49 protein-coding genes, 1 tRNA gene and 3 pseudogenes (1 of these 53 running past the window's edge) are annotated in these 57,671 nt (G+C 44.8%); 27 read left to right on the forward strand and 26 right to left on the reverse strand.

The genetic code is table 11. The features are described from left to right. The 3 genes and pseudogenes from QUA04_RS00005 to QUA04_RS00015 all read left to right on the forward strand — a co-directional run. Positions 1-142: pseudogene (locus QUA04_RS00005) on the forward strand (IS630 family transposase); the annotation flags it as partial. Further along, on the forward strand, positions 143-1,120 hold the full coding sequence (locus QUA04_RS00010) for a HEPN domain-containing protein (protein WP_333252572.1): 978 nt from the start codon (positions 143-145) through the stop codon (positions 1,118-1,120). 161 nt (positions 1,121-1,281) lie between these two features. Next, positions 1,282-1,536: pseudogene (locus QUA04_RS00015) on the forward strand (peroxiredoxin); the annotation flags it as partial. 185 nt (positions 1,537-1,721) lie between these two features. Here QUA04_RS00015 and QUA04_RS00020 read toward each other — a convergent pair. After that, positions 1,722-3,095, reverse strand: coding sequence for a metal ABC transporter substrate-binding protein (locus tag QUA04_RS00020; RefSeq protein WP_445242266.1), 1,374 nt, complete (start codon positions 3,093-3,095; stop codon positions 1,722-1,724). A 102-nt stretch (positions 3,096-3,197) separates the two neighbouring features. Between QUA04_RS00020 and QUA04_RS00025 the strand changes: the two genes are divergently transcribed. Together QUA04_RS00025 and QUA04_RS00030 are read left to right on the forward strand one after the other, a co-directional pair. Next, on the forward strand, positions 3,198-4,007 hold the full coding sequence (locus QUA04_RS00025) for a metal ABC transporter ATP-binding protein (protein WP_333252574.1): 810 nt from the start codon (positions 3,198-3,200) through the stop codon (positions 4,005-4,007). Between the two features lie 409 nt (positions 4,008-4,416). Further along, complete coding sequence (locus tag QUA04_RS00030; RefSeq protein ID WP_333252576.1) at positions 4,417-5,313, forward strand: metal ABC transporter permease; 897 nt, start codon at positions 4,417-4,419, stop codon at positions 5,311-5,313. A gap of 43 nt (positions 5,314-5,356) precedes the next feature. Here QUA04_RS00030 and QUA04_RS00035 read toward each other — a convergent pair whose 3' ends face one another. Continuing rightward, on the reverse strand, positions 5,357-5,560 hold the full coding sequence (locus QUA04_RS00035) for a hypothetical protein (RefSeq protein WP_333252578.1): 204 nt from the start codon (positions 5,558-5,560) through the stop codon (positions 5,357-5,359). A gap of 42 nt (positions 5,561-5,602) precedes the next feature. Here QUA04_RS00035 and QUA04_RS00040 point away from each other — a divergent pair, with 42 nt between their 5' ends. Beyond that, a complete protein-coding gene (locus QUA04_RS00040) occupies positions 5,603-6,061 on the forward strand; it encodes a peroxiredoxin (RefSeq protein ID WP_333252580.1) in 459 nt (152 codons plus the stop codon). Between the two features lie 122 nt (positions 6,062-6,183). On the opposite strand, the gene QUA04_RS00045 is transcribed toward QUA04_RS00040, so the two are convergent. Beyond that, positions 6,184-6,822 (reverse strand): Uma2 family endonuclease, encoded by a 639-nt coding sequence (locus QUA04_RS00045; RefSeq protein WP_333252582.1) that lies wholly within the window; start codon positions 6,820-6,822, stop codon positions 6,184-6,186. A 175-nt stretch (positions 6,823-6,997) separates the two neighbouring features. Next, a complete protein-coding gene (gene hpf, locus QUA04_RS00050; RefSeq protein ID WP_333252584.1) occupies positions 6,998-7,651 on the reverse strand; it encodes a ribosome hibernation-promoting factor, HPF/YfiA family in 654 nt (217 codons plus the stop codon). A 151-nt stretch (positions 7,652-7,802) separates the two neighbouring features. Here hpf and lipB point away from each other — a divergent pair, with 151 nt between their 5' ends. Continuing rightward, positions 7,803-8,492: a lipoyl(octanoyl) transferase LipB gene (gene lipB, locus QUA04_RS00055; RefSeq protein ID WP_333252586.1), complete on the forward strand. Its 690-nt coding sequence runs from the start codon at positions 7,803-7,805 to the stop codon at positions 8,490-8,492. 22 nt (positions 8,493-8,514) lie between these two features. Next, positions 8,515-8,781, forward strand: a pseudogene (locus QUA04_RS00060) (IS1 family transposase); the annotation flags it as partial. Positions 8,782-8,799: 18 nt separating this feature from the next. Here the strand turns inward: QUA04_RS00060 and QUA04_RS00065 are convergent. The 3 genes from QUA04_RS00065 to pyk all read right to left on the reverse strand — a co-directional run bounded on the left by QUA04_RS00065 (position 8,800) and on the right by pyk (position 11,201). After that, positions 8,800-8,997, reverse strand: coding sequence for a hypothetical protein (locus QUA04_RS00065; RefSeq protein ID WP_333252588.1), 198 nt, complete (start codon positions 8,995-8,997; stop codon positions 8,800-8,802). Between the two features lie 250 nt (positions 8,998-9,247). After that, a tRNA-Thr gene (locus tag QUA04_RS00070) sits at positions 9,248-9,319 on the reverse strand. A gap of 94 nt (positions 9,320-9,413) precedes the next feature. After that, the gene (pyk, locus tag QUA04_RS00075; protein ID WP_333252590.1) at positions 9,414-11,201 is read right to left on the reverse strand and encodes a pyruvate kinase; all 1,788 of its coding nucleotides are present in this window, start codon (positions 11,199-11,201) and stop codon (positions 9,414-9,416) included. Positions 11,202-11,633: 432 nt separating this feature from the next. On the opposite strand from pyk, the gene crtR reads away from it, so the two are divergent. Further along, on the forward strand, positions 11,634-12,524 hold the full coding sequence (gene crtR / locus QUA04_RS00080) for a beta-carotene hydroxylase (RefSeq protein WP_333252592.1): 891 nt from the start codon (positions 11,634-11,636) through the stop codon (positions 12,522-12,524). Between the two features lie 158 nt (positions 12,525-12,682). Here crtR and aroH read toward each other — a convergent pair whose 3' ends face one another. Together aroH and sppA are read right to left on the reverse strand one after the other, a co-directional pair. Next, positions 12,683-13,090, reverse strand: a complete 408-nt coding sequence (gene aroH, locus QUA04_RS00085) for a chorismate mutase (protein ID WP_333252594.1) — start codon at positions 13,088-13,090, stop codon at positions 12,683-12,685. Between the two features lie 283 nt (positions 13,091-13,373). Next, positions 13,374-14,192, reverse strand: a complete 819-nt coding sequence (sppA, locus tag QUA04_RS00090; RefSeq protein ID WP_333135812.1) for a signal peptide peptidase SppA — start codon at positions 14,190-14,192, stop codon at positions 13,374-13,376. Between the two features lie 306 nt (positions 14,193-14,498). On the opposite strand from sppA, the gene QUA04_RS00095 reads away from it, so the two are divergent. Further along, positions 14,499-15,572 carry a DMT family transporter gene (locus QUA04_RS00095; RefSeq protein WP_333252597.1) on the forward strand — a complete coding sequence of 358 codons (1,074 nt, stop codon included), beginning with the start codon at positions 14,499-14,501 and terminating at the stop codon, positions 15,570-15,572. 33 nt (positions 15,573-15,605) lie between these two features. Here QUA04_RS00095 and QUA04_RS00100 read toward each other — a convergent pair whose 3' ends face one another. After that, a complete protein-coding gene (locus QUA04_RS00100) occupies positions 15,606-16,277 on the reverse strand; it encodes a phage tail protein (RefSeq protein ID WP_333252599.1) in 672 nt (223 codons plus the stop codon). 1 nt (position 16,278) lies between these two features. Continuing rightward, positions 16,279-17,520, reverse strand: a complete 1,242-nt coding sequence (locus tag QUA04_RS00105; RefSeq protein ID WP_333252601.1) for an AAA family ATPase — start codon at positions 17,518-17,520, stop codon at positions 16,279-16,281. A 47-nt stretch (positions 17,521-17,567) separates the two neighbouring features. Here QUA04_RS00105 and QUA04_RS00110 point away from each other — a divergent pair, with 47 nt between their 5' ends. Beyond that, positions 17,568-18,416: a M20/M25/M40 family metallo-hydrolase gene (locus QUA04_RS00110; protein ID WP_333252603.1), complete on the forward strand. Its 849-nt coding sequence runs from the start codon at positions 17,568-17,570 to the stop codon at positions 18,414-18,416. A gap of 145 nt (positions 18,417-18,561) precedes the next feature. Further along, positions 18,562-22,287: a hydantoinase B/oxoprolinase family protein gene (locus QUA04_RS00115; RefSeq protein WP_333252605.1), complete on the forward strand. Its 3,726-nt coding sequence runs from the start codon at positions 18,562-18,564 to the stop codon at positions 22,285-22,287. Here the strand turns inward: QUA04_RS00115 and QUA04_RS00120 are convergent. Beyond that, positions 22,278-22,748, reverse strand: a complete 471-nt coding sequence (locus QUA04_RS00120; RefSeq protein WP_333252607.1) for an RNase H family protein — start codon at positions 22,746-22,748, stop codon at positions 22,278-22,280. The two genes, QUA04_RS00115 and QUA04_RS00120, sit on opposite strands and share 10 nt — an antisense overlap. A 311-nt stretch (positions 22,749-23,059) precedes the next feature. Between QUA04_RS00120 and QUA04_RS00125 the strand changes: the two genes are divergently transcribed. Continuing rightward, complete coding sequence (locus tag QUA04_RS00125; protein ID WP_333252609.1) at positions 23,060-23,707, forward strand: sigma-70 family RNA polymerase sigma factor; 648 nt, start codon at positions 23,060-23,062, stop codon at positions 23,705-23,707. Positions 23,708-23,880: 173 nt separating this feature from the next. Continuing rightward, on the forward strand, positions 23,881-24,201 hold the full coding sequence (locus tag QUA04_RS00130) for a 2Fe-2S iron-sulfur cluster-binding protein (protein WP_333252611.1): 321 nt from the start codon (positions 23,881-23,883) through the stop codon (positions 24,199-24,201). 204 nt (positions 24,202-24,405) lie between these two features. Here QUA04_RS00130 and treS read toward each other — a convergent pair whose 3' ends face one another. Continuing rightward, positions 24,406-27,786: a maltose alpha-D-glucosyltransferase gene (gene treS / locus QUA04_RS00135; RefSeq protein ID WP_333252613.1), complete on the reverse strand. Its 3,381-nt coding sequence runs from the start codon at positions 27,784-27,786 to the stop codon at positions 24,406-24,408. Positions 27,787-28,353: 567 nt separating this feature from the next. Here treS and QUA04_RS00140 point away from each other — a divergent pair. Then, positions 28,354-28,584: a photosystem II protein, Psb35-related gene (locus QUA04_RS00140; RefSeq protein ID WP_333046753.1), complete on the forward strand. Its 231-nt coding sequence runs from the start codon at positions 28,354-28,356 to the stop codon at positions 28,582-28,584. A gap of 141 nt (positions 28,585-28,725) precedes the next feature. Here QUA04_RS00140 and QUA04_RS00145 read toward each other — a convergent pair whose 3' ends face one another. Then, complete coding sequence (locus QUA04_RS00145; protein ID WP_333252615.1) at positions 28,726-31,677, reverse strand: AAA family ATPase; 2,952 nt, start codon at positions 31,675-31,677, stop codon at positions 28,726-28,728. A 275-nt stretch (positions 31,678-31,952) separates the two neighbouring features. On the opposite strand from QUA04_RS00145, the gene QUA04_RS00150 reads away from it, so the two are divergent. The 3 genes from QUA04_RS00150 to QUA04_RS00160 all read left to right on the forward strand — a co-directional run bounded on the left by QUA04_RS00150 (position 31,953) and on the right by QUA04_RS00160 (position 36,391). Then, positions 31,953-33,368: an MBOAT family O-acyltransferase gene (locus QUA04_RS00150; protein ID WP_333252617.1), complete on the forward strand. Its 1,416-nt coding sequence runs from the start codon at positions 31,953-31,955 to the stop codon at positions 33,366-33,368. A gap of 5 nt (positions 33,369-33,373) precedes the next feature. Further along, the gene (locus QUA04_RS00155) at positions 33,374-34,345 is read left to right on the forward strand and encodes a DUF459 domain-containing protein (RefSeq protein ID WP_333252619.1); all 972 of its coding nucleotides are present in this window, start codon (positions 33,374-33,376) and stop codon (positions 34,343-34,345) included. Positions 34,346-34,621: 276 nt separating this feature from the next. Then, positions 34,622-36,391 (forward strand): hypothetical protein, encoded by a 1,770-nt coding sequence (locus QUA04_RS00160; RefSeq protein ID WP_333252621.1) that lies wholly within the window; start codon positions 34,622-34,624, stop codon positions 36,389-36,391. A 109-nt stretch (positions 36,392-36,500) separates the two neighbouring features. Here the strand turns inward: QUA04_RS00160 and gloA are convergent, their stop codons facing one another. The 4 genes from gloA to QUA04_RS00180 form a co-directional block, all read right to left on the reverse strand. Next, positions 36,501-36,929: a lactoylglutathione lyase gene (gloA, locus tag QUA04_RS00165; protein ID WP_333252624.1), complete on the reverse strand. Its 429-nt coding sequence runs from the start codon at positions 36,927-36,929 to the stop codon at positions 36,501-36,503. Between the two features lie 110 nt (positions 36,930-37,039). After that, a complete protein-coding gene (locus tag QUA04_RS00170; RefSeq protein ID WP_333252626.1) occupies positions 37,040-37,552 on the reverse strand; it encodes a cupredoxin domain-containing protein in 513 nt (170 codons plus the stop codon). A 19-nt stretch (positions 37,553-37,571) separates the two neighbouring features. Continuing rightward, entirely contained in the window at positions 37,572-39,827 is a 2,256-nt protein-coding gene (locus tag QUA04_RS00175) for a heavy metal translocating P-type ATPase (RefSeq protein ID WP_333252628.1), read from the reverse strand. Between the two features lie 36 nt (positions 39,828-39,863). Beyond that, a complete protein-coding gene (locus tag QUA04_RS00180; protein ID WP_333252630.1) occupies positions 39,864-40,058 on the reverse strand; it encodes a heavy-metal-associated domain-containing protein in 195 nt (64 codons plus the stop codon). Positions 40,059-40,377: 319 nt separating this feature from the next. Between QUA04_RS00180 and QUA04_RS00185 the strand changes: the two genes are divergently transcribed. The 3 genes from QUA04_RS00185 to QUA04_RS00195 all read left to right on the forward strand — a co-directional run bounded on the left by QUA04_RS00185 (position 40,378) and on the right by QUA04_RS00195 (position 43,792). Beyond that, positions 40,378-41,097, forward strand: a complete 720-nt coding sequence (locus QUA04_RS00185; RefSeq protein WP_333252633.1) for a DUF305 domain-containing protein — start codon at positions 40,378-40,380, stop codon at positions 41,095-41,097. A 348-nt stretch (positions 41,098-41,445) separates the two neighbouring features. Next, positions 41,446-41,643, forward strand: coding sequence for a hypothetical protein (locus QUA04_RS00190; RefSeq protein WP_333252635.1), 198 nt, complete (start codon positions 41,446-41,448; stop codon positions 41,641-41,643). Positions 41,644-41,836: 193 nt separating this feature from the next. Further along, positions 41,837-43,792, forward strand: coding sequence for an efflux RND transporter periplasmic adaptor subunit (locus QUA04_RS00195; protein WP_445242267.1), 1,956 nt, complete (start codon positions 41,837-41,839; stop codon positions 43,790-43,792). Between the two features lie 42 nt (positions 43,793-43,834). On the opposite strand, the gene QUA04_RS00200 is transcribed toward QUA04_RS00195, so the two are convergent. Genes QUA04_RS00200 through QUA04_RS00210 form a run of 3 tightly spaced genes read right to left on the reverse strand, consistent with a single transcriptional unit; the run spans position 43,835 to position 45,398 of the window. Next, positions 43,835-44,371, reverse strand: coding sequence for a hypothetical protein (locus QUA04_RS00200; protein ID WP_333252637.1), 537 nt, complete (start codon positions 44,369-44,371; stop codon positions 43,835-43,837). Further along, positions 44,368-44,661 (reverse strand): hypothetical protein, encoded by a 294-nt coding sequence (locus tag QUA04_RS00205; RefSeq protein WP_333252639.1) that lies wholly within the window; start codon positions 44,659-44,661, stop codon positions 44,368-44,370. The genes QUA04_RS00200 and QUA04_RS00205 overlap by 4 nt, the downstream gene beginning before the upstream one ends. Beyond that, entirely contained in the window at positions 44,661-45,398 is a 738-nt protein-coding gene (locus QUA04_RS00210) for a TIGR04255 family protein (protein ID WP_333252641.1), read from the reverse strand. Before QUA04_RS00210 ends, QUA04_RS00205 begins: the two co-directional genes overlap by 1 nt. A gap of 391 nt (positions 45,399-45,789) precedes the next feature. Here QUA04_RS00210 and QUA04_RS00215 point away from each other — a divergent pair, with 391 nt between their 5' ends. Both QUA04_RS00215 and QUA04_RS00220 read left to right on the forward strand, forming a co-directional pair. Further along, positions 45,790-47,028: an ABC transporter substrate-binding protein gene (locus QUA04_RS00215; RefSeq protein ID WP_333252643.1), complete on the forward strand. Its 1,239-nt coding sequence runs from the start codon at positions 45,790-45,792 to the stop codon at positions 47,026-47,028. Positions 47,029-47,277: 249 nt separating this feature from the next. After that, a complete protein-coding gene (locus QUA04_RS00220; RefSeq protein WP_333252645.1) occupies positions 47,278-50,403 on the forward strand; it encodes an efflux RND transporter permease subunit in 3,126 nt (1,041 codons plus the stop codon). A gap of 6 nt (positions 50,404-50,409) precedes the next feature. Here QUA04_RS00220 and QUA04_RS00225 read toward each other — a convergent pair whose 3' ends face one another. Both QUA04_RS00225 and QUA04_RS00230 read right to left on the reverse strand, forming a co-directional pair. Next, the gene (locus tag QUA04_RS00225; RefSeq protein WP_333252648.1) at positions 50,410-50,850 is read right to left on the reverse strand and encodes a heavy metal-responsive transcriptional regulator; all 441 of its coding nucleotides are present in this window, start codon (positions 50,848-50,850) and stop codon (positions 50,410-50,412) included. A gap of 234 nt (positions 50,851-51,084) precedes the next feature. Continuing rightward, positions 51,085-51,231 (reverse strand): porin, encoded by a 147-nt coding sequence (locus QUA04_RS00230; protein WP_333252650.1) that lies wholly within the window; start codon positions 51,229-51,231, stop codon positions 51,085-51,087. Between the two features lie 225 nt (positions 51,232-51,456). Between QUA04_RS00230 and QUA04_RS00235 the strand changes: the two genes are divergently transcribed. After that, entirely contained in the window at positions 51,457-51,936 is a 480-nt protein-coding gene (locus tag QUA04_RS00235; protein ID WP_333252652.1) for a hypothetical protein, read from the forward strand. Positions 51,937-52,042: 106 nt separating this feature from the next. On the opposite strand, the gene QUA04_RS00240 is transcribed toward QUA04_RS00235, so the two are convergent. From QUA04_RS00240 to QUA04_RS00250, 3 genes are all read right to left on the reverse strand, one after another. Beyond that, positions 52,043-52,996, reverse strand: coding sequence for an FTR1 family protein (locus tag QUA04_RS00240; RefSeq protein WP_333252655.1), 954 nt, complete (start codon positions 52,994-52,996; stop codon positions 52,043-52,045). A gap of 91 nt (positions 52,997-53,087) precedes the next feature. Next, a complete protein-coding gene (locus QUA04_RS00245) occupies positions 53,088-54,116 on the reverse strand; it encodes a helix-hairpin-helix domain-containing protein (RefSeq protein ID WP_333252658.1) in 1,029 nt (342 codons plus the stop codon). Positions 54,117-54,273: 157 nt separating this feature from the next. Further along, positions 54,274-55,278 (reverse strand): multicopper oxidase domain-containing protein, encoded by a 1,005-nt coding sequence (locus tag QUA04_RS00250; protein ID WP_333252660.1) that lies wholly within the window; start codon positions 55,276-55,278, stop codon positions 54,274-54,276. Positions 55,279-55,585: 307 nt separating this feature from the next. Here QUA04_RS00250 and rppA point away from each other — a divergent pair, with 307 nt between their 5' ends. The 3 genes from rppA to rppB form a co-directional block, all read left to right on the forward strand. Further along, positions 55,586-56,275 (forward strand): two-component system response regulator RppA, encoded by a 690-nt coding sequence (rppA, locus tag QUA04_RS00255; RefSeq protein WP_333252662.1) that lies wholly within the window; start codon positions 55,586-55,588, stop codon positions 56,273-56,275. Between the two features lie 86 nt (positions 56,276-56,361). Then, positions 56,362-56,592, forward strand: coding sequence for a hypothetical protein (locus tag QUA04_RS00260; RefSeq protein WP_333252663.1), 231 nt, complete (start codon positions 56,362-56,364; stop codon positions 56,590-56,592). A 197-nt stretch (positions 56,593-56,789) separates the two neighbouring features. Beyond that, positions 56,790-57,671 carry the 5' portion of a two-component system sensor histidine kinase RppB gene (rppB, locus tag QUA04_RS00265; protein ID WP_333252665.1) on the forward strand. The gene runs 450 nt beyond the window's last position, so the window shows 882 of its 1,332 coding nt (coding positions 1-882); it begins with the start codon at positions 56,790-56,792; its stop codon lies off the right edge, out of view.

Consider the following 57,671-nt stretch of genomic DNA (forward strand, 5'->3'; position numbering starts at 1 on the left):
AAAAGAATATATTGCCAATCGACTTTTTACATCTATTGAAGAGCTAGAGTATTTATTGCACCGCCTCTTAAATGAAGCGCAATTAATAATTAAATGGGGTCGCAAAATCAAAAATAAGGGCAATGCTTGTATCACAGTTTAAATGTGCAACAGCTTAACATACTTACCACCAGAAGAGAGCTCGCTGAATCTCAATAACGGGATGAACCTATTGATCACATTTTCTTGCACCTTCCCTGGGGTTCCGCATACAACAGAGGCAAAAATAACACAAAAGACATATTTTAAGCTTGTCTCCGAACAGGAACGCCCACTAAACGACTTTACCTCAGCAGCTTATAAAATTACTACCCTCCTCGGTTTTGCTATAGATAAAACCGTCTGTTTAGACCAGGTGTATGCAACCTCCGAAGCAATACGCCAAGATGTTGGTAACAATAAAACCGTGCCAGCTTCTATATCACTTTACTATGCAAGCCAGCCTTATACGGAAATTGAACCCAAAATAGAGTGGCATCGAATGTTATTTAGATTTGACCAAATTCGAGAGGATGCAGAACGCATAGTTAATAACTGGTTTGATGCTTATGAGGAGATTGACCCAGCATTGAATCTTTACTTCTCCAAAAAGACAGGAGCGTACAAATACTTTGAGGGCAAGTTCTTAGCACTAGCTCAGGGGCTTGAAACTTACCATCGTAGAACCTCGAATAAAAAATTGATGGACGAGGCCGTTTTTAAAGAACTTACTGAAAACCTAATCAAGCAATGCCCAGAGGAAAACCAAAAGTGGCTATCCGGTAGGCTCCAGCACGGAAATGAACTGAATCTTCGTGACAGAATAAAGAACATCATTGAGCCATTTAAGGAATTCATTGGAACAAGCAAGGAACGAAAGAAATTAATAAACACTATTGTAGATACGCGAAACTATCTAACCCATTACGACGAATCCTTAGAGTCAAAAGCAGCAAGTGGCAGAGATTTATGGTTGCTCTGCCTCAAGATGGAAGCAATTTTCCAACTTCACTTGCTTCAGGTGTTGGGTTTTACACCGGCAGAGGTTCAGTCTGTTTTTGATGATAGCGACGAGCTACAGAAAAAACTTAAAGAAATCTAACAAGGCGCTGCACCCGACGGCAATTCGGCTGCGCCCCATTGTCACCGATGAACTTGAAGATTATGTCTGATGAACCGCAGAGGCGCAGAGGACGCAGAGGAATAGAATAGAGAGACCTTCGCAAAAGATCTGTATTGGATTTTGTTCTGGAAATAAAAAATATGACTCTCAAAGTAGGAGAAACCGCACCCGATTTTACCTTAACATCTCAAGCTGACTCATCAGTCAGCCTCAAAGATTTCCGGGGGCAAAAAAATGTTATCGTCTACTTCTATTCTAAAGACGACTCCCCCGGATGCACAACACAAGCTTGCGCTTTTCGAGATAGCTACGAAGTTTTCAAAGACTCAGGTGCAGAAGTAATTGGGATTAGCGATGATTCGCAGCAGTCTCACCAGAAATTCGCCACCAAATATCAGTAAACTGAAACTTGTAGGGTGCGTCATACAATTTTAGATTTTAGATTTTAGATTTTAGATTGGGAATCAAGGATGACTATCGGGGTTTGGAGTTTACCTACAGTTGCATTCTTGTTTGAAACGGCTATCAGCTAGCTGTCACCCCGCAGAGGAAATAAAACTCTTCCGGGGCACCCTACTTGCTACTTGCTAACTTCCAACGGCGTGTATTTCCCCCCCAAAGCTTCGACGATGGCGCGAGTATTAGCCGACATCATTTTCACATAAGAATCGCCCTCGCTTCCGGGCGCCCCAATCGAATCCGAATAAAGTTGCTGCGCCGCCAACTTCACCCCCGCTTCCTCCGCCACTGTTCTAATCAGTTGCGGGTTAATTGTAGTCTCGGCAAAAATAGCAGGAACTCCGGCAGCTTTCACCGATTCTACTAACTTTTGCACGGTTTGAGCACTCGGCTGTTCCTCCGTACTAATCCCGATCAAACTGCCCGCACTTCCCAATCCGTAGGCGCGGCTGTAATATTGAAAAGCATCGTGAGTTGTTACTAATGCGCGCTTATTTTCGGGGATTGTTTTAATCTCTTGTTCGATCCAACTATCCAAACGTTTTAACTCTTGAGTAAGTTTCACAGCATTCTGGGTAAACTTCTCCCGATCTTCCGGCGACACCTCGATTAGCGCATCCCGAATCGCTTCCACCATTTGAATTACATTTTCGACATTTCCCCAAACGTGCGGATCGGGTACGGTATTGCCTTCTTTATTCAGTAGCAAAGGCTTGACAACTTCCCCCACTGCTAATTTCCGCGCCTTAATTCCGGCGGCATTCATCATCCTAATTAATCCCGGTTCCAAATTGTAACCGTTATACAAAATTAAGTTAGCTTTTTCTAAAGCTTGAGAATTTTTTGGCACCGGTTCGTAAACGTGAGGATCGGTTCCCGGCTGCAAAATTCCTGTTAGCTGAACTTCGCCACCCGCTACTCGATCGGTCAAATCCTCAATAATTGTGCTGCTAGCAACTACCTTGGGTTTAGCATCTGCCTCTGGAGAGAGGCGATCGCCCTGGGTTTGAGCGCAACTAAATAAACCCACAGTCAAAATGCCGCAGGCAATAGTTCTAATCAAAAATACCTTGGACTTGTTCAATCCAGGGGTGGCGGTTTCAATCCCCGACTCACGGCTAAACTCTCCTTTATAGGATTGCTTCAGAATTGCCGTCGGTTTTAACTGACATTTTGCACTCTTCTCCACCACAGGCAAGATGCCTGTTTCACAAGGATTCAATATTCTGGTGGGATGGGCCAATAGCCCGCCCCGATCGCGATCGTTGAGAATGGTGGAATATATCAGTTTTAACGGATATCTTCCACCATTCTCAAGAACAGGCAAGATGCCTGTTCCACAAAGAGTGAGTTTTCTTGTGGGGACTAGGGGTTGGGCATCCTGCCCGCCCGTCCCAGACTTATTGAGAATGGTAGAAGATATAAGTTTTAACCTACTTGACATTTTCGCCACAAAACCTATGGTTTGAGGGGTTTCGAGCTTGCACTGTCGCATTATGTACCTCTCCTGCGTTCCAGATTATTCCTATTGACCGAGGATTTCATATTCTTTTCATTTTTACAGTAAACTTAACAAAAAGGAGATAGAGTCACCGCAATGAATACCGCCGCCTTCCCCAACGAGACTCCGTGGTCTCAAATGGTTTGCCACCTCCCAGACACGGCTACCGACACAGAAATTATCGCTGTTAAGCACTTAGCAGTAAACTACCGCACGGTAGAGGCACTCAGAGATATTAATCTTTCCGTCAAACCGGGAAGGCTGACGGGTATTATTGGCCCCAACGGTGCCGGCAAAAGCACGCTGATCAAAGCAATGTTGGGCTTAATTTCCGCAGATCGCGGCACTGTTACCTGTGGCGAAAAAGCGATCGCCGATCGACTCGAAACAGTAGCCTACGTGCCGCAGCGGTCGCAAATTGACTGGAACTATCCCGCCACCGTTTGGGATGTGGTGATGATGGGAAGAGTCAGAAAAGCCGGATGGTTTCGCCGCTTCTCGGCAGCTAGCCGCCGCACCGCTGCCGATGCTTTAGAAAGAGTAGGCATGAGTGCTTACAAAGACAGACCGATCGGACAACTTTCCGGCGGACAGCAACAGCGAGTATTTCTAGCTAGAGCATTAGCCCAAGAAGCCGCTATTTTCTGCTTTGACGAGCCGTTTGTCGGCGTTGACCAAAAAACTCAAAATATCATTTTCGACATCTTCCACCAGCTAGCAAATGCCGGAAAAACCGTCTTAGTAGTCAACCACGACTTAGGCGAATCAATCACCAATTTTGACGATTTAATTTTGCTAAATACAGAATTGATTGCCGCTGGTTCCCGTCAAGAAGTGCTAACGCAAGAAAACCTTTACCGCGCCTACGACGGACAAGTAATGTTCTTTGCCGGACAAGCAGCTTAATTAGCCAGCAGTCAATCGATTTTAGATTTTAGATTTTAGATTTTAGATTGACCCCACGGATAAATGCGGGGGTTTGAGGATTTTCGATTTTCGATTTTGGATTGATTCCACGGATAAATCACGTGGCGGGTACCATCAAGAAATTCTTGGTCATTAATCTAGGAGTTACACTCTTGAACCCGGTTTTTTTGATAATCTTGAATTGGGCAACGATAAATCTCGGATCAAACTCACATCTTGCACTATTCTCGCTTAACAGGCAAGATGCCTGTTCCACAAGAAAATTCACTCTTTGTGGAACAGGCAAGATGCCTGTTCCTAAAAAGCTTATTGAGAATGGTGCAACGTCTCAGATCGAACCGGGTTGCTTTGGTTGTTAGTCATTAGTTAACTGTGATTTGATAATTTTATGATACAAACCTTAATTGAGCCGTTGCAGTACGGATTCATGCAGCGATCGCTCGTAATTGCCATTCTCGTCGGCATCGTCTGCGCGATCGTCGGCAGCTACCTAATGGTACAGCGGCTGGCCTTGCTCGGAGACGCCATCAGCCACTCGGTTTTGCCCGGATTGGCGGTCGCATTTATCCTGGGAGCAAACATCTTTATCGGCGCCTTCATTGCGGGAGTTTTGAGTACAGTAATCATAGCTTGGATCAAAGCTCGATCGACAATCAAAGAAGACGCGGCAATGGGCATCGTATTTTCGGCATTCTTCGCCCTCGGCATCACCTTAATTACGATCGTCCAAAAAGACAACAAAATCGACCTCAACCACTTTCTTTTCGGCAATATCCTCGGCGTTACTGCTGAAGATGCGATCGACACAGCCGTCATAGTCGCCGTAGTCTTATTAGTTGTAGTATTGTTTTACAAAGAACTGCTATTTTACACATTCGATCCATTAGGAGCGCAAGCAACAGGTTTGCCAGTAAACCTGCTCAACTTCGGACTGATGGTACTCATAGCCCTCACAATAGTTGCCAGCCTTAAAGCCGTTGGCGTAGTGCTAGTATTGTCCCTATTAATTACACCTGCAAGTACCGCCTATCTCCTAGTCACTCGCCTGCACCAAGTAATGATTTTAGGCGCAATAATCGGAGTTATTTCCAGCATTAGCGGAATGTATCTCAGTTACTTTTATAACTTACCATCCGGCCCCGCAATAGTTTTAGTTGCATCGGGATTCTTTGTGCTATCATTGCTGTTCAGTCCCACTCAAGGAATCCTCACCCAGCCCCGCACACACTCCGGTCAAATTCCTCCCATCTGGCGGGAATTAAAAAATTTAACCAAAGGCAGATAACAATTAAGTTTGTAGTAAGGCTTCAGCGCCGCCCCTCCCATTGTTAATCAGAATCTTCGTTAATCCCCGTGGATGTGCGGTTCAAAAAAGCCTCTCGAATTAATCCGCGTAACTGCGAATCGTCGGCTGCATCTAGATTTGGTAAAAACGGTTTTTTTTTAGCAGTGCGAGAAAGCAAAAATGGGATGATACCGAATCGGACGATCGCAACTGCCAACAATTGGTCAAAAAAACTGTACAATAACAAAAGTTAAAATTTCAAGCAAACAGAGTTACTCAGTTAAAAAACATGACAGTCAAAGTAGGAGACACCGCACCCGATTTTACCTTACCATCTCAAACTGGCACATCAGTCAGCCTCAAAGATTTTAAAGGAAAAAAAAACGTCATAGTCTACTTTTACCCCAAAGATGACACACCCGGATGCACAACCCAAGCTTGCGCTTTTCGAGATAGTTACGAAGTCTTCAAAGACGCAGGTGCAGAAGTCATAGGAATTAGCGAAGATTCGCAACAATCGCACCAACAATTTGCAACCAAATATCAGCTACCCTTTACACTGCTGAGCGATACTAGAAACAAGGTTCGGCAATTATATGGAGTTCCACCTACACTGTGGATTATGCCCGGTAGAGTAACTTATGTCATTGACAAAGAAGGCGTTGTCAAGCATATTTTTGACTCGATGTTAGACTTCAAAGCACACGTTGCAGAAGCACTCAAAACTTTAGAAACCATCAAAAGTTAGATGGAGTTGCTTAAATATTTTGTTTGTAGTGAGGAGGAAAGTCCTCATTGTCTAAAAAACAAGAAAAAACTCAATTCCTGACTACGAACTAAGGGTTTTTAGTGAGAACGGAAATTCTAAGACTAGAGGTTTTCCCGTACCCACTTTTTAAAAGCTTGAATAGCGGGGGTTCTGCCAGAAACTTGACTCTGCTGAGTGTAGTGATTCACCAGTTCGACAATGGGGATATTGGGGAAAGTGGGACTAACATCAGACTTAATATATTGTTCGGCTTGCAAAACGTTGATTTGTAGCCCTCGCCGTGCGTATCGCCAAAGTTCCGGCACTCCTAGAATTTGATAATTATCCAACTGCGTGCGAGAGGTGAGATCAATTTCTACAGCTAAGTCTGGGGGCGGATCAACACTCATATCGAGGCGATTTTTACCGATAACCGCTGCTTGATTTTGAATGTAAAAACAGGTATCCGGTTCGACAGCCTGACTCATGCGTTCATTTTTCAACGTTGTCGAACCTAACGACTCAAATGCTATTTGTCGTGTTTCCAACAAAATTTTTACCATGTCGCCAATAATTTCTTTGGCTTTTTCATGTTCGGGCAGAGGAACCATAATTTCTAACCGTCCGTTACTATAGGAAAGTCGGGAAGCACGACGTTCTCCTAATTCCGCCAAAATACTTTCAAATTGTTGCCAGTTAACATCCTCAACCAGTAATTGCTGACCCGGCTGAATCTTTAATTGTCTTAACTCCAATAGCATAATTGTTCATCCGTTTTCTCTAGGAAATATCACCCAAGTCCTGACTACGAATCATTATCTTAAAAAACCAAGAAAGGACTAAAGTCCTTACTAAAAACTCGTGGTTCGTAGTAAGGACTTTAGTCCTTTTTTGCTAATGGCTGGCAGCCATTAACAATTAGCACTCAGCAATTATCTAGCTTTTTGCAACACTCGATTTTTCAGATGTAGCGCTTTCGGCAGTTTTGCCATTTTTGCTATTACCGTTACCGTTGCTGTGGCGCGGTTGAATAACTCCATAGCCGCCGTGACTCTTGCGTTCGTAGAGTACGTTAATTTCGCCTGTTTCCGCATTACGGAACATATAGAAATCGTGATCGATAATCTGCAATTGTTCCAAAGCTTCTTGCACAGTCATTGGAGGCATGGCAAAATACTTAGTCCGCACCACCTCAGCAGGAAGTTCGGGAGTTCGATCGCCAATCAGATCCGCTACTACAGGATGTTCTTCAACTGCCGTAACCGTTTTAACACTACTGTGGGTCTTGTTGTCGTGGCGTTTTTCCTTAAATTTCCGCAGTTGACGAGCTATCTTGTCGGCAACCAAATCGATGCTGGCATACAGGCTTTCCGTGCTTTCCTCAGCCCGAATCACGCTGCCGTTAGCATAAATTGTCACCTCAGCAGTCTGCTTAGGATTGATCCTGGGGTTACGAGCCACCGATAGATGTATGTCCACTTCTGTAGTCAAAGTTTGAAAATGGCTAACTGCCTTTTCAACCTTTTGATTGACGTACTCGCGAATCGCATCGGTGATTTCTATATTTTTACCCTGGATAACAAGCTTCATAGAGCTCCCTCCCTTCTTTTACTTGGGTATATTTTATACAGTAGCACTATGTATTCTGGAAAACACTTATCTTCCAAATCTTTTATTATATGTTGACAATTCTTGATTTAAGCTGCCCCAATATTCCGTAAATACACTCTTGATTTTTTTCATGATTTCTCCTCTCATCCCTCAACAGCTAAATGAACAACCCTGCTTGCTCCTCGATTGGGGACAAGTGTCCTACTCCCAAGCTTGGGAAATCCAGCAAAAACTCGTGCAAGAACGCCGAGAAAATCCTGATTTGCCAGATGTCCTGATTTTGCTGGAACATCCGCCGGTTTACACTTTGGGACAGGGCGCGAAGTTGGAATTTCTGAAATTTGACCCAAGTCAAACTGGGCCGGAACTGCACCGAGTTGAGCGGGGCGGCGAGGTGACTTACCATTGTCCGGGCCAATTGGTGGGCTATCCGATTTTAAATTTGCGCCGTCACCAACAAGATTTGCACTGGTATTTGCGGCAGTTGGAGGAAGTGCTGCTGGGGGTGCTGGAAGTTTTGGGGTTGAAGGGTTCGCGGGTTCCCGGTATGACTGGGGTTTGGGTGGATGGGTGCAAGGTAGGTGCGATCGGCATTAAAGTCAGCCGCTGGATTACGATGCACGGTTTTGCTTTAAATGTTTGCCCGGATCTTGCAGGTTTTGGGCAAATTGTACCTTGCGGGATTCCCGATCGACCTGTTGGGAGTTTAGAGCAGTTTATCCCGGGAATTGAGGTCGATCAAGTGCGATCGATCCTTGTCGCTGAGTTTGCTCGCGTTTTTGCAGTGGAAATTGTGCGATCGGAACTAATACCAATCTAAAAAAGCTTCCCGTAAGGATACAGCATTGCTCGCAGCATATCGTCAATGTGCTGTAATTTCTACACAGTTTTGGCGTGCTTATGGGAGACTTTTTCCTGAAAAAAGACACAGATTAGTAGCAAAGGATAGGGGTCTGACAAACTCTGTAGAAAGATTTAATAATACGATGAGAGAAAGAATATCTCGTAGGGTCAAAAAAACTCTTTAATTTTCTAAAACACTCTCCAATCACATTGGATCTATTTGGTATTTTATTCATGAGTATAACGCCAGTTTATCTATAAAATAAAACCCCTAATTATACTGACTATGCAGGACTACCGATTTTTTGGGAGATTCCTAGGCGATCAATTAGACCTGCTACTAAGCCGAGATAATCTAAGTTTTCTACTCTCATCTCAGATGCTTTTTGCATGGGCTGCTGAATGTTCAACAGAGTGTGACGCTTCGATCGCAATTTTACCATATTTTTGCGCGATGATTGGCTGAGGCACGCGATCGCCATTCACGCATTTTGTGGCTCGAACTTGTTACTGCCAGGTGATTAACTCGGTTCATGACGATCGCCATTTTCACGAACTCAGGTTTAACTGTTGATTTAAAAAATTCACCATCTCCACCACACAAGGATTTAGGGCAAATAAAAATGCTCTCGGCTACTTTGCCGAGAGCATTTTTGAGCAGTTAAACTGCGTTTTGCTACAGTTTGATAGCAACCCCATCAATGCGTAGTGTTAAAAATCGCTGAAACCCAAAGCCGATGGTGGGATTTGAACCCACGACCGTTCGATTACGAATCGAATACTCTACCCCTGAGCTACATCGGCACAGACAATTTTGAATTATAGCATAACCTAAGCGAAAAAAGCAAGGAGTTGTAGAATTTAATTCAAAACTCCACAACTCCTAGCTCACCAACAGTTAAACGGTCACTTCCGTGTCAGTTGAGCCGCCTCTGGCCCCGGAATAAACTAAACCCCGCTGCATATCCAGCGTCAGCATAGTTCCGTCCCGAATTACGCGCGTGGCATTCTTTACGCCCACCATCACCGGCACGCCCAACCGCAAACCGATAATCGCGGCGTGAGAAGTCAAACTATCCTCCTCCGTCACCACGCCTGCGGCTTTCCGAATCATCTCCACAAAAGCGACGCTGGTGTGTTCCACTACTAAAATTTCTCCAGCGTGGAAATTGCCTACATCCGCAGCAGTGCGAGCAACCCTGGCCAGGCCACTCACCGATCCCAAACCGACACCGGTGCCTTTGCCTAAAACTGCTGTCACTACTTCAACTTTGATCAAATCCGTCGATCCGGCGACCCCTTGCAGAGTACCCGCGGTCATCACCACTAAATCTCCGTCGCACACTAACTCTTTTTCCTGGGCGACTGTCATGGCAGAGTGAAATGTCTGACCTGTGGAGGGTAAATCCAGCACCAGCAATGGTTTTACTCCCCATACTAATTGCAGTTGTCGGGCTACGTCTACGTGAGGAGTAACTGCCAAAATCGGAGTTTTGGGTCTGAACTTCGAGACATTTCGGGCTGTGGCGCCGGTTTTGGTCAGCGTCATGATGGCAGCGGCGTTCAACTGTTCGGAGATTTGGCTGACTGCTTGGCTGATACCGTTGGGGATCGATCGACCAATATCTTCTACATTCCTAATATTCCGCTTAATTCCTTCCCTCTCCATCCGCACCGCAATTCTCGCCATCGTCGCCACCGCTTCGACGGGAAACTTGCCGACAGCAGTTTCATTTGAGAGCATCACCGCATCAGTTCCGTCGAGAATCGCGTTGGCCACGTCGGAAATCTCGGCGCGGGTAGGACGGGGATTACTTACCATGCTGTCGAGCATCTGGGTAGCGGTAATTACCGGAATGCCCAGGCGGTTGGAGGTAGCAATCAGCCGCTTTTGCAAAATCGGCACGTCTTCGGCAGGTAGTTCCACTCCCAAATCGCCGCGGGCGACCATCACGCCGTTGCAAAGGGTGAGAATTTCCTCCATTTGTTCGATCGCCTCGTGCTTTTCGATCTTGGCAATCACCGGTACTTGCTTGCCCGCACTGGCTATCAGCTCTTTAATTTCGAGCATATCCTGGGGATTCCGCACAAAGCTCAGAGCCACCCAATCGACACCTTGGTCGAGGCCGAACATTAAATCTTTGCGGTCTTTATCAGTCAGCGCCTTAATCGACAGGTAAACTCCCGGAAAATTCACGCCTTTGTTGTTAGAAAGCGGCCCGCCGACGACGACGCGGCAGTACAATTCCCGCGCCGCGCGGTCTACTTTTTCGACGCGCATTTCCACTTTCCCGTCGTCGAGCAGAATCAGTGCTCCCTCTGGAACTTCGTCTGCTAGGGGATCGTAGGTGACCGAAGAAATGAGTTCGGTGCCGGGAACCTGGCGGCTGGTGAGAATAAAAGGATCGCCGTTTTTGACAACAATAGAGCCTGTCTCAAAGCGCCCTAAACGAATTTTCGGGCCTTGGAGGTCTTGGAGGATGGCGACCGGCTGGTTGAGTTCAAAGGACGTTTGCCGGATTAAGCGAATGCTGCGCTGGTGGTCTTCTTCTGTTCCGTGGGAAAAGTTGAGTCGCAAAGTTGTGGCACCGGCTTCTATGAGCTGACGCAGCACTTGTGGGTCCGAAGTTGCTGGGCCAATGGTGGCGACGATTTTAGTCCGGCGTAGGGCTTTTGGCAATTGCATCAGCGGTGTTCTGGGGAGGCAGGTGGATTTCTTGTTTAAATTTCGGCTAACGTTTCATCTTTGCACTACAAGCAATGACGCTAGTCTCAACTCTTAAAAATTTTGATAGTCGTCAAAAAAGCAGGTATTGAACAATATATAGAATATCTGACTTTTTACCCATCGGTAATTTTTTCTTCGGGAGCGCTCTTTTTTGCAAATTTTTCCGCTCTCAGGCTTGACATAAATACAGACATACCCATTTATTTTATGTAGTCTGCTCAGCCCTTTTGGCTAATCTAGGACTGGTATCCTTGTACAACAGCAATACTTTCCTGTTTGTGCAGAGGCTAGTTTCTGGCGATCGAACTCAGTTCTTTCATAAAACTTTACTATTGTCTGGCTTGTATCTTATACTACGCAAGTGTGAAATATTAAGGAGTCTTAACAAAGATGTCGGAGGCAGGACGGCCGCTGACAGTGCCGAAAGAGTTTCTGAGTCCTCCCGGTGACTTTAATCCGACACTGCTGCTATTTTTGAGTGCAGTAGCGATTCTCGTGATTTCTAACTTGGGTTTCTGGTGCTGGGGATGGCCGCAGTGGTGCTGTTTTTCGCTGAATGTGTTGGCGTTGCACATGGCTGGAACTGTGATTCACGATGCGTCTCACAATGCGGCCCATCGCGATCGCACAGTTAATGCTATTTTGGGACACGGTAGCGCGCTGATGTTGGGTTTTGCATTCCCCGTGTTTACGCGCGTACATATGCAGCATCACGCCCACGTTAATGACCCAGATAACGATCCAGACCATTATGTTTCGACGGGCGGGCCTTTGTGGTTGATTGCTGCGAGGTTTTTTTACCACGAGATTTTCTTTTTTAAGCGCAAACTGTGGCGGAAATACGAATTATTGGAATGGTTTCTCAGCCGTTTGTTTGTGATTGCGATCGTGTATATCTCGATTCAATACGGCCATTTAGATTACGTGCTGAATTTTTGGTTTTCTCCGGCTTTGGTGGTGGGGTTGGCCTTGGGGTTATTTTTTGATTATTTGCCGCACCGTCCATTTCACGATCGCGATCGTTGGAAAAATGCCAGAGTATATCCTAGTCCTATTCTAAATATCTTGATTTTGGGGCAGAATTATCATCTGATCCATCATTTGTGGCCTTCGATTCCTTGGTACAATTACAAGCCTGCTTATGAGGCTGTGAAGCCGCTGTTGGATGAGAAAGGTTCCCCTCAAAGTTTGGGAATATTGGAAGGGAAAAAGGACTTTTGGAATTTTATATATGACATCTTTTTAGGGATTAGGCTGCATCACAAGAAAGCGTCTGATTGACAAAAAACCCGGTTTCTTTGAGAAGCCGGTTTTTTTTTATAATAAAAGCTTTTAACGATATATTCCCAAGGCAGGTTTTGTACTGTATCAAGTCCTGTAAAAAATCAACCCACCTGTAATGGTGAGTTAACTTTTAAATCAAGCCCAAAGTGAATCTATTATTTTTCCCCAGACACCGCCACCGCTAAATTCCTATCGGGGCGCAAATTTTGAGCTCCCCGCAAATAAGGATGATAAATTTCAACGTGTGCCGGCCAATTGACGTGAATTAAAAACCGAATGCAGCGTTCCAAAGCACCCTCAACGTGCATTTGCTGTACGTCCAACAAAGGAACATTACACCAGTGGGGACGTTCGCGGGCGATCGCGGCCGGAAACACAGCATCTAAATCACGAGTTGCAGAAAACGTAGCACTAATAATTAATTCTGGATTTATATCATTTTTTGCTTCTAATTCATCTAACAATTCTCTCACCGCTTCTCGAATTGCGGCGACCGAATTATCACTAGCAGTAGTTGCCCCACGAATCGCTCGCACTTGCCACTCCACGCCAATTTCCTCCATTTTTTGTTAGTTGTCATCGGTCATTAGTCATTAGTCAGTAGTTATTAGTCACTAATCAGTAGTTATACTAAATTAGGCTTAAATACCCAGTTTATTTTTTAGTCCACTAGGAGTGGACTTTGTTTATGTAGTTTAACCTCAAACTCGTAGGCGAAGCCAGCGCGAAGCGCTTATGACGGGCGAAGCGCCACATTTGAGTGTGAGGTCAACAGATTTCAATCGCCAAATCATCCAGGGGGTAACTAATTACTACTGACTCCTGACCAATGACTAATTTATTTAATCACGGGCGATACATCCACAGCGGCAAACCGCTAGTAGAAAGCTCGAATTCCAGCACATTATTGTAAGCTGAAAGCCCGGATATATCCAGACTACTCCCCAAGACGCGATTTAGGAAAGGTTTTTGTTTTTCTAGGGTGCAAGACTCGGTTTTTTCCGGGTCGAGGCCTGCGAGTTCGGCGGCAAGGCGGCGGGCGTCCTCTTCTGTTCCCAGTCGATCGACCAAACCCAATTCTAAGGCTTGCTGACCGGTAAAAACCCGACCGTCGGCAAAACTTTTCACTTTCTCAACACCCAAGTTCCGGGCTTCCGCAACGGTTTCCACGAATTGCTGGTAGCTGGTGTCGATCAAGTCTTGCAGAATTTGCTGTTCAGGATCGGTCAATTCGCGATCGAATGCCAAGATATCTTTATACGGCCCCGATTTAATCACCTGAAAAGAAACGCCTACTTTTTCTAACAGCCGTTCTAAATTGTTGCCCCGGATAATCACGCCAATGCTGCCGGTAATTGTACCCGGATTGGCAACTATATGCTCGGCTCCCATGCCGATGTAAACTCCGCCAGAAGCTGAAATATTGCCGAAACTGGCAACAATTTTGACTTTTTCGCGCAAACGCTTCAGGGCGCTGTAAATTTCCTGGGAATCGCCGACAGTGCCGCCGGGGCTGTCTATCCGCAGCAGCAAGGCTGGAAATTTGCGTTCTTCAACGGTTTTGAGAGCTTCTAGCACTCGTTTACGGGTTTCTCCGGCAATGGCTCCGGTGATTTCGATACGGGCGATTTGTTTGCGGTAGCGGGGCTTGAATGGCCAAATCATGGGCAGTGTACAGGCAATGTTACGGATTTTTGTAGCTAACTTCTTATAGTGTGCCTTATTCATCGGGGTAGATGTTGTGCCTGTGTTCGCAACAGAACGAAGAGCCCGTTCCAGATTGTTCGCAACAGGCAAGATGCCTGTTCCACCTTGATTTTGTAGAACAGGCATCTTGCCTATTCCTAATGGCCGATCAAGATTTGTGCGATCGCATTTAACTCAACACCAATATATAATTGTAAAAATTGCTTAACAAAACTACATCATCCCCACGAGAATCAATCTCATCAATTATCTGGAGCCATCCCCATGCAGCTAAAGCTTACCGATTCAAAACTGCCTTTTGCCCCGCTGTTGCTAATTGCGCCGTTTTTCCTGTGGGGAACCGCGATGGTAGCGATGAAGGGGGTGATGCCGCACACAACGCCGCTGTTTGTGGCATTCGTGCGTTTAGTACCTGCGGGTGCGTTGGTGCTGCTGGCGGCGGCATTCATGGGAAAACCGCAGCCGCAGGGTTGGAAAGCTTGGCTGTGGATTTCGCTGTTTGCTTTGGTTGACGCTACTTTGTTTCAAGGCTTTTTAGCCGAAGGTTTGGCGAGAACCGGTGCGGGTTTGGGTTCGGTGATGATTGATTCTCAACCACTAGCAGTGGCGATTTTGTGTTTGTGGCTGTTTCAAGAAAAAATAGGTTTTTGGGGCTGGTTGGGATTAGTTATTGGCGTTGCGGGCATCAGTTTGATCGGGTTGCCCGATGGCTGGATTTTGGGGCTTTTTCATCCTGAAAACGCGCAGGTTTCTGCGGGTATCGAACAGTTGTTTCAGGGTGGAGAATGGTTGATGCTGTTGGCTGCTTTGTCGATGGCTGTGGGTACGGTTTTGGTGCGCTGGGTTTGTCGTTATGTTGACCCGGTGGTGGCGACTGGTTGGCACATGATTTTGGGCGGTTTGCCGCTGTTGGCAATTTCGGCTGCAACTGAGTCTGAACAGTTTGTGAATATCGATTTTTCGGGCTGGATGGCGTTAGGTTATTCTACTGTGTTCGGAAGTGCGATAGCCTACGGTTTATTCTTTTATTTTGCTTCGAGTGGCAGTCTAACAAGTTTAAGTTCTCTTACCTTTCTTACGCCTGTATTTGCTTTGCTGTTCGGCAATTTGTTCTTGGGCGAAGTGCTCAATCCGCTACAATCGATGGGAGTTGGGCTGACTTTGGTTAGTATTTATTTAATTAACCAGCGGGATACTTTGGGTGAGAAATTGCGAAAAGTGCGGCAGGGTGAAGCGAGTGCAGAAGTTGAAGCAACAGGATTGTTAGAGTCGTCTGAGTTGAATTCTGTAGAATTACCCGTGCAGTTGCGGGTTAGCGAACTGGAATCAGAAGTGTAGCAGGTGGAAAAGTTTAGGCAAAATTGCCTAAATTTACCACTCGTCTTCTAAAGGAATAACAATTTTCTTGCTCTCAATATCTACTACAAAACTTTTCAAACTGGGATTGTGTTGGTAACAAGCCATCAAATCTCTATTCTTTCTATATTTTTCGGAAATTTCCCGATAATATTGAGGCTTTTTAGCGTCAATTGTAAAACCATGTTTTTTATCAAGCTGCTTATTTAACGCACGTAAACAATTCTTGAAGTTAGATTTTTTATTGTCTTTATAATAAAGTGGCAACAACCAACACTCAATAGAGTGTACTGATATAGCCCAAATTATTCGCTGTTGATATTTACCATAGAAATCTTCGCCAATTTCCTCTTTGAACTTTTCTATCACTTTTTCAATCAACTTTTCAGGAGTAAATTCACCATTTTCATCTTGCTGTGGGATACCATACTCTTGTGAAACATCCGTATCTATTTGGATAATGATATAGTCATTAAATTGAAACGACTCTTGAAAATCTCTTAAACGGCAATAAGCAAAAACTTGACTCCAACTACCATAACCTTTATATTTGTTTTCATCATCTTTATCTCTTTCTGGTTGAAGCGGTCTAATATTTAGATCGGGATTCTTGAAATATCCTGCTAAAATATTTTCAATCACAATCTGGTCAGTCAATCCCTCAGTAATTAATCCAAAACTAATCATATTAAAAATTCTTAGGAAGTCCTCCGATATAGCCCCTCAAAAAAGCCTCGGATAATTTTACAGGTTCCTGTCCTTCGAGAGGTTCAGGTTTGAGAATGCGTCTAGCTTTAGTATGCCCTAATTGGTTGCGGTAGATCACAAACAGCCGCTGTTCATCATCATCTAAATCTAAACCGTCCAAAACTGCAGGGTTGTGGGTTGTGAATATAACTTGTTTGTCCTGTTTTTTGGCTAATTCGACTAATTCTTGCATTAATCGGCGACACAATCTGGGGTTGAGGGAAGCATCAATGTTATCTATTGCAAAAAATTTAGGAGTGAGATCGCTAATAAATAAAGCAAAGTAAAAAAGCAAAAACAAAAACCCTTCATTAGAACTTCTTTGATCGAAGTAAGCTAAATCGGGATCTAAGTATCTATCTTTAATTTGGAGAGAGTTTTGAATACTTGATAAATTTGGAGGAGCTTCAAAATCTTGAAACCAATCTATCAATTGCAGTTTTTTCTTGATTTCATTAAGCTGCTCCTGGTTATCTGAATTCAAAACTTTTAATAGTTTAAACAAGCCTTCTCCATTAATGCCTAATGGTTGAATTTGCCCTTCTTTTTCAAAAGTTCGTAAGGCTAGATTTTCAGGAGAGTAAATGGTAAATTTAATTAATGATGAGAATAATTTAGAAGAATCATAAAATTCTTTAAAAGATAAGTTAATAGAACGTAATAAAATTTCTGGTGGTATTGCCTTTAACATTGCTTTTAAAGTTTCTTGTAGTTTTATTTTTAATGGTTCTTCTTTGGGATTTTTAGATGCTTCTTGTTGTGAATTCTCTATCGACATAACATCTTCTGTGGTTCCCAATTTTGAAAAAACATTATCTATAGAACTGTTAGTAACTATATCCTTTTTTTTACTAACCCACTGAGAATATGGAGAGTTATCATTATGTAAAATACAACTAAATTTTTCTTCATCATTTCCTTTGATATCGATTTCAATATCTTTAACCAAATTTTTGATTTCAAAAGCCGATCGCATCAATTGAGGTTCTGTAACTCTGATGCCCCGAGAAGCTAAAAACTCGTTATCCAGCTTGTCATCAGCCGCAGCAGAAGCAAGGGCGATCGCCTCTAGGATATTACTCTTGCCGCAGCCATTTTCACCGATCAATACAGTTACTCGTCCGAATTCTAGCTTCAGCTTTTGAATGGACTTATAATTTTCGATTCTGACTTCTCCAATCATAATTTAATCCCATATAATCTTAGTGTACTCATTGTATCTCCGATCGCATGAATCTCAAAGAACGCTTGCACAGCCATCTGATTCAAATTGTACGCGATCGCAACCCATACCTCGCATCCGAAGGACATTTTTATACTCAGCAATACATCCGCGAACAGTTGGCACATTGGGGAACTGTAGAAATTGACGATTTTTCGGTGCGCGGGCGAATTCATCACAATTTTATCTTGGATTTACCCCCCTTAGATCGGGCGATTAAGAAGAGGTTGCCGCCGATCGTAATTGGTGCTCATTACGATACTGTACCCGGATCACCTGGGGCCGATGATAATGCTACTGGTGTTGCTGTTTTGCTTGAACTCGCAAGGGATATAGCATCTGCGCCGCTCAAATATCCAGTGCAATTAGTCGCCTTCGATATGGAAGAATACGGTTGTTTGGGAAGCAGTCATCATGCAGCTAAATACAAGCAACAGCAAGAGTCAATCCGGTTAATGATTTCTTTGGAAATGTTGGGTTATTGCAACCATAATCCTAATTCTCAAAGCTATCCCGCTGGCTTGAAATATTTTTATCCAAATAGTGGTAATTTTATTGCTTTAATTGGCACTTTGGGGACGGTTCCCGATTTGATTAATTTGAGTGGCAAAATTCGCAAATCGGGTCAGCCCTGCGAGTGGCTACCAGTGCCGAATCGAGGTTTAATTGTCCCCGATACTCGCCGCAGCGATCATGTTCCTTTTTGGGATAATGGTTATCCGGCTATTATGGTGACTGATACTGCTAATATGCGAAATCCGCATTATCATCGAGAAAGCGATAGGATTGAGACTTTGGATTTGGATTTTCTGGCTGGTGTTTGTCAGGGGTTAGTCAAGGGCATTCGACATCTATAATTAACATGATCGGGCGCCTGCTAGTTTGAGCGACCAGAAATTATGACTTTTATGACCCGAAGTTATGAATTTTATGAATTGACTCGAACAGAAGTTTGTTGAATACTTATAAATTAATCAAGCAAAAATTTCAAAAAAAAGAGATATGAATCCTACTTCTCCCGATCGCACTCGCTGGCAATTTTGGATCGATCGCGGTGGCACTTTTACCGATATTGTCGCCAACAGCCCCGACGGTAAGTTAGTCATTCACAAGCTGCTATCGGAAAACCCAGAACGCTACACCGACGCCGCAGTTCAAGGAATTCGCGATATTTTGAGAATTCCCGCCGACGCAGCTATACCCGCCGCCGAAATTGAAGCGATTAAAATGGGGACGACGGTAGCGACAAATGCTTTGCTGGAACGAAAGGGCGATCGCACAATTCTGTTAATTACTAAAGGTTTCGGCGATGCGCTGAGAATTGGTTATCAAAACCGCCCGAATATTTTCGCGCGTCACATTGTTTTGCCCCAGATGCTGTACGATCGAGTTATTGAAGTTGCAGAACGCTACAGCGCTCAAGGTGAGGAGTTAACTGCTGTCAATCCCGAGTTTATCCCGTCTTTGCAGCAAGCATACGATGAGGGAATTCGCAGTTGTGCGATCGTATTCATGCACGGCTACCGCTACTCGGAACACGAAAAACAAGTTGCTAAAATAGCGAAAGAAATTGGCTTTACTCAAATTTCAGTATCTCACGAAGTCAGCCCGCTGATGAAATTAGTTTCGCGGGGAGATACTGCGGTTGTCGATGCTTATTTATCTCCGATTTTACGTCGATACGTCGAACAAGTAACCAGTCAGTTAATCGAGGCAGATTCCGGGAACGAGGGATTATTAATGCCCAATGCCCAATTCCCAATTCCCAATTCCCAATTCCCCAAATTAATGTTCATGCAATCGAACGGCGGCTTAGTGGACGCCGCACAATTTCAAGGAAAAAACAGTATTTTATCCGGGCCGGCTGGGGGAATTGTCGGTGCAGTTCAAACCAGCAAAAAGGCAGGTTTTGATAAAATTATTACCTTTGATATGGGCGGAACTTCCACAGATGTTGCCCATTTTAACGGCGAATACGAACGCGAATTTGAGACGGAAATTGCTGGGGTGAGATTGCGATCGCCCGTGATGGCAATTCACACTGTAGCAGCCGGCGGCGGTTCAATTGTCTTTTTTGACGGGGCTCGCTACCGCGTCGGGCCGGAGTCTGCAGGGGCGAATCCTGGGCCCGCTTGCTATCGCAAAGGCGGCCCCTTGACGGTGACTGATTGCAATGTGATGTTGGGGAAAATTCAACCGGATTTTTTCCCAAAAGTATTTGGATTGAATGGAGATTTGCCGATCGCCCCTGACGTAGTAAAGCAAAAATTTGGGCAATTAGCGGGGGAAATTGGGGGCGAGAGGACGGCCGAAGAGGTGGCGGAGGGTTTTTTGGCGATCGCGGTGGAAAAGATGGCAAATGCTGTCAAAAAAATCTCGCTTCAGCGCGGTTACGATGTTTCGGAGTATACATTGTGCTGTTTCGGCGGTGCGGGCGGCCAACACGCTTGTGCGATCGCCGATGCTTTGGGCATGAAACGGGTATTTATTCACCCTTATGCGGGCGTGTTGTCCGCTTACGGTATGGGTTTGGCTGATGTGCGGGCTATTCGCGAAAGGGCGATCGAGCAACAATTAAATGCAGAATTATTACCTGATTTACATTATATTTTAACTGCATTGGAGGCTGAGGGAAAGAGGGAATTGAACCGCAGAGGCGCAGAGAACACAGAGAATGAGTCAGAGGTTTTTGTTGTTAGCAAATTGCGCTTAAAATATCAGGGAAGTGACTCGGTTTTGGCTGTCAATTTTGCTGACAATATTGAGGCGATGCAGGCGGAATTTGAAGCAGCCCACCGACAGCGTTACAGTTTTATTATGCCAGAAAAACCGCTGATTGTGGAAGCGGTTTCGGTGGAAGTTGTAGAAAGCATGGATGTGCCGGAAGCATCCACAATTTCCCCCTCTGGTGGGACGCGCATCTTGCCTGTGCAACCAATTTCAACGGTGCAAACCTATGTTGCTGGCGGGTGGCGGGCAACGCCTGTTTATCAGAGAGACGATTTGCGATCGGGCGACTGCATAGAAGGCCCTGCTATGATTGTTGAAGCTACGGGAACTAATATCATAGAACCGGGCTGGGAAGGGGAAATCACGGAAAATAACGATCTAATTTTGAACCGCAGATGCACGCAGATGGACGCAGATAATATCGGCGTTCATTCGCGTTTATCTGCGGTTAAATCCGATCCAGTTTTGCTGGAAATTTTTAATAATTTGTTTCGGGCGAGCGCGGAACAAATGGGCGTCACATTGCAAAACACAAGTTCCTCAGTCAACATCAAAGAACGTCTCGACTTTTCCTGTGCAATTTTTGACAAAAACGGGCAATTAGTTGCCAACGCGCCGCACATTCCCGTACATCTGGGCTCGATGAGCGAAAGCGTTGAATCTTTAATTTTAGCACAAGGCAATGCGATTCAACCCGGCGATGTTTATGTTTCTAACAATCCCTACAACGGCGGCACGCATTTACCAGATATCACCGTTATTACTCCAGTATTCGATCGTGATTCCTCCCTTCCTTTGTTTTATGTGGCATCGCGGGGACACCACGCCGACATCGGTGGCATCACTCCCGGTTCCATGCCTCCTAACAGTACAACAGTAACTGAAGAAGGTGTATTGCTTGACAATTTTCTGTTAGTAAGCGAGGGCAATTTTCGAGAAAAAGAATTACTAGATCTTCTGACAGCGGGTAATTTTCCAGTTCGCAATTCTGCTAAAAATATAGCCGATTTGCAAGCACAAATTGCTGCTAACAAGCGCGGCGCAGAAGAAATTCTGAAGATGGTAGAACATTATAGATTAGAGACTGTGCAAGCTTATATGGGCTTCGTACAAGACAATGCGGAAGAGTCGGTACGGCGGGTAATTGAGGTTTTGAGTGATGGCGAATTTACTTATCCGATGGATAGCGGCGGACAAATTAAGGTAGCGATTACAATTGACAAATCTGCGCGCAGTGCAAAAATAGATTTTACTGGCACTTCTGCTCAACAAACCAACAATTTTAATGCTCCCGCTGCAGTGTGCAAAGCCGCTGTTTTGTATGTTTTCCGCACGTTGGTAGATGACGATATTCCTCTAAATGCGGGCTGTTTAAAACCTCTCGAAATCATCAATCCCGAAGGCTGTATGCTGAATCCTCGCTATGCAGCGGCGGTAGTTGCCGGAAATGTGGAAACATCGCAGAATATTACCGATGCTTTGTATTGTGCGTTGGGAGTGATGGCTGCTTCTCAGGGAACTATGAATAATTTTACCTTTGGAAATCAGCGCTATCAATATTATGAAACTATTTGCGGCGGTTCGGGTGCTGGAGCAGATTTTGACGGTACTGATGCGGTACAAACTCACATGACTAATTCGCGTTTAACCGATCCAGAGGTATTAGAATGGCGGTTCCCGGTGTTGTTAGAAAGTTTTGAAATTCGGGCTAATAGTGGGGGGAATGGAGCTCATAGCGGCGGTAATGGAGTTGTGCGGCGAGTGCGGTTTCGGGAGGGGATGACGGCGGGGATTTTATCGGGGAGACGTGTGATTTCTCCTTGCGGTTTGAATGGGGGTGAAGCGGGGAAAGTTGGGCGGAATTATGTTGAAAGGGTTGATGGTAAAGTTGAGGAATTAGGGAGTACGGCGACTGTGGAAATGCAGCCGGGGGATGTGTTTGTAATTGAAACACCGGGGGGTGGAGGATATGGTTTTCCTAGCGGGGTTCACCGTTGATAGCCTTCATCTGCTGGTAAGTTTTGTTGATTGGCCGCTTGTCTGGAAATATAATTGCAGCGTTGATACTCTTGGTTGCCCGCACATTGCTTAATTCTAATAAACTCAACGTCGTGTTGCGAACAGAATTGGAGTAGTTGCTCCCACAAATCTACGTTAGCAGTAGGTTTCTGTTCGCTATTTTTCCAGTTATTAGCTTGCCAGCGCAACGCCCAATTGTTGGCAATAGCATCTACAAGGTAGCCGTTGTTATTGTATAGCGTCACTTTACATCTTGTTTTGAGTGCTTTCAGACCTTCAATTGCAGCAAGAATATCCATACGATTGTTTGTAGTTAACTGAAATCCGCCTGATAGTTCCTTGCGATGATTTTCATACAGCAAGACTGCCCCATATCCGCCAGCACCGCTCGCCGTAGTTATACCGCGAGTATAGATGCTAACTTGTTTCAAGTTGCTCATGCTTGTGGGACTCCTTCAGGAAACACAAACATTTTTGGAAAGAGAATGGAGTTCATAAAATTAGAATATAATGAGAAGGGCTTTACCATTAATCTAACAAATTAATTCAATTTTTATTGGTGCTGAGCAAATAGAGTTTATATGTACTACTTTACATTAAAAGAGCGTCACTTACAATTTAAATCAATTTTAATCATATAATTAATTGACTTAAATATAAACATAATTTGCCAGCACTTGCATCAAATGTATATCGTGTTGTAGAATCGGGCTGCACCAGCATTTATTCCCAAAACCGTTACAGAACAATTGTGCAAACACCTAATTTTTCAGAACTCAACCATCCTGTGGTCAAATCCCTGTTCCATCACAGCGACCAGGAATTATTGACTCTGTTTCAAAACCATCCCGATCAGGGTAGGTTCTTCACGGCGATTTTTTGCCGCTACGCTCAAATTGTACACTCCCTGATCCGCCATTCCGTACGATCGCCCGTACAAGGAGATTACCTATTTGCCCACACTTGGCTGCACATCTATCACGAACTGCGAGGCCTCGATTTGCGCCGCGAAATCCAAGAGTCTGAGGGCGAAAATCTCAGTCTCCAAAACTGGCTGATTAATGTCACCGCAGTCTGCATAAATCAAGCCGAATTGCCCCCTGTTGAGTCGATTCACTACTCTTTGCAATCGGCTCCGCCTCCCCTCTGGTGTTACGTCAAACAAGCCTTGGAATTGTTAGCGCCGCTGCCGCGTTTAGTGGTGTTGATGGCTCAGACTTTCCGCTGGAGTGAAACTCGAATTGCAGCCTATTTGCAAGCAGAAGGCGAAGCTATTTCGCCCGCTCAGGTAAAGGCTTTGCTGCAAAAAGGATATCAAAGTTTAGAATCCAACTTGCCGGAGGATATTCGGGCTATTTATCTAGATGAAAATCTCGATTATCAAGAAGCACTTGTCTAGTATAGCGATCGAGGTTGTGGTTTCTCAAAAACCCGGTGTTTTGAAAATACTGGGTTTTTTAGCTATCATCTATAGCGGAATGTGCTTCGCCCGCACCTACAATTTAATTTTTTCTGTAAGTTGTAATCATCTATTTTAGTTGAATACAAGCAATCCAAATATAAGAGGTGGAAATGGCTGTTTATCAAGTTCGGTTGGTGAATGAGGCTCTCGCGCTCGATCGCACGATCGCTGTACCAGACGACCAGTATATCTTAGATATGGCAGAAGATGCCGGCATCCGCTTGCCGAATGGATGCAAGCAAGGAGAGTGTTCTGCTTGCGTTGTCAAACTGGTGAGCGGTGAAATCGACCAAAGCGAACAAAAGTTTTTGAAGCTGTCTGAATTGCAAGCTGGCTACGCTGTTACTTGTGTGGCTTACCCGCTTTCTGACTGCACTTTGTTAACTCATCAAGAACAAGTTTTATATCAAGCTGCTCTTTATTTTAAGTAATAGGAAATCTGTTTTTTACCATCTTTTCTTCTAGCCTCGCTTGGCGCGAAATTTGTTTGTATAAAAGCGAATTATATTCGCAGGTCAAATCGTTATCAAAGTAGATTGGGTATGGTTTAAGGTGCGTGACTTTCCAGCATCTCGCTGTTAATTGAGGAACTAAAAAGCCACGCACCCTAACGAGTATAGATAAACCCGCCCTTATTAATTCAGCAATTGTAGAATCCGCTGAAGCGGAATTTCCGCCCAATCCAAGCGGTAATTGAGTTCGTAGGCTAGCTCGGCAACCGCTTTTTCCAAAATGTAAGCATCCAGCAAAACTTGTAGTTCCGGTATAGATTTGGGCAAGAAATTTGCATCGGCTGCTGTTACCAAATAGCTGTTAAGAAAAGTGAGGCTAACCCAGCGGTGCCAAACGTTCGCCCACTGCTGCATCTCCGGGAGATTTTCAGGGCGAATCATGCCACTTTCTACTTCATTGCGGAGTGCCAATGTAACTGCGTAACTGAAAGATTGCAGCATTCCCGCAACATCTCGCAGGGGTGACCTCTTCATCCGTCGCTCGTTTAAGGGTCGATCGCGTTCTCCTCCGAAATCAATAATTACGAAGTCTTTCCCTGTATAAAGAACTTGCCCGAAATGAAAGTCCCCGTGACAGCGAATTCTATCGGCGGTGATTCTCAAGTTCAAAATAGACTTGAAACGTTCCATGAGCAAATCTTCGCGGTTGAGGAGCTTTTGTGCCGATTTTTGTATTTCTGGCGGCAGTTTGGACAGCCGTTTTTTTAGATCCAGCAAAGTTCTTCCGGCCAGATTTCTCATGTGTTGATAGATGGAACGCTGGTAAAAGGAGGTGAAGCTTTCTGGGGCAAAAGCGGGATTTTCTGTGTCAGAAGCTAAAGCGAGGTGAAGTTCGGCTGTCCGCTTACCTAAAAGCTCGGCTGATGCTAAGTAAGAGCCGATGAGTTGGCGAGCTAAGGCGGGAATTTCTAGAGATAAATCCGCTACTAGCGAGTTTGAGTTCCGCTGCATTTGTCCGGTCAAAGCGCTCGGTAAATAATTTTCGGGGGCAGTAGATAAATTCTCGCCGGAATGCTTTGCTTCTACTGTCATTACTTGCTCGAAATAGTCGCGCAGTGTGTCTAATGTATAAGACCAAGCGTCTATGCTGTCGGGGATTAATTTTTGCAGTATTCCGACGGTAAGGACTTGTTTTGCTGGTGTGTGATATTCCAATGCTCCGGCAATTGGAGCGTAGTGTTGGATCGAGTTGCGCTCTGTTAAAAAGCGTCCGATTTCTAATTCGGGGTTAATTCCTTCCTCGACTTTTCGCAATATTTTCAGGACGAAGCGGTCGCCGTAACCTGCGGATGTATTGCTTTGTTCTTTTTTGAACAGGTGAGGGTCGAGCTGCGATAAATCTTCTTCTGAGCTAAATGCACTGTCGGCAATTCCTACCAGTTGACCTGCACCACCTCTGTAACTGCGAGAATTGCCGATCGCCTCCAGCAGCGCGCTCAGAAAACCTTTGTCACCAGCAGCATCAAATAGTACCCCGACTTCCTTGTTGGTTTCTGGGAAGTGCAGGCGCGCGATCGCCCGATCGTCCACATCGCCTTTCATCTCTTCCCAACCTAAAGGCAAAACGTAAGTTTCAGGCATACCTTCAGTATAATTCAACAGCAAGAACAGAATGTAAACTTGAGATTGCTCCCCCGCACTATCTTTACATTCAATCGGTACAATTTCACTTATTTCTAAAGATTGAATTGTCCGATCTGAACCGCTAAACCAGCGATTTCGCCGCAAGTATCCCGGCAAAATATTAAGCAGCATATCGCTTAACTGACTTGTAGCAAAAGCAGTTTTCCAATTACCTATGACCGCCAAAGTAGGCAAGTCTGTGGGAACACCGTGCAGCGAAAATTCTTCGTGTTTAACAGTAAGAGTAAACCAGTAAAAAGTGTGAGGACTCAAGCTCAAAAAGTAAGGCTGCTCCCCAACTGCAGGAAACTCAGTGCGGCCGAAAATCTCCACCGGAACAGCACCTTTAAAGGGCGCAAGGTCTAATTCTGCCGTCTGGACGAAGCGCGACAAATTAGCCACTACGAGGATGTGTTCGTCTTGATAAGTGCGAACAAAAGCTAAAACTTTGCGGTTTTCCGGGTACAGAAACTCGCAAGTCCCGCGACCGAATGCTTGGAAGCGCTGCCTAATTGCTATTAGGCGTTTCATCCACCACCAAAGAGAACTCGGATTCGCCCGCAGCGCTTCCACGTTAATAGATTCGTAGTGATATTCAGGGTCAACAATTGGCGGTGCGTACAGCCGCTGCGGGTTAGCACGGCTGAAACCGGCATTGCGATCGCCACTCCACTGCATCGGAGTTCTCACACCGTTGCGATCGCCCAAATAGATATTGTCTCCCATGCCAATTTCATCGCCGTAGTAAAGCACCGGCGTACCCGGAAGAGACAGCAGCAAAGCATTCATCAACTCGATGCGGCGGCGGTTATTTCCCATCAAAGGAGCCAAGCGGCGGCGGATGCCCAAATTAATTCTCGCCTGAGTGTCTTGAGCGTAAACCCGATACATATAATCTCGGTCTTCATCACTCACCATTTCCAGCGTCAATTCATCGTGATTCCGCAAAAATAAGGCCCACTGACAGTTATTGGGAATATGTGGAGTTTGCTGGAGAATGTCGCTAATTGGGAAGCTATCTTCCATATGCAAAGCCATAAATAAACGCGGCATCAGCGGAAAATGAAAGTTCATGTGACATTCATCCCCATTAGCGTAATATTCAACCGCATCCTCCGGCCACTGATTCGCCTCAGCCAGCAGCATCCGGTTCGGGAATTTCTCATCTACGTGCTGCCGCAATTGCTTCAGGAATACGTGAGTTTCTGGCAGGTTTTCGCAGTTAGTACCTTCGCGCTCGTACAGGTAAGGCACCGCATCCATTCGCAGTCCGTCTACTCCCAGCGCCAACCAGAAATCTACCACATCTAAGATGGCTTGGCGGACGGCGGGATTGTCGTAATTCAAATCGGGTTGGTGGGAATAAAAACGGTGCCAGTAATAAGCTTTTGCTACCGCATCCCAAGCCCAATTAGATGTTTCAAAATCTTTGAAAATAATCCGAGCATCTTGATATTTTTCCGGCGTGTCGCTCCACACATAAAAATCTCTTTCATTACTGCCTTTTGGGGCGCGGCGCGCTCGCTGAAACCAAGCGTGCTGATCGGAAGTGTGGTTGACGATTAACTCAATAATGACTCGAATTCCCCGCTGGTGCGCTGCTTCTAAAAGGTCTTTAAAATCCTCTAATGTGCCGTAAATCGGGTTGACCGTAGTATAGTGAGATGTATCGTAACCGTCGTCTCGGAGCGGCGAGGGAAAAAATGGCAGTACCCAAATTGCTGTGACTCCCAAGTTTTGCAGGTAATCCAGTTTTTCTGTCAGTCCTCTAAAGTCGCCGATGCCGTCTGCATTGCTGTCGGCAAAAGCGCGAACTGGTACTTCGTAAATAATGGCGTCTTTGAACCACAAGGGGTCGTCATTTAACATTGAGTTTGCCATGATTTGTAGCGACGATTGGTAATTAGTAATTTGTACTTAAAATTTGGTAATTGGGATTTGTTAGTTCCCATCCAAACTGATAAATCATAACTCATAATTTGGCCGCTATTCCTCATGCCAGCGGCAGACTTTTAATCGTAATTTATTAACGCAAAACTTATAATTTCTTAACTCTAAAATCTCAACAATCTGTTTTGCTATTTCGGATACAGTTCACAATCCGGGTACTGTGCTAGCTACCGATGCGCGGTAGTACCAACCCTACCAAGGCGTGTCAACTTAAGCCTGAAACCCCTCTGTATCTCTCGCTGGTAGCCCTGTCTAGATCCCCCTAAATCCCCCTTGATAAGGGGGACGCCAGAGAACACTCTTGTCTTCCCCTTATTAAGGGGGGCTAGGGGGGATCGAGCCCTTGTTGACACTAAGCACACCCTACAGACTGAGGATTAGGTGCGGTATTTACTACCTGCCGGACGGTTGGCACGACATTACAGTACCTTGACGTTTATTACTAATATTCGTTACATTAGTTTACATAAAGCAACAAAAGTTAAGGAAAAAGTAAATATGGCTATTGTAATCGCTCTTTTAATCGTCGGTTGGGTCGCAGCCTCAGTAATTGGCACTCAAGCATATTTCCTCGGGGAACAGTCAAAGCCCATCCACGAGCGGAATTGGAACGATGAATCTTTTGAAAAATTGGCTGTAGCAATCACAGCAACAGAGATGGATTACAGCGTTCGCGTTCCCGCCTACAGCATGGATGCTTACGGCAGCCGCACCATCTCGAATTCTTGATATCAACTAACAGGTTTCACCATTTTCAATAACAGGCAGGATGCCTGTTCCTAATTTTCAATAACAGGCAGGATGCCTGTTCCACAAGAAAATTGATGGTTTGTGGAACAGGCATCTTGCCTGTTCCTAACTATTCGGCAACTACAAACTCTTACCTGTCAGCGCTGGGCGAGACTCTTTTTTGCGAAATTGCAAAGAGTTATTTTCACAGTCGATCGCAATTGTATCTCCCTCCACAAACGCATTTTCCAGAATCTTGTTAGCCAGCGGGTTTTCCAGCTCCCGCTGGATGGCGCGTTTCAAGGGACGAGCGCCGTAAACCGGGTCGTAACCGACATCTGTGATATGGTTTTTCGCCGCATCCGACAGTTCCAAAGTAATTTTTTGCTCGGCCAACAACCGCTCGATCCGCTTCACTTGGATACTGACTATTTGCCGCAGTTCGACCTTGCTCAAAGTGTGGAACAAAATTATCTCGTCCACCCGATTGAGAAATTCGGGCCGGAAGTGCGATCGCAGCGCTGTCATCACCCGTTTTAACATCTGTTCGTACTCTTGGTCTGTCTCCCGTTCTTGAGTCAATAAATTTTCATTTTCACTCTTGTTTTCAGTCTTGTTTTCACTCTTAGTTAGAGTATCACCATCGACTCGCTGGGCCGACACCTCAACAGTACCATCGGCAGCCACTTTATAATCTGTCTTTTGACTTGACAAATCTTTCGTTTCCTGCTTCTTACTAGCAGGTTTTTTGACGGTTTTTTCCTTCTTAGTAAACACGTCTAAAATGTGGTCGCTGCCGATATTGCTAGTCATCACAATTACGGTATTTCTAAAGTCAACCACTCGACCTTGAGAATCGGTAATTCTGCCGTCATCCAACACTTGCAGCAAAATGTTAAATACGTCGGGGTGCGCTTTTTCCACTTCGTCAAACAGCACTACCGAATAAGGATGTCTCCGCACTGCTTCGGAAAGTTGTCCCCCTTCGTCGTAACCGACATATCCGGGGGGAGCTCCTACCAACCGGGAAACGCTGTGTTTCTCCATGTATTCCGACATATCGATGCGGACGATCGCATCATCGCTGTCAAACAAAAACTCCGCCAACGCCCGCGCTAACTCAGTTTTTCCGACGCCTGTGGGGCCCATAAACAAGAAAGAGCCGATCGGCCTTCCGGGGTCTTTCATGCCCGCCCTCGCGCGCCGAATTGCCGCCGCCACCGCTGTTACAGCTTCCTCTTGACCGATGACTTTTTGGTGCAAGTGTTTTTCCAATTGCAGCAATTTTTGGCGTTCGGATTCTAACAACCGGTTAACGGGAATGCCCGTCCATTTGGCGACAATTTCCGCAATATCGCCCTCAGTAACTTTTTCGCGCAGCAGGGAAGAACCTTGAGCTTGCTGTTTCAAAAGTTCCGCTTCTTTCGCTTCGCGATCGCGCACCGCAGTTTCCAACTTGCCGTACTTTAACTGTGCGGCTTTATTCAAATCGTAAGCCCTTTCTGCCTGTTCGATTTGGACTCGCAATTGGTCTTCTTCTGCTTTCAATTTATTGATTGCATCCAACAACTGCTTTTCGCCCAACCACTGAGAGGACAATTTTTCCTGTTTGACTTTTAAAATGTCAATCTCAGAGGTGATGCGTTCGACGCGGAAGCCGAGCCCAGGGGCTAGAGCACCTTTTCCTTCCCCTTCGATCGACAATTTTTCCATTTCCAACTGCATCACCCGGCGGTCAATGCCTTCCAATTCCACAGGTTTAGAGGTAATCTCCATTTTCAAGTGGGCGGCCGCTTCATCTACCAGGTCGATCGCCTTGTCCGGCAAAAATCGATCGGAAATATAGCGAAAAGACAGAGTTGCAGCAGCTACCAGGGCCGAATCAGTAATTTTTACCCCGTGGTGGCGTTCGTAACGGTCTTTCAATCCGCGCAAAATCGAAACAGTATCTTCTACGCTGGGTTCGCCGACAAATACTTGTTGAAAGCGGCGTTCCAAGGCAGGATCTTTTTCAATATTCTTGCGGAATTCGTCGAGAGTTGTAGCGCCGATACAGCGCAATTCGCCTCTCGCCAACATCGGTTTTAGCAAATTTCCCGCATCCATTCCCGAACCGGAACTGCCACCGCCACCAGTACCGACAACCGTGTGCAATTCGTCAATAAATAGGACAATTTGCCCGTCGGAATCGATGACTTCCCGCAGGACAGACCGCAATCGTTCTTCAAATTCGCCCCGGAATTTTGCCCCAGCAATTAAACTGCCCATGTCGAGGCTAAATAGCTGGCGATTTTTCAAAGATTCCGGTACGTCCCCGTTGACAATTCGCTGGGCTAAACCTTCGGCGATCGCAGTTTTTCCGACTCCGGGATCGCCAATTAACACCGGATTGTTTTTTTGGCGGCGGGAAAGAACTTGCACCACGCGGCGGATTTCCTCGTCGCGGCCGATTACTGGGTCGAGTTTGCCGGCTTTGGCGGCTTCTGTCAAATCGCGGCCGTACTTGCTGAGGGCGTCGGAGTTAGCTTCGCCATCTTGATCTTGGGCTTTAGCGCTGCTGCGGCTGCCTTTGCCCGTTTCGGAATTTTTTTCTTGGGTTTTAGCAGTGGCGCGGACTAATTTGATTGCTTCTTCGAGTTTTGGTCGATCGATCGTACCGGCTGGGGGTTTGCGATCGTAACCGGGGCGACCCGGCGGCCCATCGCCTTTTGTCAGCAACCTGCGACCGACTCGTTCGTCTTCTACTAAACCAATTAATAAATGTTCAACGGCGATAAAATTATCTTGCCAAGTCGCTCTAGTGGCCTCGGCAACATCTAACATCACTTCTAAGCCGCGGCCGAGGTATAGTTGGTCAGCGTTGGCAACTCTGGGCTGTCGTTTGGCAAAAGCATCTAACTGCTGGGCGAAGCGGGGGACATCAACTCCAGCTTTGCTGAGAATGCTGTTTGCCTGGCCTTGCTGTTCGAGAAGGGCGATCGCTAAATGTTCAACCTCTAGCTGCTGATTGGCAAAACGGCGGGCTACATCCTGGGATTTGACAATGGCTTCCCAGGCTTGATCTGTAAATTTGCTAGGGTCTGTTGGCTGCACGTTGGTTCCTCGCAATCAAGGGGATTCCTGTTGTTATCCGTTAATACATCGTCTCACAACCATCATAATCTTTAAACAGGATTATGAATTTATGAGTGCGGTTAACTAGGGCGGAAGTTGTGGCCTAATTGACCTCTTACAAAAGCTTACAGTCCGCAATCCACCCCGAAATTTGCTGCGGTCAGACCGACTCTAGCGATTCCCTTCGGGATAGGTTGGCTAGTCGTACTTATAAAAATATTGCCAGAAACAAGATTTTTTATCGGCTGAGACTTATGCTATTTCCCACTTACCAGTTTCTAGTTTTTTTCCTAATTATTTTTAGCCTGATCGTCTCTGTGAAACCCCAAGTCGATTTGTATAAAATTGTCTTGTTAGTTTCCAGTTTATTATTTTATTCCTTTTGGAGTTTTGACTTTCTCTTGCTCCTTATTTTATCTACAGTCTACAATTATATCATTCTCCGGGTTCTCTGCAACAGTAAGTATAAAAAAATTGCTTTAATCTCCGGTCTAATTTTCAACATTGGCTATCTCGGGATATTTAAATATTGCAACTTTTTTGTAACTTCTTTATTTGAGGTACTGAACCAGCTACAAATTCCAGCCAACTTTCCAGTTTTGCAAATAATCGCCCCCGTCGGCGTGTCTTTCTACACTTTTAGAATGATTTCTCATTTAATCGACTGCTACCAGCAAAAAATCCCTTGTCCGAAATTTGTAGACTATGCCGCCTACATTACCTACTTTCCGCAAATTGCCTCCGGGCCAATCTCGCGAGCTCGCGAATTTTACGGGCAGCTAAATTCACCGGAAAAATACGACTATAAAATTGAAGAAGTTATAGTTTTGATTTTGTCTGGACTATTCAAAAAATATACTTTATCGAGCTTTTTGTTTAACTTCACTGACTTGCCATTCAAAGTCCCCCAGCAATACAGCAGCATCGATTTAATCCTCGCGGCAATTTCCTATTCCTGTCTAATTTACGTAGATTTCAGCGGCTACTCGGATTTAGCCAACGGCATCTCCTGTTTGCTGGGTTTCCAACCCATTGCCAACTTTAATATGCCATACCGATCGCTCAGCCTGCAAGAATTTTGGAAAAGGTGGCACCTCAGTCTTTCCGAGTGGCTGAGGGATTACGTTTACTTTCCCTTTGGCGGCAACAAATACGGCAAGTTGAGGAAGTACCTAAATCTATTTTTAACAATGGCGATCGGTGGATTGTGGCACGGCGCAGGTTTAAACTTTATTTTCTGGGGAGCAATTCACGGTTTAGGATTAATTGTCAACCATTTATGTAAAGATCTCCCCCAAGCTATCCACTTTAAATTAGACTATGCCTTTCCCAGATTGGCTAAATTTTTCAGTTGGCTGCTAACATTTACTTTTGTTACTTGTAGCTGGGTATTTTTCGGCACTCCCAACTGGGAAACGGCGCTGAGTTTTTTTCAAGGAATTGTCCATCCTGCGGTAGCCACTTTTCAATTTAACTTTTGGCAATTGTATTTAGTAATTGCAGTCATTGGCGCGATCAACTTGTGGGGCGATCGCATCTCCCAACTATTGCAAACCATATTGTCATTAAAAAACATTTTTTTTCGGGTTGTCTTAGTTTCGTTACTCGTGTATACTATCTTGATGTTGGGGCCGAGTACCGTTCCGCCTTTTATTTACTTTAATTTCTAAGAAATATGAAAGACCGGGAAATTTTGCTGATTGTTACTTCTGTAATTCTCACTTTAATATTTTCAAACTTATCATTATTTCTCAAAAGCTTTGCTTCAACTCCTTTCGCCAGTCCAGAAATCAAACAAGCCGCGCGTCAGATCGAAATAGACGGTTTCCGAAAATCCGAACAAGATTTTTGGAGCAAAATTAAAGATATTAACTTCGATAGCCTACCCAAAGAATCAGAACTTCCTCCTGTAAAAACCGAAACAAAAGCGGCCGTTCAGCCCCCAAAACCAACCCCAGCTAAAAAACCAACCCCAGCTAAACCTAAACTTACCAGACCTTATCGCAGATTTTTATTTATTGGAGATTCCGTAATGTTCGACTTAGGAATTCAACTCCAGTACACTCTTAAGAAAAAATACAATATCGCCGATACGACAATAGACTACAAGGTTTCGACCGGATTAAATCGGATTGATTATTATGATTGGTATGCCAGAACTCGCCAAATTATTAATAATTACCAGCCGGATGTAGTGATAGTTTTGTTCGGAACCAATGACCGTCAAAATATCATTGATTTTCAAGGAAAAGCCTGGAGAATTATGACCAAAGAATGGCAAAAAGCTTATCAAGAAAGAGTTGAAAAATATGCCAATTTACTTGAGTCGTCATCCGTGAGAAAAGTGTATTGGGTTGGTCAATCGATACCTAACAACTCTTCGTATCTCAAAGCTTTTCCCATCATGAACGCGATTTATAAAAATGCGAGCAAATCTTCATCCAAAATCGAATTTATTTCTACTTGGGAGACATTTGGACAAGCCGGAAAATTTGTGCCTGTAGTGGCTAATAAATCTGGTAAGCGAGGCTATGTGAAAAGTAATGACGGCTTGCACTTTACCTCCCACGGAGCTCAAATTATCAGTGACTTAATCGTTGACCAAATGGTAAGCGACAAAATCTTAAAAGATCCGACAAAGAAATGACTCTAGTAGGTTGGGTTTCGTTGCCCAACATAAAATTTGGACATTTGACCAATTATTGCAAAATAATATATTTAGTTCGGGACGCACATTTGCCTTGTTCAACCAGGTTTATAGGGGAAATCTCGGCTTGAGTTATGAGAAATTTACTCGTGAAACCGGGTTTCTAATTCCATATGTGTCGAGGACTAATTTTGACAAAAAGCAGCAGTAGATGTAAAATTGGATTGAGCATCAAACAATGGGGTCAAGATCTAGTAATTGTCATAGCGACAAATTATGACGAAGAATCTGTGGAAACTCGATCGCACCAGCATCCCTGAGTCAATGGAATGCAGTGGCACAGCGCTAATCTTCACTCTCACTAAAGATACTCAACCTTGGCAAAGAATAAACACTGTTGAAGAAATCCTGCGACAGTGCGGGATCGAGCCTTTTGCTGAAGTTTTGGGCCTACCGAAAAGCGGAATATTAAGGGAAAATATACCGCAATCCGTCAGAAAACCGCATCCGAATTTGCTGTTTCGCGCTTTGGCAATTCAGGCATTTGGGAAGGTGCGAGATGGACTGATATCAAGTGAGAGAGCGGCTAGAGCAAGGGATTTTAGCAAAAATCTGCTGGCGGCGTTAGAAGTGGAAGCGCAAGGGGGCTCGACTCCTTTAATTCGGTGGTCTGCGGCTGTTAGTATTAAGTCAATGTGGTTGGATGAAGCAGGGCAAGGCAAGGAAAGTGCGGTCAATGTCACAATCAATGCAGGGGAAATTGAGCGGCTGGTTGTAGAAGAGCAAATTAAACTGTTAGCCAGCAACAAATTTGCTTTGGACGACAGCAGCAGAAATGACAGCGGTAAGGAATATGAAAATTGTCTCGATTTTTGGGTGTACGGCCCGAGCTGGCTGCTGCCGAGCCTGCCAATGGATTGCGAAGAATATCTGTTTTGGATCGATCGAGTATTTGCTGCGATCGCACTTAGGGACTCCTACGAATTGAATGCCGAAAACGATGCAGCGGTAACAAACTTTTTGGAAGTTGCGGAAAATAAGTTTAATGACTGGGAATTCTCCAAAATACTTGCCAAAATTTTTGAGTTTCTGCACCACCAGGAAGTGAGAGTCAAAAATTTAGCTGCCCTTATTTTAGCACCCTACAAAGACAAGCTGGAGCGAAAATCGGCGCAGATTCTGACAGCGCTCCTATATAAATTTAATGTAAAATATCAGCCTTTAGAATCCCTGACTCTTCCCGAAATCGAGGAGTACAAAGCGGCACTATATTTCGGTAAAATGGAAATTGACGACTTGTATTGTGAGGCTTTGTCGCTGTGCGGCGATCGCGATGTCGAACTCGCAAGTTTCTTGTCAGCTAAACAAAGGGAATACGAACAAACCCTAGAGGAGCATATCAACAATCTCAGCAAGTTAGTTAAGTCAATCATAAATTGCCAGAGCTTGTTAGATGCTAATAGGGAACTTTTGTATTTGACGGTAGATCGGCTGGAAAAATGGGATTACACTCTCGACAATAAACTGGCGGCGCACCGCCAAAAAATCCAAAACCTGAGCTTGGATAAAAGTACCTCCGAGCAGTGCATAAACCTCGACAATGAACTCAATTATATCAGAGATTCTTTGCAGTATACGTTGTATGAAATCACCTCAAATATTAACAGTCAAATTAGAGAGTTAGAACTTTCTGCGTCCAAAAATAGCAAGACTGCAACAGATATGTTTAAGTGGACGTGGCTATTATTTAGGGTGGGGTTTTCAGTAGGGCTGTTTTTGTATTTATCGGATTTAGTGATTAATTGGATATTCGGGGTCAGCTACACAAGTGAATTTCTAGTTTATTGGACTATTTTATTTAGTGTGATCGTAGTATTTTTGTTAGTATTAGCTATATTTTTTTCGGGTATCGCTGCTTTAGACCAGCGCCGAGAATCTAAATTAATTCCTAAATTTGATAGCTTAAGCCAAATAGGGAGCAGTTTTTCTATATTGTGGCAAAAAATTTATTTGCAACAGTTTGTACCGTCGGTGCGATCGAATTAAAAGTTTCAGTTGACAGTTGACAGTTGACAGTTGTGGGTACGACTGTTGTCAAAAGGAAAACAGAAGAGGGAAGATAGTTTTTCCTTCCCCTTCCCCCCTCTTAAGAAAGTTAGGATGCGGTTGTTGCTGCTACTTTCTGGGTGTTGCTACCTTGATTTTCCAGTTGAATTAATTCAACTTTATATCCATCTGGGTCTTCCACAAAAGCGATGACTGTTGAACCGTGCTTCATCGGGCCGGGTTCCCGACTAACTTTACCACCGCGAGCTTTAATTTCTTCGCAAGTACCGTAAATGTCGTCAACGCCGATCGCAATATGACCGTAAGCATCTCCCAAATTGTACTCTGTGACGCCCCAGTTGTATGTTAATTCCAAAACTGTAGTGTCTGATTCGTCGCCGTAGCCCACAAAAGCCAGAGTAAATTTACCGTCTGGATAGTCCTTTTTTCGCAGTAATTTCATGCCCAGAACCTCGGTGTAAAATTTGAGGGACTCTTCCAGGTTGCCGACTCGGAGCATCGTGTGTAGTAGTTGCATTTAGCTCACTCCAAATTTTTTAAGCTTTCATCTATTGTAGCTATTTCCTGCGGAAAAAACTCGCCACTCAACCATCGCAGTTGCCGCAGGTTGATAACTGTCTATTTGATTTAGCTTTGTACTTCCACCACACCCCGAAACATATTCATGCCGCACGTAAATAGGTATCGTCCAGGTTTGTCAGGGGTAAATTCAACAGCCGTTACCTGATTTAGAGGTAATTCGCGGACAATGTGAAAATCTGGTAACAACACTTTTTCCAGACAACTATTGGGGTCGCGCCTCAAGAAATTGAGCCTGACTAATTGACCTGCTTTCACAACTACAGTGGCAGGCTCATAACCCCCGTCTACAGTAATAGTCAATTCTTGTATACCCTGAATATTTTTAGCTTGGTGCCCTTTAGCTTTACTGAACAAAAACCACCACAATTCCACACCAATTAATGTTAAACCACCTATTGTGACGCCAACTTTTAAACCGAGTGGCTGTTCAAGGCTGCGGAATTGAGTCGTTGAAGTAGAATGCTGCACGGACATTTTGGAAGCTTGAACTCCTGATGCCATTCCCATCACAAGTCCTAAACTCGCGAGACTTCCCCAAATTTGACGATGGTGTAACATTTTTCTAATTTCTCCAAATTTATGCACTAGATTTGGCTTGAAAATTCCGCAATCGCAAAGCATTAGTAACTACAGAGACTGAACTGAAAGCCATTGCTGCACCGGCGATAATTGGATTTAGCAGCCAGCCAAAAATGGGGTACAAAATGCCCGCCGCGATCGGTATTCCAGCGATGTTGTAAATAAACGCAAAAAACAGATTTTCGCGAATGTTCCGCATGGTGGCGCGGGAAAGTTTAATTGCTGTAACTATGCCTTGCAAATCTCCTGAAATTAAGGTTATATCGCTGGCTGCGATCGCCACATCTGTGCCGGTGCCGATCGCAATTCCCACGTCTGAAGCGGCCAAAGCCGGTGCATCGTTAATCCCGTCTCCCACCATCGCGACAATTTTTCCTTCCCGTTGCAGGGCTTGAATTTGAGCTGCTTTTTGGTCGGGTCTAACTTCCGCAAAAACGCGAGTAATGCCCACGGATTGGGCGATCGACTCTGCCGTCGCGCGATTATCCCCAGTCAGCATCGCCACCTCCAAACCGAGCTTTTGAAGTGCTTTCACCGCCTGCGCTGACGACGGTTTGAGGGCATCCGCAATGCCCAGAATTGCCTCTATTTTGCCCTCTACCGCCATCCAAACAACCGTTTTGCTCGCAGCTTCCAAAGCTCTCGCGCGCAGTTCCAGATATTCAGTATCGCAGCCGAGTTCCTGCATCCACCTCAGCGTTCCCAGGGCGATCGACTTTCCGGCTACAACCCCGCGCACGCCACTCCCGGCGATCGCCTCAAAATCCTTAACATCCGTCAAATTAACCTCTTGAGATTGAGCGTACCTCACAACAGCTTCCCCCAAAGGATGCTCCGAATTTCGCTCTACAGACGCCGCCAATTGCAGCAACTTTAACTCATTGCTGTTCGCCGTTCCTTTAATGGTCACAAAATCAGTTACAGTCGGCTTGCCTTCTGTAAGAGTTCCAGTTTTATCTAACACGATAATTTGGATTTGGTGAGCCAATTCTAAACTCTCGGCTCCTTTAATTAAAATCCCGTTTTCTGCACCTTTACCCGTGCCAACCATCACAGCAGTCGGAGTCGCCAAACCCAAAGCGCAGGGACAGGCAATAATCAGCACTTCCACCATTGTTACGGTCGCCAAAGTGATATTTCCAGTCGCGTTAAACCAGATAATAAAAGTAGCTAAAGCGACGGCAATTACTACAGGAACAAACCAACCCGTCACTTGGTCGGCTAACTTTTGAATCGGTGCTTTTGAACCCTGTGCGTCCTGCACCATCTTGACAATTTGAGCTAAAAATGTATCATTGCCAACTCTTGTCGCCCGAAACTTGAAACTGCCAGTTTTGTTAATTGTAGCTCCGATAACTTCGTCGCCAAGCTGCTTTTTGACGGGCAAACTTTCTCCCGTAACCATTGCTTCGTCTACCGTCGAAGCACCCTCAATTACCTCTCCATCTACGGGGATTTGCTCTCCCGGCCGCACCTGCACGACATCGCCAATTTCCACTTGGGCGATCGGCACTTCTAATTCTTCCCCGTTGCGAATTATCCGAGCAGTTTTTGCTTGCAAACCCATGAGTTTGCGAATTGCCTCCGAAGTCTCTCCCTTCGCCCGATTTTCTAGGGTTTTCCCCAACAAAATTAAGGCGATAACGCTGGCGGCTACTTCGTAGTAAACGCTAGGAGTCAAACCTTGGGCCATGAAGAAACCGGGAAAAACTGTCACAAATACAGAATAAAAGTAAGCAGCACTCGTACCCAAAGCAATCAGGGTATCCATTGTTGCTACACGCCGTTTTAGGGATTTCCAAGCTCCCACATAAAACGATTTTCCGCACCAAAATTGTACGGGTGATGTCAGGACTAATTGCAGCCAAAAATTGTGCAGCCATGCGGGAATAAATGGCAGATGCAAGCCGGTCATCGCTGGAATAGCGCCCACAAATAGCAGGATGCTTATGATACCTGCTGTCCACAGTTTGCGCTGCAAGGTTTGAGATTCAGATTTGCGATCGGCTTCTTCGGAATCATCCTCTACATCCGCCATTTCTTGAAGCGGCAAAGCTTGGTATCCCGCATCATCAACCGCCGATTGAATTCTTTCTAAGTTGGTTTGCTTGGAGTCGTATTGGATGGTTGCTTGTTCCATCCCAAAATTGACATGGCACTCAATTACGCCGGGAACAGATTGAATTGCTTGTTCGATAGATGAAGCACAAGAAGCACAACTCATGCCCCGCAATTTAAGTGTGAGATTGTCCATAGATGCCATCCTCAATGAGACATTTACCCTTTGTCTTTAAATAGTTGGATAGCCCGCCGATGCGATCGCTTTCCTAACTTCACTTTCTGACTTAGCGGTGTGAATCGTGACCAATTTTGTCTTGAGATCAGCCTCAACCGTTGAGGCTGAGTCAATGGCTTGGACTGCTTTTGTGATTGTAGTCGCACAAGCAGAACAAGCCATCTTAGGAACTTTTAGCTGAAAAGTCATAATTTGAACCTCAGCAGAAACTACTCTGCTCAATCAATGAATTAACTGTATTGTAATGTCTCCAGTACACTGGAGAGTCAAGGGGAATTGCAAAATAAATCAGGAATTATGAAAAAAGTGGTTGGACACGCTACCCCTAGGGGTAAGGCGCGCACTGTGTACCCTACATAATTAGGTTGTGAGTTCTGTAAATCTTAACTTTGAGTGCGATCGAGGGCAGAGCAATAATTCTTTACAAGTTCGCCCCAAAAATTTCATCCTAATTTCATTTATATGTGAAAAGCTGAAGATAAATGGCCGTTTTAAGGATATAAGCTCTATGAAACCAATTTCATTGAAAACAGGCTTTGCAGCGCTGATGTTGACCGCCACAGCCGCTTTAACCAGTGGAGTGCTTGCAGCTTGTTCAAAGGCCCCTTCCAGCGAAACTCAAGCCCCAAACGTTACGGCTGCAACCCAAGCAAACAACAAGCAAGACGTGGCACAAGGCGGCGGCATGGGTGGTATGAATCATGGCATGAATCACGATATGTCAATGGATTTAGGCCCGGCTGATGCCGACTACGATTTGCGATTTATTGATGGCATGACAGTACACCATCAAGGTGCTGTAAACATGGCTAAAGAGGTACTCAATAAATCCAAACGTCCGGAAATGAAAAAACTAGCAAATAACATTATTGCTGCTCAAAACCGCGAAATAAATCAAATGAAAGAGTGGCGAAAAACGTGGTATCCCCAAGCCAGCAGTACCCCGATGGCTTATCACGCTCCAATGGGTCACATGATGGCCATGACTCCAGAACAAATGCAAAGCATGATGATGAGCATGGATTTAGGGGCCGCTGACGACCAATTTGACTTGCGATTTATCAATGCGATGATTCCCCACCACGAAGGAGCTTTAGTGATGGCTGAAGATGCTTTGAAGAAGTCAAAACGCCCGGAAATGAAGAAATTGTCTCAAGAAATTCTGACTTCGCAAAAGCAAGAAATTGAGCAAATGAAACAGTGGCGGCAAGCTTGGTACAAACAGTAATTTAGCTCACCTCCACAAAACGTGACAAAAATCACGAAAATGAGTGACATTAATCACAGTAGCTCAAGAGTTCCGAAAATACTTGCTTCACCAAAGCAAGAAATTGAGCAAATGAAAAAGTGGCGACAACCTTGGTAGACAAAGTAATGTAGCTCGACAGTGGCTGTCAGCATTTGTCTGAATCCACCTCAGTTTCCTGAGAGTAGCTACACATACTATAGATTATTGAGCCGCCCTACCTCTAAAGTAGTAGAAAGTTACGTAAAAATACTGTAGACAATTGCTCAGCCATACCTCTAAAGTAATAGATAACTCAGCAAAAAGCTATATAGAAAGAGAGGGTAGTTTATGATATTGAATACCTTGGAATTAAACACCACTTATACATCAAATGCCCCCGTAGAGGCGCTAGTGAGCGCATTAACAAAGGAAATTGAAGCGCCAGCAGAGATAAAAAAACCGGAAAAAAATCTACAGAACAATCGCTTGTCATTAGGCGAAACTTATCTTCGTATTTTAGAATCCGGTGGGCATCTGGGCTGCTGAGGCGAAATTTCATCCTAATTTCATTTGACCGTGAAATACTAGGTTGAGTAGAGCATTTTTAGCTCTTGGTCATTGCTTAGCGGTCGCTTCTTGGAAAATGCTAATAAGTAATTTTACTTAATGGGTATCACTTACTTACCTTGGCAAAATACCAACCGTTAAACCTGTGGCACTCAACCTGATTTCAAGGACAATGCCAACGATGATATTTAACAAATATGCTCAATGTCCGGCAATTATTAGCAGCTTTTCGGGAACTTTGTTCAGCCTAATTTTGCTAACTTCTCCCGCCGCTGTTTTTGCCCACGCGGGACACGGAGATGAATTTCACCAAAGCGGCGAAACAACTCAAACTCCTGCTGCTATTTCTGTCGATGCCGAAACAGCAAAACGATTAGGTATTAAAGTCTCCCCTGCCGCCCGCCAGCGACTAGATATCGGCATCAAAACCACAGGACAAATTGAAACTTTGCCCAACCAAAAAGTCGAAGTGACGGCTCCTGTTGCTGGCAAAGTAGTAGAGTTGCTGGTTAAGCCTGGCGACAAAGTATCAAAAGGTCAACCAGTTGCGGTTTTATCGAGTTCCGAATTAGGACAGTTGCGGGTTGAATCTCTCTCAAAACGTGCGGAAGCTGAGGCAGATTTGCAGCAAGCGGAAGGCGATCTCAAACTAGCACGAGAAAATTACGATCGCCAACTTCAAATATCCGCAGCAGAAATCGCCCAAGCCCAAACCCAATTGACGGCGGTAACTAAGCAGTACCAGCGAGAACAAGAATTAGTAAACAAGCGTTCAGTTGTGCGAGCCGCTAAAGAAAACTATCAACGCCAAGTTGAAATAGCGCAAGCCGAAATAGCGCGGGCCGAAACAGAATTAACTATTGCTAAAGAACAGTTCGAGCGCGACAAAGAATTAGCGGCATCAGGAGCGATCGCGCGGCGCACAATGCTGGAATCGCAAGCCCGCTTCGCCGAAGCAAAAGCCACTGTTGCTAAGGCAAAAAGCCGTCCTGAAGTTATCAAAGCCGAAACCGAAATTAAACAAGCCGAAGTAGACCTCCCTATGCGGGAATTGCGGGAATCTCAAGGCAGAGTAGCAGAAGCAAAAGCTCAACTTACCAGAGCTCAGAGCCGCCGGGAAGTCCTAGAAGCCGAGAACCAACTCAAACGCGGCAAAACTGCCGTCGAAGTCGCTCAGTCGCGCATTCGCTTGGCTGACGCAGCCTACCAAGCGCGGCTCCAACAATTAGGAACTGTTGCCAACGATCGAGGACTCGTTACCGTAGTTGCTCCGATTTCGGGGACGGTAGCCGATCGCGAAATCACCCCAGGAGAGTCAGTAAACGCTGAAAAACCGTTGATGAGTCTGTTAAATGACAGCCGCGTTTTTGCCACAGCCAATATTTACGAAAAAGACCTGAATCAAGTAAAACAGGGTCAGGAAGTCAGGGTAAAAGTCGCTAATTTACCCGATCGCACTTTCAATGGAAAAATCGCCTTAATTGGGTCATCCGTGTCAGGAGAAACGCGGGTGGTGCCGGTGAAAGCAGAACTAGATAATATTAACGGTGAATTAAAGCCAGGACTGTTTGCCGAGTTGGAGATTTTAACCGACAAAACTGCCACAAATATTTTAGCAATTCCGAGTGCGGCGGTAGTGGATGTTAGCGGTAAAAAAACCGTTTACGTCCAAAATGGCAATGCTTATCAAGCTGTTGAAATTGAACTCGGTCAAACGGCAGGAGATTTAGTTGAAGTGAAGAGGGGTGTATTCGAGGGAGATTTGATAGTAACGCAGCGAGCACCTCAACTTTACGCACAATCTTTGCGGGGCGGCAGCAAGCCCTCAAAAGACGAGGAAAAGAAAAAGGCAACTCCAAAGGTAACAGAGGTTAATTTTAATAATTTACCCCTGTCTTTATGGTGGGCGGGAATAGGGGGAGGAGTTGCGATCGCATCCCTGACTTTCACAGCCGGCGTGTTGTGGGGAAATCGGCGCAAGTTGCCAGCAATAGCAGCGGATTCTGGAAACAATAATTTTTCTGTCTCTGCACCGACATTAAACGCGAGTACAGTAGATGAATTGTCACTGCGGGATGACAACCATCGCGTTAAAAGTCAGGAGACAGAAGCCAAGAGCTTGAACTAAAAATTTTGTTTGATCTAGCAATTATAACATACATAAAATGACTTAAAAAGGCGGAATAGCCGATGGTAAACCAACTCGCATAAATAAACGTGCAAATGCCTGAGAAAAGTGTTCTAGGTAAGGAGATTTTAATCGCCAGCGATCGTTTAAATTACTAGCGTGTTTCAACACATATTCGTAAGGCAAGGTTTGGATCTCTCTAAAATTTACAACCAGTGATTCTTTGTTATTATCTGGGTTCGTTGGTGATGCCAGCAGGTGCAAACCTTCTGTTCTCCCTCTTAAAACTTCATTCCATTTTCCTTTTTTCTTAAATGCTTCGTTATTTTCCTCAAATTCTGAAATATGGTAAATTGCACACAGCACTACCTGAGCTACTTTTTTATTATCCAGATCGCAGCTTTGGGTAAGAACAATTAAATCGAGTTCATTAACTTCTATTTGTACGTCTTGAATTTCACTGTTTTTGCCAAAATTTGTTGGGTCAAATACTGGTATTGGTACGAGACACCCAGGCAGGTAATCACCTTGCCTGAGAGTGGATTCATTGATCTGCACCCAGAAAGGCTCTACGCTCATTCTTCATCGAAAATATACGGCAGAGGTTTTTTACGCCCTTTGAACTGAGCACGCATCATTACTCGTTCCGAACGCTTTGGCGGTACTGGCTGCCAGTCTATTTCGCCAATGCTTTCTAGAGTTTGTAAGTATTGTTTGACAACTGTTAAATTCCGCAACACTTCATCAGCTAGTGCTGCAATTTTTCTGCCCTCAGGACTTTGTAATTGAGCTGTGGCTTTTGGCTCTAACACCAGCAATTTTGGTGATGGTGAAACGCCCTTAGGACGTAGGGGGGTAATTGTAGCCATCAGTTAATCAACTCCCTTGTGCGTTCTGTAATACAAGCTTCAAAAGCTATGTTTTTTTGTTCGTGCATTTGTTCTAAAATGTGCCAAAGCTCTATTTCATTAGAAGGAATATCTCCTTCCATAAATAGATCTAAATCCAATATTATAGAAACAAAATCAGGTGTGGGAGGTGGAACTATTGCTTGATTGAGAACCAGCATTGTTCCCAAGTTTTCTTGCGGAATTTGTAGCTGCATAAAGTAGCCACTTAATCCTTGTGGCAAGTCAGCGGAAACTTCCGGAAATGTCCTCAAATACTCTTTGAGATCGCCAATCGGTAAAGGAATATCTAGCCTGTTAATATACCGGAGTGCTAAACGAACAAGTGCTTCTGGATTTGTCAGTGACTGATAGATATTCCACAGTCGTTTTGCTTCCTCCCGAAAATTTTCCCAACAGTCGTAAGGGGCAAGCCGACTGAATGCGAAAGCATCTAAACGCAGTTGAAGAATTTGTTTTTGGTCGTTGCGGGAGGCTCTATAGCCAATAGGAGATTGGCTGGCTGTTGCCCCAACACTAGCACCTGCCATGATTTCTCCCTGAAAAAGTAACACTCCTTCACACTGAGGATACTCAGCCTGAATGCTGGAGTACACCTGCGCCAAATTGTCAAGTTTAACTTCGGGTGGAAGTTTAACTTGTATATCAATCAAGGCTTCGGTGATTGGGGCGTGCGAGTAGTGTTTTGGTGCTTGCATAATAACTATTGTAAGCTGCATTGTCAAAAATAGCAAGACAGGTTATGTCATTTGAGAGTTTAAATTTTAGATGACTTATTAATCAATTTTAGATAACTTATTAATCAAGGTTGGAAGTTAAAAGATTTCATCCTAATTTCATTTTTGGGTGCCAACGTAAATTGAATGGCTATTTAACGTCGATCGCCCAACGGTGGCTGGTAGTCATCACCTCTATAAAATCATAAAATGTTCAGCACAATTCTTAGATGAGTAATTAACCGCCGCTGGCTAGTTTCGCCTTATCCCAGTTGGCGAAAGTTCGGAGTAAGATAGAATTACCAATTACCAATTACCTAACTAAATGTTCAGGACTATTGTAGTTGCACATACTCACTGCGGAAGTCCTAAGATGTTTAAGAAAAGTATCTTTACTCACATTCTCACCTCGTTCATCACTTTTGTACTGGTTGTGGCTTGCAGTCAAACCAATCCACCTACCACCACCACTAATAATCCGAGCAATACACCAGCAGCAGCTACACCCAATTGGGCCACTGCCCTTCCAATTGGAGCAGCATTCTCCCAAACCAGCAACTATGCTCTTTTAGCTCAGGAATCAGTGGGTGGTGTCAAAATTGCTGAGAAATATTTCAACGACAGGGGAGGTGTTAATGGTACTCCTATTAAAATGGTGTTTCAAGACACTGGAGGAGATGAAGCAGGAGCCATCAACGCCTTCCAAACTCTAATTAATCAAGATCGAGTGGTTGGCATTGTTGGGCCATCGGCTTCTCAGCAGGCATTTAGTGCCAATCCAATCGCAGAACGAGCAAAAGTGCCAGTCATTGGCGCATCGAATACTGCCAAAGGGATTCCTGAGATTGGTGAATATATTGCGCGTGTCTCTGCACCTATTTCGCTTGTAGCTCCCAATGCAGTAAAGGCAGCGCTTAAGCTTAATCCTAAGATTAAAAAAGTCGCTGTCTTTTATGCTCAAAATGACGCTTTCACGACATCGGAGACAGAAATTTTCCAGCAAGCAATTAAAAGCCAAGGGCTGGATATCGTCACCGTCCAAAAGTTCCAAACTACTGACACGGACTTCCAAGCTCAAATTGGTAATGCACTCGCTCTCCAACCCGACTTAGTTGTTATTTCAGGATTGGCAGCCGATGGAGGTAACTCGATCCGGCAACTGCGGGAACTGGGTTATAAAGGTACCATCGTTGGCGGCAATGGTTTGAACACGTCTAATATCTTCTCGGTGTGTCAAGCACTCTGCGATGGTATTATCATTGCTCAAGCCTATAGTCCCGAAGCCCCCGGCGAAATCAATGCTGCCTTCCGCGATGCTTATGTAAAGCAAAACAAGAAGGAACCACCGCAGTTTAGTGCTCAAGCCTTCACTGCCGTACAAGTATTCGTGGAAGCCTTGAAAGCTTTGGATAGTAAAACCAAACTCAGCGCATTGTCATTAGCAGAGTTACGCACAAAGCTGAATCAGCAAATCCTAGCTGGAAAGTACAATACCCCTCTCGGTGAAATTACCTTTACCCCTGAAGGTGAAGTTTTACAGAGCAAGTTTTACATTGCTCAAATCAAGATGGATGTAGATGGAAATAATGGCAAGTTCATCTTTTTGAAGTAAGTCAAAATAGTACATATTATATGATTTGAGATTTGAGATGACTTATGAAGCAGGGTTAAATTTTAAAAGACTTCATCCTAATTTCATTTTTGGGTGTCAAGCTAAATAGAATGGCTATTTAACACTGTTCATCCAAGGAATCGCGGGAAAAGCTACGGCAGTCGGAGCCTTTAATATCTGCTAAATTTTATTGTTAAATGGTCGATCGCCTAACGGTGGCTAATAGTCATCACCCTATAAAATCATAAAATGTTCAGCACAATTCTTAGATGGGTAATTAACCGCCGCTGGCTAGTCGTTATCGCCACCATTATTATTAGTCTTTGGACATTGTATATCATCCCCCAAATGTCCCTTGATGTCTTCCCTTCTTTTGCACCCCCGCAGGTGGAGATTCAGACGGAAGCACCGGGTCTCGCGCCGGAAGAAATCGAGTCTTTGGTAACACTGCCAATCGAAAGTGCAATTAACGGAACTCCTGGGGTAACAGCAGTGCGATCGTCTTCCGCTGTGGGCCTTTCTTCGGTTAAGGTAATCTTTGATTGGGGAACTGAAATTTATCAAGCGCGCCAGTTGATAACAGAACGCTTGCAGCAAGCTGAAAGCAAACTCCCGGCTGGGGTAGAAACACCGCAAATTTCTCCGACAACTTCTCCAGTCGGCCTGGTGATTACCTATGCTTTTACCTCGGAAACTACTCCTTTGATGGAAGTGCGCCGTCTGGTTGATTGGCAAGTCACAAATCGCCTTCTAGCTGTGACTGGCGTTGCTCAAGTGGTGGCTTACGGCGGCGATCGGAGGCAGTATCAAGTATTAGTAGAACCTGCCAAGTTGAAAGCTTTTAATGTGTCGTTGCAGCAAGTTGCCGAAGCGGCGGCGGCTGCGAATGTTAACGCGCCGGGGGGGTATTTAATTACGCCGGATCGAGAAACTTTAATCCGGGGGGTGGGGCGGATTGAGTCTCTGGAAGATTTGCAGCAATCGGCGATCGCCTCTCGGCACGGAACACCTGTCAGAATTGCTGATGTAGCTGATGTCAAGATTGGTGCTGCAATCAAGCGGGGCGATGGCAGTTTTAACGGCAAAAAAGCTGTGATTGTGATGGTAAACAGACAGCCAGTTGCTGATACTCCGACGGTAACTAAAGCGGTTGAGGCAGCAATGGCTGAGGTGCAGCAATCTCTGCCAAAAGATATTAAAGTTACTGTGACTTTTCGACAGGAAGAATATATTAATTCCTCGGTGGAGAATGTGCGATCGGCTTTAGTTGAAGGCAGTATTATCGTCACCCTGATTCTCATCCCGTTTTTGATGAATTGGCGCACTCTCGCGGTTGTTTTGCTGGATTTCTTTCTGACTTGGCTGTTGGCGCTGCTGGCGATGAAGTGGCTGGGGCTGGGGCTGAATACGATGACTTTGGGGGGTTTGTCGGTGGCGATCGGCACTGCGATCGACGATGCTATTGTCTATGCGGAAAATACCTACCGCAATTTGAGAGAAAATACGTCTTCTCTTCATCCACGTCCGGTGATGGATGTGATTTTTGACGGCAGTCAAGAGGTGCGCGATTCTTTAATTGGGGCGACTGTAATTGGGATTGTGGTGTTTTCGCCAATTTTTACTTTGCCCGGTGTAGAAGGTAGGATTTTTACGCCGATGGGGATTACTTATTTGGTAGTTGTTGTGATTTCTAGTCTGGAATCGCTGTTAATATCTCCGGCCCTTTGCGCTATTTTGTTGCCTAACAAACGCATGAGTGCTGCGGAACCTTGGCTACCGAGATTTTGCAAGAAAATCTATCATTTTTCGATAAATTTGTCAATGCGCTATTCGGGGATTATTTTAGCTTTAGCTGCTGCTAGCATGGTGGCTACATTAATTATTTTGCCATCCTTTGGACGGGTGTTTTTGCCGGAGTTTCAGGAGCAAACTTTGGTGAATACTATTCAGCTTTATCCGGGGGTGTCTTTGGAGACAACAGATAGCGCGGCTTTTGCTATTGAAGATGCACTTAAGGATGATACCAGGTTTGAATACGTGCAAGTGCGATCGGGCAGAGCTCCGGGAGATACTGATGCTGCGGGAGTCAATTTAGCTCACATTGATATCGGTTTGAGCGAGGCGGGGATGAAAAACAGGCCGCAAACTTTGGAGGCGCTGCGGCAGGAATTTGCTAAATTGCCGGGAGTTGCGCCAAATATCGGCGGTTTTATTTCTCACCGGATGGATGAGGTTTTATCTGGTGTCAGAAGTCAGATTGCTGTCAAAATCTTTGGCCCGGATTTGGAGCAACTTCGCAGCATCGGTGCTCAAGTTGAAGAGCAAATGAAAACAGTTGAAGGAATTGTGGATTTGCAACTCGAACCGCAGGTGCCAGCCCAACAAATTCAAATTAAGTTTAACCGTCAAGCTGCGGGTAGATACGGTTTGAAAATCGGAGAGCTTTCTGAAATAATTGAGACAGCTTTAAACGGCAAGGTTGTTTCTCAAGTTTTGGAGGTGCAGCAAACTTTTGATTTAGTTGTTTGGTTGCAGCCTCAAGCCAGAAACAACTTAGAAACTATTCAGAATTTGTTGGTTGATACTCCAAGCGGCAACAAGATTCCCCTCGCCCAAGTTGCGACTGTTAAATACGGTACGGGACCCAATACGATTAACCGCGAGAATGTTTCCCGGTTGATTGTGGCGGCGGCGAATGCTAAAGGTAGGGATTTGCGATCGGTTGTGAATGAAATTCAAGCTAAAGTCAAAGGAGAGGTACAGTTGCCTTTTGGCTATTTTATCCAGTACGGCGGTCAATTTGAAGCTGAACAAAGAGCTTCGCAAAATATTATGATATTTAGCGCGATCGCCTTTTTGGTAATTACAGTATTGATGTACTTGTCCGTCAAGTCAATTCCTTCAACTGCTATGATTATGATTAATTTGCCGATCGGATTAGTGGGAGGAGTAATTGCGGTAGCTTTGACTGGTGGCATCATCTCTGTAGCTTCTTTAGTTGGCTTTGTCACTTTATTTGGCGTTGCCACCCGCAACGGCTTGCTTTTAGTAGACAACTACAACACTAAATTTGCAGAGGGAATGCCTTTTAAGGAAGCCATTATTAAAGGCTCGATGGAACGGCTCAACGCCATCCTGATGACCGCTTTAACCTCAGCTTTGGGTTTAGCACCTTTAGTTTTTGAAGGCGGGGCGGGCAAGGAAATTTTGCAACCGCTGTCAGTAGTAGTTTTAGGAGGGTTATTTACTTCTACAGCACTAACTCTGTTAGTTTTGCCAGCTTTGTATGCTCAATTTGGGCATTTTTTACGACCTCAACAACCTCAGCCAGTTATTGAAGACGGGAAGGTAGCTAAAGCTGAAATAGCGAACTGATAAAGCCTACTGAACTTCCTCAATCAAACTGCAAAGTTCTTCGCTATCGGGATTGTCGGAAGCTCGATTTGTCCAAAGTTTTTTATAAGCTTCCAACTCAGCTTTGAACGCACTCATGCGCTGAATTTCCTCCTCCAGGAAATGAATTTTGCGACTTAATAAGTCTTGCACTAGCGGACAAGCTGTTATTCCTTGACGGCGAGATGCCAAAATTTGCTGAATCTCTTGAAGAGAAAAGTTGAGTCTTTGAGCTTTCTTGATAAATTGCACTTGTCTGGCAGCATCGGCTGTGTAGTAACGGTAACCGCTACTGCTGCGTAAGGTAGGTTCCAGTAACCCTAGGCTTTCATAGTATCGCAGGGTGCCTACAGCAACACCAGTTTGCTTGGCTAGTTCTCCAATTTTTAGTAGCTGCTGTTCTAGGGATTCTGCTTCAAATTTTGTCATAGCAGTTCTAGGTAAGTTTGAACCCTATAATTATAGCGGTAGCCACTTTCACTTTTTTGTGCTGGTTATAGTCACCCAGGTTCTTATTATAAAATATTCTATCTTGTCCATAATTCTAGTGGCTAAAAAAGCAGCAGTAACTCAAAACAGAGTTACTGCTGCTGTCGGATATTCTCTTGCTTATCCCTGCTAAAAATCTGTGAGGCAATCTACACAAACCGGGGAAAATAAAGATTATTTATCGCAATTAGCTAGCGGGCAGTCAGGAGTAGGAGTAGTGCAGGGGCCTGCAGCAAAGACAACAGCGGCTGTACCTGCTGTCAGGATCACTGCCGTCAAAGCTGCGAGAGTGAATCGTTTAGTCTGAGTTGCTTTAGTCATTAATTTTTACCTGGGAATCTAGGATCGAAAAGTTTCTTTGGGAAACTATAAATAGCATAAACCCTCAAGTGGGCTATAGAGTCAAGGGGAAAACATTAAGATTTATAAAAATATTTAATTTCCGAGGTCGCGCTCCGAATACCTGTATGAAAGTCTGAAGATTTCATCCTGATTTCAGGTTTGTGTGTCATACTTTTTAATCATTGTACGCAAAGACTCAAACAAATGAAATCGCTCCAATCAAATTTAATTATTTTAGGCAGCGTCGGATTGTTATTTTTGGGAGCTTGCAGTAAAGGCGACCAAGCAAGCGATCCAAATACCACCTCAGCATCCCCTCCTGTCGCTTCTAAACCTGCGTCTTCGGCTCCCGCCACTGCTCCTGCAACAGCAACTAAAGGGGGGCAAGTGGTAAAGTCTGGAGCTTACTATTTAGAGTTTGTACCTGAAAAAGAAGCTACCGGAACTCATTTAGATGTTTTTTTGCAAAAAGGGGAGAAAAAGGAACCAGTTCCTAACGCCAAAATGACAGCTCAAGTGCAGTTGCCGAATGGAAAGCAGCAAACCCTAGCTCTCAAGTATGATGCTGAGGGCAAACATTACGCTGTGGTGTTTCCCGGCAAAGATGCAGGAAGTTATCCGGTGAAAGTTACTGCGAATATTAACGGAGAAAAAGTTGACGGTCGTTTTACCTTCAATCAATAGATAGCTGATTTCCTAATGCGCTCTCACTTATGGGCGCATTAGTTATTAGCAACAAACAACTGCCTCCTGCATTTCCACTAAAAAGCCGATCGCGTTTCGATCGCACTTAATTTCTTATTTCGTTACCTGAGTTTTTTTTGAACGGGAAAAACACTCGACCTGCCAAACTTTGGAAGTAGATGCCACCCACAGTACCTAAAAACATTAAATAGGCGATCGCCTGCACGACATAGAGCTTATCCGTGTATCCAAACAGCGCACTCAACAACAAACCGGGAAACTTTTCTTCGGGAAGCAGTTGCGAGGTATTCCAGACCATCGGCCCGAGAATGCAAGAGTGGATTTTAGTAAATCTTTCGTAATAGAAACACAGTGCTGCTGATTCGCGATTTGTTTGGGATAAAATATTCATCGCGCTGTCAAAAATTCCCAAAGTAGATACCACTAAACCCGCTACAATAAAGAGCAATAAAATGCCCATATATTTGAAAAACAGGCGGATATTAATTTTGACTCCCCATTTAAACAGCAGGACACCAAGTCCGGCGGCTGAAAGTATTCCTCCCAATGCGCCGATCGCCGGAATAATGCCTTGTTGAAACTTGGCGACGACAAACAAAACAGTTTCAAACCCTTCGCGCAAAACGGCAATAAAAACTAAACTAAATACGCCCCAACCGGCATGAGAGTTTCGCGTTAAAGCAGCACTCACAGCGCCTTCGACTTCGGCTTTCATAAATCGCGCTTGCTTGGTCATCCAAATCAGCATCCAGCTCAGCATTGCGATCGCTATCAGCCCAAAGATTCCCTCTAGCAGCGACTCCATAATCGGTGCAAAAGGCTGATTGGATGTGGATAAAATTTGAATAGTCCAGCCGAAAAGTACACCTATCAAAGCGCTGGCGATAAGTCCAACGCCAACACCCCCGAAAACCCAAGGACTTAAATAACTTTGTCCTGATTTTTTGAGACAAGCGAGAACGATTCCGACAACTAAGGCGGCTTCGACTCCTTCGCGGAGGGTAATTACAAATGTGGGCAATGCTTCGCCAAAATTCATTTTTTTATGCTGGGAATGAGAGTGGTTAATGAGCGAGGTAATTGGCAGATTATTTACCAATTACTGCTCTTAATGAGAGGGATATTTTTACTTACGATGCTGGTTTGAGAACTTTTTGGCTGTCGCTTTCGATCGTTTTAACTAGCTGGCTGACTTGTTCGGTGGTTTTTACGGGGGCGGGGGGTGCGATCGCCGTTGGCCAATTTGTCTTAAGTTCAGTCATGTTGGCAACAATTGCTTTATCGATTTCCGGGCTAGTTTTAGCCACTTGATCGGCAATATCTTTGTACAGGCTTTCCGCGTACATGACAAAACCCCGCGAATCTTGATATTCAATAATTGCGGAAATTTTGCCGTTAGCAACTGCGGCTCCATATTCGGAATTAGCTGTATCCAGCAAGCCGTTAATCACTTGCAGCACGAATTTCGGATCTTTTCGCTGCGCTTCGGGAATGGCGGCAATTGCTCCATCAACTGCTTGCATTGAGGTGTCAAATTCCGCCTTCACTTGAGCCGGATCTTTGGCACCCGCTTTAACTAAATCCTGCAATTTAATTAAGGTAGTCTTAAACTCTGGAATTTTACGCTCGTTTAGCTGATCTTCCACATCGGCATAAATTTCTTCGACTGGATGGCCGATGTGCGGTTCGGCTTGGTCGGGTTTGCCTTGATCTAAGAGTTCTTTTGCTACGAAAAGATGCCCTTTCATCAATCCCATTTTAGTCATGAAGTCTACATCTTTGGCTTCGCCTGTGAGGACGACATCTTCAATAGTCACCATGTCTTTAATTTCGTCGAATTGGGGTTGAGTAATGACATTTTTTGAGACCAATTCTTCGACTTTTCCGTAAGGGCGGCTGGCTTGAATTTTGTTAGAAAGTGCCGGTACTCCTAACTTGGCTTCGAGTTTATCTAACTCTGAAAGAATGGCAGTATTGATGTTGATCCCGCCTTTGCCGCCGTGGTTCATGCTGTGACCGCTTGTGGAGGCGGGAGTGGCTGTGGCAACGGGTGAGGGTGTGCTGCCGGTGTTGCTGGCTGTGGGGGAAACGCAACCGGCCAGAGCAACGAGGATGGCTGTAGCCGTGGCGGTCGGTAATAAGCGAAAGGATGATAACATGGCAGTTGCTAATTTTTACGTTATGTGCATTTGGACTCACAAGTTATTAAGAATAATTCTCAATTTGTGAGCTATTCATTCTACCTATTGGCGATCGAGCTTGTCAAATAATTTCATACTTTATTTGAATCGGCGTACCTTCCTAACAGGATGTGGTTTAAGTGATGACTTCAAATAGACCCATACAGCCAGCTTCGGCGATCGCATCTTGATGGGGATGAAACATATATTTTCCAGCGTAGCCGTAAGTAAATTCTAAGATATGTCTTTCAGCTACTCCCATTGTGATGACATCAGTTCTTTCACTGGGAGTTAAAGTCATTCCCGTGCGATATACGTCAAAAAAGTTGGCGTGCAAGTGGAATGTTACTGCTGCTTCGTACTCAATCAGGTTGAGTACGTAGAGCCGAATTAGCTGATTTTTGTAAATAGGGATCGGGTTATTCATATAATAATTGGGCAACCCGTTAAAAGCGTAGAGTTCGTTTTTTTCGTCCTCGTTTACGTCATATCCCCCCATGATTAACATGATTTCATCGGCGGGAGGGCGGGGTTTTGGCGGATCGATAATGAACATACCATAGAGTCCTTTACCGATGTGGCGTGTTACTGGAGCAATATGACAGTGATATAAATGCACTCCGTAAGGATTGGCATCGAATTCATAAATAAATACCGAACCGTTTCTCACTGGTTTAACGCCATCCATTTCGCTGGTATGAATGCCGTGAAAGTGCAGCGAGTGAGAATGTCCACCTTTGTTAGAAAAGATGACGCGGATGCGATCGCCCTCAGTTGCCCTCAATGTCGGCCCCGGCACGCGATTGTTCACGTTCCAGGTGTTGAAACTGACGGCGCTATTAAGTTGGACGATCGAAGAATTAGCTTCCAGGCGAAATTCCCGAACCGTGCGCCCGTTTTCGCGCGTCACCGTGCCGTAATCAAAATCCCGCGCAATTTGCATCGGGTTGATATTGCTGACGGTGACTGCATCTGCGGGCATGGGCGGTATTCTCGCGACTGATGTCGGTTTGCGAGTCAAATTTTGAAGTGCGATCGCGCCCCCCGCTACCCCAGCACCAGCTATTCCTAGCTGTAGCAGTTGGCGGCGACTCCAGCGCCCAGCCTTTTTAATGGCGGGACGATCGGATAAATCTGTCATACTTATTGAAAATTTTTATCAAAAATTAACTCGTGCTTGATTATAAGACATTACCAGCTTGTTGTCAATCATTGTCAACTGTTATCTTTTTCTGGGAAGTCAATCGATTTGAGATTTGAGATTTGAGATTTGAGATTTATTCCCGTCAGTCAGCCTGCGCGTGGAATGAATCCGGGGGCTTGCGAGCCCATTAGTTTCGGTCAGAAGATTTCATGCTGATTTCATCTCAGTATGTGAGGTTAGATGTTGGGGTAGATGTTGCCTATCGCTCACAATGTATAAGGACTTACCGCTATAAATTAGAGTTATGAGAGTTTTGCTAGTGGAAGATGAGCCAGATTTAGGGAAAGCGATCGATCGCACTTTAAAGCAGGAAAAATATATAGTTGATTGGGCTTTGGATGGCAGTGAAGCTTGGGAATATTTAGACAGTCACTGGATGCAATATAACCTGGCTATTTTTGACTGGTTGCTACCAGGATTGTCAGGAGTGGAACTGCTGCGGAGATTGCGTGCTAAAAATAACGCCCTGCCCGTCTTGATGCTAACCGCCAAAGACCGAATGGAAGATAAAGTGGCGGGACTAGACGCCGGGGCTGACGATTATTTAGTTAAACCGTTTGGCATGGCGGAACTGTTAGCAAGATTGCGGGCTTTGCAAAGACGATCGCCCCAAATTCAACCGCAACAGCTACAGGTAGGAAATCTGGTTTTGGACTGCGGAACTCGAACTGTGTGCCATCTCGATCGCAGTGGTAACAGCCAGATAATTTCTCTCACAAACAAAGAGTTTCAACTGCTAGAATACTTTATGAAACATCCCAACCAAATTATCACCACTGACCAAATTCGGAATCAGCTATGGGAGGCGAGTGCAGATAGCTTTAGCAATGTGGTAGCAGCTCAAGTGCGCTTGCTGCGGCGCAAACTTGAGTCTGCTGGCGGCGCTAATTTAATAGAAACCGTTCACGGCGTCGGATACCGCATGAGAAATTAAAGCTGTAGGGGCAACAGCGGGCGGATTATATCTCGTTTCCAGTATCTGGCTATAATATAAAAAACTCGATCGTCAAAATGACTGCTATGAAAGATTTAATCCAACAAGAGTTAGAAAAGCTCGATCTAGAACAACTAAAACAAGTATTTGAATTTATTGCCTTCCTAAAATTCCGTGCCCGATTAGCTACTATTCCAGCAATCGATGAAACTAACTTAGCTGCACTCTACGGCGAATTTGCCGAAGAAGACCGACAACTTGCGGAACTCGGAATAAGCGAATATGCAGAACTCCTAAAAAATGAGAATTTGGCATGACAGTCAAATATAAAAAATGTATTATTTAGCGGATAAACTTTTTTTAATAGAAATTAGGCACCGGGTTCAGAAACCTTATTGTTTAAGCTTATTCTCTCTTTTCTCCTCCTCTGCGTTCTCTGCGCCCTCTGCGGTAGATAAAAAAAATATCATCTTCAACTAATTACCAATTATTAATTACTAGCAAGATATGAAAGGTGAATCAAAATAAACTATTTAACCGTACTCGCTGGCAATTAGCCATTTCCTATGCGGCTGTAATGGGTTTGATTTTAAGCTTGCTGGGATTTGGCGTATATAAGGCGATCGCCCACGCTCACTGGGTAGCCATAGACCGGGAATTAGAATCGGTAGCGGGGACGCTACACGACAGCCTAGAACTCAAATTGCAGCAGCCCGGACGCTTGGAGCCTATAGTAAACGAACTTTTGCCCAACCTCCGGTTCATTGGAGTTAAAGGCATTAAAGAACAGTTGCCAAGCCGCCATATTTTAAGCGCTATCAACCAAGGCTATTATTATATTCGTTTATTTGATTATTCGGGGCAATTAATTGCTACTGCCGGCGCTTATCCAGAAGAATTACCACCAGAATTTAACTCCCAATACTGGCAAACAATAACTGACACCAAAGGCAATGTTTACCACCAAATTTCTGTAGCACTACACACCCAAACACAGCAAGATTGGGGATATTTTCAAGTTGGGCGGAGCCTGCAAGACTTCAATGATTATCTCAGTACAGTGAAATGGGTTTTGAAATTAGGATTGCCTACAGCATTGATTTTGATAGGCTTTGCTAGTTGGTTGTTGGCAGGATTGGCAATGAAACCGATTTACTTTTCCTACCGACAAATCCAACAGTTTACAGCGGATGCAGCCCACGAATTGCGGACGCCTTTAGCGGCTTCGCAGGCGACTGTAGAATCAGCGCTGTTGACGCCTCAATTGGATGAAAAAGAGGCGCGGGAAATTTTGCGGACGATCGATCGCCAAAACCGACGGTTAACTCAGTTAGTGGCTGATTTGCTGCTTCTGGCTCGCATAGATAATCAAGCGATACGCGCTCGCCCTCAATTA

Source organism: Microcoleus sp. S13_C5 (genome assembly GCF_036700845.1).
Classification (GTDB): Bacteria; Cyanobacteriota; Cyanobacteriia; order Cyanobacteriales; family Microcoleaceae; genus Microcoleus.

What these genes read in the sequence shown, in the direction of transcription:
- QUA04_RS00010 (WP_333252572.1), top strand. Translation starts at nt 143, where the DNA reads ATGTGCAACAGCTTAACATACTTACCACCAGAAGAGAGCTCGCTGAAT.
- QUA04_RS00020 (WP_445242266.1), bottom strand. Translation starts at nt 3,095, where the DNA reads ATGCGACAGTGCAAGCTCGAAACCCCTCAAACCATAGGTTTTGTGGCG.
- QUA04_RS00025 (WP_333252574.1), top strand. Translation starts at nt 3,198, where the DNA reads ATGAATACCGCCGCCTTCCCCAACGAGACTCCGTGGTCTCAAATGGTT.
- QUA04_RS00030 (WP_333252576.1), top strand. Translation starts at nt 4,417, where the DNA reads ATGATACAAACCTTAATTGAGCCGTTGCAGTACGGATTCATGCAGCGA.
- QUA04_RS00040 (WP_333252580.1), top strand. Translation starts at nt 5,603, where the DNA reads ATGACAGTCAAAGTAGGAGACACCGCACCCGATTTTACCTTACCATCT.
- QUA04_RS00045 (WP_333252582.1), bottom strand. Translation starts at nt 6,822, where the DNA reads ATGCTATTGGAGTTAAGACAATTAAAGATTCAGCCGGGTCAGCAATTA.
- hpf (WP_333252584.1), bottom strand. Translation starts at nt 7,651, where the DNA reads ATGAAGCTTGTTATCCAGGGTAAAAATATAGAAATCACCGATGCGATT.
- lipB (WP_333252586.1), top strand. Translation starts at nt 7,803, where the DNA reads ATGATTTCTCCTCTCATCCCTCAACAGCTAAATGAACAACCCTGCTTG.
- QUA04_RS00065 (WP_333252588.1), bottom strand. Translation starts at nt 8,997, where the DNA reads ATGGCGATCGCGTGCCTCAGCCAATCATCGCGCAAAAATATGGTAAAA.
- pyk (WP_333252590.1), bottom strand. Translation starts at nt 11,201, where the DNA reads ATGCAATTGCCAAAAGCCCTACGCCGGACTAAAATCGTCGCCACCATT.
- crtR (WP_333252592.1), top strand. Translation starts at nt 11,634, where the DNA reads ATGTCGGAGGCAGGACGGCCGCTGACAGTGCCGAAAGAGTTTCTGAGT.
- aroH (WP_333252594.1), bottom strand. Translation starts at nt 13,090, where the DNA reads ATGGAGGAAATTGGCGTGGAGTGGCAAGTGCGAGCGATTCGTGGGGCA.
- sppA (WP_333135812.1), bottom strand. Translation starts at nt 14,192, where the DNA reads ATGATTTGGCCATTCAAGCCCCGCTACCGCAAACAAATCGCCCGTATC.
- QUA04_RS00095 (WP_333252597.1), top strand. Translation starts at nt 14,499, where the DNA reads ATGCAGCTAAAGCTTACCGATTCAAAACTGCCTTTTGCCCCGCTGTTG.
- QUA04_RS00100 (WP_333252599.1), bottom strand. Translation starts at nt 16,277, where the DNA reads ATGATTAGTTTTGGATTAATTACTGAGGGATTGACTGACCAGATTGTG.
- QUA04_RS00105 (WP_333252601.1), bottom strand. Translation starts at nt 17,520, where the DNA reads ATGATTGGAGAAGTCAGAATCGAAAATTATAAGTCCATTCAAAAGCTG.
- QUA04_RS00110 (WP_333252603.1), top strand. Translation starts at nt 17,568, where the DNA reads ATGAATCTCAAAGAACGCTTGCACAGCCATCTGATTCAAATTGTACGC.
- QUA04_RS00115 (WP_333252605.1), top strand. Translation starts at nt 18,562, where the DNA reads ATGAATCCTACTTCTCCCGATCGCACTCGCTGGCAATTTTGGATCGAT.
- QUA04_RS00120 (WP_333252607.1), bottom strand. Translation starts at nt 22,748, where the DNA reads ATGAGCAACTTGAAACAAGTTAGCATCTATACTCGCGGTATAACTACG.
- QUA04_RS00130 (WP_333252611.1), top strand. Translation starts at nt 23,881, where the DNA reads ATGGCTGTTTATCAAGTTCGGTTGGTGAATGAGGCTCTCGCGCTCGAT.
- treS (WP_333252613.1), bottom strand. Translation starts at nt 27,786, where the DNA reads ATGGCAAACTCAATGTTAAATGACGACCCCTTGTGGTTCAAAGACGCC.
- QUA04_RS00140 (WP_333046753.1), top strand. Translation starts at nt 28,354, where the DNA reads ATGGCTATTGTAATCGCTCTTTTAATCGTCGGTTGGGTCGCAGCCTCA.
- QUA04_RS00150 (WP_333252617.1), top strand. Translation starts at nt 31,953, where the DNA reads ATGCTATTTCCCACTTACCAGTTTCTAGTTTTTTTCCTAATTATTTTT.
- QUA04_RS00155 (WP_333252619.1), top strand. Translation starts at nt 33,374, where the DNA reads ATGAAAGACCGGGAAATTTTGCTGATTGTTACTTCTGTAATTCTCACT.
- QUA04_RS00160 (WP_333252621.1), top strand. Translation starts at nt 34,622, where the DNA reads ATGACGAAGAATCTGTGGAAACTCGATCGCACCAGCATCCCTGAGTCA.
- gloA (WP_333252624.1), bottom strand. Translation starts at nt 36,929, where the DNA reads ATGCAACTACTACACACGATGCTCCGAGTCGGCAACCTGGAAGAGTCC.
- QUA04_RS00170 (WP_333252626.1), bottom strand. Translation starts at nt 37,552, where the DNA reads ATGTTACACCATCGTCAAATTTGGGGAAGTCTCGCGAGTTTAGGACTT.
- QUA04_RS00175 (WP_333252628.1), bottom strand. Translation starts at nt 39,827, where the DNA reads ATGGACAATCTCACACTTAAATTGCGGGGCATGAGTTGTGCTTCTTGT.
- QUA04_RS00180 (WP_333252630.1), bottom strand. Translation starts at nt 40,058, where the DNA reads ATGACTTTTCAGCTAAAAGTTCCTAAGATGGCTTGTTCTGCTTGTGCG.
- QUA04_RS00185 (WP_333252633.1), top strand. Translation starts at nt 40,378, where the DNA reads ATGAAACCAATTTCATTGAAAACAGGCTTTGCAGCGCTGATGTTGACC.
- QUA04_RS00190 (WP_333252635.1), top strand. Translation starts at nt 41,446, where the DNA reads ATGATATTGAATACCTTGGAATTAAACACCACTTATACATCAAATGCC.
- QUA04_RS00195 (WP_445242267.1), top strand. Translation starts at nt 41,837, where the DNA reads ATGCCAACGATGATATTTAACAAATATGCTCAATGTCCGGCAATTATT.
- QUA04_RS00200 (WP_333252637.1), bottom strand. Translation starts at nt 44,371, where the DNA reads ATGAGCGTAGAGCCTTTCTGGGTGCAGATCAATGAATCCACTCTCAGG.
- QUA04_RS00205 (WP_333252639.1), bottom strand. Translation starts at nt 44,661, where the DNA reads ATGGCTACAATTACCCCCCTACGTCCTAAGGGCGTTTCACCATCACCA.
- QUA04_RS00210 (WP_333252641.1), bottom strand. Translation starts at nt 45,398, where the DNA reads ATGCAAGCACCAAAACACTACTCGCACGCCCCAATCACCGAAGCCTTG.
- QUA04_RS00215 (WP_333252643.1), top strand. Translation starts at nt 45,790, where the DNA reads ATGTTTAAGAAAAGTATCTTTACTCACATTCTCACCTCGTTCATCACT.
- QUA04_RS00220 (WP_333252645.1), top strand. Translation starts at nt 47,278, where the DNA reads ATGTTCAGCACAATTCTTAGATGGGTAATTAACCGCCGCTGGCTAGTC.
- QUA04_RS00225 (WP_333252648.1), bottom strand. Translation starts at nt 50,850, where the DNA reads ATGACAAAATTTGAAGCAGAATCCCTAGAACAGCAGCTACTAAAAATT.
- QUA04_RS00230 (WP_333252650.1), bottom strand. Translation starts at nt 51,231, where the DNA reads ATGACTAAAGCAACTCAGACTAAACGATTCACTCTCGCAGCTTTGACG.
- QUA04_RS00235 (WP_333252652.1), top strand. Translation starts at nt 51,457, where the DNA reads ATGAAATCGCTCCAATCAAATTTAATTATTTTAGGCAGCGTCGGATTG.
- QUA04_RS00240 (WP_333252655.1), bottom strand. Translation starts at nt 52,996, where the DNA reads ATGAATTTTGGCGAAGCATTGCCCACATTTGTAATTACCCTCCGCGAA.
- QUA04_RS00245 (WP_333252658.1), bottom strand. Translation starts at nt 54,116, where the DNA reads ATGTTATCATCCTTTCGCTTATTACCGACCGCCACGGCTACAGCCATC.
- QUA04_RS00250 (WP_333252660.1), bottom strand. Translation starts at nt 55,278, where the DNA reads ATGACAGATTTATCCGATCGTCCCGCCATTAAAAAGGCTGGGCGCTGG.
- rppA (WP_333252662.1), top strand. Translation starts at nt 55,586, where the DNA reads ATGAGAGTTTTGCTAGTGGAAGATGAGCCAGATTTAGGGAAAGCGATC.
- QUA04_RS00260 (WP_333252663.1), top strand. Translation starts at nt 56,362, where the DNA reads ATGAAAGATTTAATCCAACAAGAGTTAGAAAAGCTCGATCTAGAACAA.